A 57,326-nucleotide genomic window follows, 5' to 3' on the forward strand; every position below is an offset into this window, starting at 1 on the left:
GGAGGCAGGGGGGATGCCCAGAGCCGGCCATGGATGGCCGGCGGCCGGACCTGGGAGCAGGATGCGCATATTCCGGCTGGGCATCCCCCCTGCCTCCACGGCGGGCAGCGCGCACCCTCCCGGAGCAATCCCCCGCAAACTCCACGCAATCAGGAGAAGAACCTTTTCTTCGCGCCCGACCCTGGCGTTCAGGTCCATCGGCAACAGTCATGAAGCTGTCACAAAAACATCATCCAATGTGCGTACGCCGAACACGGCGCCTGCCCACAACGGAATCCCCGCCATGACTCCTTCCAAGCTGCGTCTCGCCTCCCTTGCGCTCGCCACGGCCCTGCTGGCCGCCGCCTGCCAGCCGTCCGGCAGCGATCCGGCGGCCGTCGGCAACGGCGGCGCCAACCAGGTGTCGGGGGCCGGCGCCTCCTTCATCTACCCGCTGGTGTCGAAGTGGTCCGCCGACTACAACGCCGCCACCGGCAACCAGGTCAACTACCAGTCCATCGGTTCCGGCGGCGGCGTCGCCCAGGTCAAGCAGGGCACCGTGGACTTCGGGTCCAGCGACAAGCCGCTGTCCACCGAGGAGCTGGTCGAGGCCGACCTGGTCCAGTTCCCCTCGGCGATCGGCGGCGTGGTCCCGGTGGTCAACGTCGACGGCCTCGCGCCGGGCGCGCTGAAGCTTACCGGCCCGCTGCTGGCGGACATCTTCCTGGGCAAGGTCGCGAACTGGAACGCCGCCGAAATCGCCGCGGTCAACCCGGGCCTGGCACTGCCGGACGCCAAGATCAGCATCGTCCACCGCTCCGACGGCTCGGGCACCAGCTTCAACTTCACCAACTACCTGTCCAAGGTCAGCACCGACTGGCAGCAGCAAGTCGGCGAAGGCACCTCGGTCGCCTGGCCGCTGGGCGTTGGCGGCAAGGGCAACGAAGGCGTGGCGTCCTACGTGCAGCAGATCAAGGGCGCGATCGGCTATGTCGAGCTTGCCTACGCACTGCAGAACACCATGCCCTACGCCTCGATGCAGAACGCGGCCGGCAACTTCGTCGAGCCCAGCGCGGAAAGCTTCGCCGCCGCGGCGCGCACCGCCGACTGGGCTTCGGCCAGCGACTTCAACCTGGTGATCACCAACGCCCCGGGCGCGGACTCGTGGCCGATCACCGCCACCAACTTCATGCTGATGCCCAGGCAGCCGGCGGATCCGGCGCGCAGCCAGGCGACGCGTGACTTCTTCAAGTGGGCCTTCGAATCCGGCCAGGTGCAGGCCAGCGAGCTCCACTACGTGCCGCTGCCGGCAGAGCTCGTTGCACAGGTCGAGGCGTACTGGGCCGCCGAGTTCAACTGAGGCCTTCGTGCCCGCCGCGGCCGCGGCGGGCGCCCACAGCTCCGGGACGCCGATGAACGCTTCCACCCTGCCAGCCAACACCCCCGGCCAACGCGACCTGCGCGACGCCCGCGCCGACCGCTGGTTCCGCTACGCGCTCGTCGGCACCGTGGTCTTCGTGCTGCTGGCGCTCGCCAGCGCGGCGCTGTCGATGCTCTGGGGCGGCCGCGAAGCCCTGCAGTCCCAGGGCCTGTCGTTCTTCCTCTCGGCGGAGTGGAACCCGGTCGAGAACCGCTACGGTGCGCTGGCGCCGATCTACGGCACCGTGGTCACCGCCATCATCGCGATGCTGCTCGCGGTGCCCATCAGCTTCGGCATCGCGGTGTTCCTGACCGAAGTCGCGCCGCGCTGGCTGCGCGGGCCGGTGAGCGCGGCGATCGAGCTGCTGGCAGGCATCCCCTCGATCATCTACGGCATGTGGGGCCTGTTCGTGCTGGTGCCGGTAATGACCACGCACGTCACGCCCTGGCTCAACGAACACCTCGGCGGCATTCCCGGCCTCGGCATGCTGTTCCGGGGACCGCCGCTGGGCATCGGCATCCTCACCGCCGGCCTGGTGCTGGCGATCATGGTGGTGCCCTTCATCACCTCGGTGATGCGCGAAGTGTTCCTGACCGTGCCCACCCGGCTGAAGGAGTCGGCCTACGCGCTCGGCTCCACGCGCTGGGAAGTGTGCTGGGACATCGTCCTGCCCTATACGCGCTCGGCGGTGATCGGCGGCATCTTCCTGGGCCTCGGCCGCGCGCTGGGCGAGACCATGGCGGTCGCCTTCGTGGTCGGCAACAGCGTGCGCCTGACGCCGTCGCTGCTGGAGCCAGGCACCACCATCGCCGCGCTGATCGCCAATGACTTCGGCGAGGCCACCGACACCTACCGTTCGGCGCTGCTGCTGCTGGGCTTCGTGCTGTTCATCGTCACCTTCGTGGTGCTGTCGCTGGCACGGCTGATGCTGGCCCGGCTGGCGCGCAGGGAGGGCAACTGATGGCCGCCGTAAGCCCGGTGCCGCTGTCGCGCGGCGCGCGGCAGCTCTACCTCCGCCGCCGCATCATCAACGCGGTCACGCTCTCGCTGTCGTGCGTGGCGGCGGTGATCGGCCTGGTGTTCCTGGCCTGGATCCTGTGGACCCTGGTCTCCAAGGGCATCAGCGGCATCAACGTCAGCCTGTTCACCCGGGACACGCCGCCGCCCATGGCCGAGGGCGGACTGCGCAACGCGCTGTTCGGTTCGGCGGTGATGTGCGGTCTGGCGATCCTGATCGGCGCACCGCTGGGCGTGGCCGCGGGCACGTGGCTGGCCGAGTACGGCGCCAACAGCCGCACGGCCACGGTCGTGCGCTTCGTCAACGACATCCTGCTGTCGGCGCCGTCGATCGTGCTCGGCCTGTTCGTGTACACCCTGCTGGTGATGTACGGCGGCGGTGGCTTCTCCGCGCTCGCGGGCTCGGTGGCGCTGGCCTTCATCGTGCTGCCGGTGGTCCTGCGCACCACCGACGAGATGCTGCGCCTGGTGCCGACGCAGATGCGCGAGGCCGCGCTGTCGCTCGGGGTGCCGCAGTGGAAAGTGACCGTGCAGGTGCTCTATCGCAGCGCTTCGGCGGGCATCGTCACCGGCATCCTGCTGGCCCTGGCCCGGATCAGCGGCGAGACCGCGCCGCTGCTGTTCACCGCCTTCGGCAACCTGTACTGGAACAGCAACATCATGCAGCCGATGGCCAGCGTGCCGGTGGTGATGTACCAGTTCGCCGGCAGCCCCTACGAAAGCTGGCAGGACCTGGCCTGGGCCGGCGCCCTGGTGCTCACCGCCTTCGTGCTGCTGATCAGCCTCGGCGCGCGCGCGGTGCTGGCACGGAGCCGCATCCCCAATGACTGACTCCATGACCTCGACTCCTCCCCGGACCCCGCCGATGAATGCCAACCATGTCCCCGCCGGGCACGGACGCGCCACGCTGTCCACCTCACCCACGCGTCGTGCCGCCGCCCCGCCGGCGCCGGTGAAGCTGTCGGTGCGCGACCTCGACTTCCACTACGGCAGCTTCCACGCCATCAAGGGCGTGGCCATGGACATCCCGGAGAAGCGCGTGACCGCGCTGATCGGGCCCTCGGGCTGCGGCAAGTCGACGCTCTTGCGCGTGTTCAACCGCATCTACGCGCTGTATCCGGGCCAGGTGGCCAGCGGCAGCATCCTGCTCGACGGCGAGGACATCCTGTCGCCGAAGTACGCGATGAACCGCCTGCGCTCGAAGGTCGGCATGGTGTTCCAGAAGCCGGTGCCGTTCCCGATGACCATCTACGAGAACATCGCCTATGCCATCCGCCACCACGAGAAGGTGTCGAAGGCGGACATGGACGACCGGGTGGAATCCGCGCTGCGCCAGGGCGCGCTCTGGGACGAGGTCAAGGACAAGCTCGGGCAGAGCGCGCTCGGCCTGTCCGGTGGCCAGCAGCAGCGGCTGTGCATCGCGCGCGCCGTCGCACTGCGCCCGGAGGTGCTGCTGCTCGACGAGCCGACTTCGGCGCTGGACCCGATCTCGACCAGCCGCATCGAACAGCTGATCGAGGAGCTGAAGCTCGACTACACCATCGTCATCGTCACCCACAACATGCAGCAGGCCGCGCGGGTCTCGGACTACACGGCCTTCATGTACCTTGGTGACCTGGTCGAACACGACAGCACCGAGACCATCTTCTCCAATCCCTCGAAGCGCCAGACCGAGGACTACATCACCGGACGGTTCGGATGAACAACCAGCCCCACGACCACATCGTTCGCAGCCACGACGAGGAGCGCGAGCGCCTGATCGGCGAGATCCTGCGCATGGGCGAGCTGTCAGTGGCGCAGCTCGAAGCCGCGCTCGACGTGGTCGAACGCCGCGACGACCGCGCCGCCGGCCACATCGTCGCCAACGACGAGGTCATCGACGGGATCGAGCGCGTGGTCAGCCAGGACGTGATGAAGCTCTCGCTGCGCGGCCCGATGGCGCGCGACCTTCGCGAAGTGCTGGCTGCACTGCGCATCGTCTCCGACATCGAGCGCATCGGCGACTATGCGGCCAACATCGCCAAGCGTTCGATCGCGCTCAACCAGGCGCCGGCGCTGCCGGTCGCCGGCGGGCTCGCCCACCTCGGCGCGCTGGCCGTGCGCCAGGTGCGCAGGGTGCTCGAGGCCTACCGCACGCACGATCCCGAGGCGGCGCAAATGGTCCGCGACACCGACGCCGCGCTCGACGCCGAATACACCCGCCTGTTCCGCGAACTCCTGACCTACATGATGGAAGACGCGCGCGCCATCACCGGCTGCACCCACCTGCTGTTCATGGCCAAGAACCTCGAGCGCATCGGCGACCACGCCACCAACATCGCCGAGAACATCTGGTTCATGGCCTATGGCGACGACAACCTGCCGCCGCGCGAAAAGGCCGACGACACCAACACCCAGACCTGAATCGGGCACCCGCAGCGCTGCTGCACTGCACCGTGCGCGCTGCGGCATACTTGGCGCCCCCGCGGCCTCCCGCCGCAGAACAGGAGAACGCCAGCATGTCGAAGTCCCCTGCAAAGCCCGTCGCCCTTGCGGTAGCCGCCACGCTGGGCGGCCTGGCGCTTTCCGGCGCCGCATTCGCGATGACCCCGCTCGCCAGCGGCTACATGGTGTCCGCCAACGCCAGCCAGGACGCAGCCGCCACTGAAGCCGCCACCGACGCCAAGGCCGACTCCAAGGCCGGCGAGGGCCGCTGCGGCATGTCCCACGCCGACAGCGATGGCGACGGCCGCATCTCCGCCGAGGAGTTCGCCGCCAGCCATCCGGAAAAGGACGCCTCCTACTTCAGCGCGATGGACGGCAACGGCGACGGCTTCGTCGACAAGGCCGAGCACGACGCCCACCATGCCGGGAAGAAGGCCGGGTCCGACGCGGACGCCGATACCGACAAGGCCGCCCAGGAGGGCAAGTGCGGCGAAGGCAAGTGCGGCGGCTCCGGCGCCTGCGGCGGTGTGGCCTGATCCATGGCTGATCCGGATGCGCGGCCACCCGCCGCGCAGCCACCGGCCATGACCGTCCCGCTGCACCCGCGCGCCGTCGGCCTCGGCCTGCGCCGCGCCCTGCTGCCCGAGCTGCGCGCCGCGCCGCCGGGCAGCTTCGATTTCCTCGAAGCCGCACCCGAAAACTGGATCGGTGTCGGCGGCGCGCCGGGCGAGGCCTTCGCCGAGCTCGCCTCGCGCCATCCGCTCGCATGCCACGGCCTGTCGCTGTCGCTCGGCGGGCCGGCGCCGCTGGACGAGAGCTTCCTGCACCAGCTCCGCCATTTCCTGGACGCGCATCGCGTGCCGGTCTACAGCGAGCACCTCAGCGCCTGCGGCGACAGCATGGGCCAGCTCTACGATCTCTTGCCCCTGCCCTTCAGCGACGAGGCGGTGCGGCACGTGGCCGCGCGCATCCGCCGCGCCCAGGACATCCTCGGCCGGCGCATCGCGGTGGAGAACATCTCGTACTACGCCGCCATTCCGCCGGGCGCGGGTACGCACGCACTGACCGAGCTCGAGTTCGTCAACGCCGTGCTTGCGGAAGCCGACTGCGACCTGCTGCTGGACGTGAACAACATCGTCGTCAACGCCACCAACCACGATTACGACGCGCTCGCCTTCCTGCGCGGGCTGCCGGGCGGGCGGATTGCCTGCATCCACGTCGCCGGCCATCGCGACGAAGCGCCCGGACTCAAGATCGATACCCATGGCGCGGCGGTGGCCGACCCGGTCTGGGCGCTGCTGTCCGAGGCCTATGCCCTGTTCGGCCCGCGGCCCACGCTGCTCGAGCGTGATTTCGACTTCCCGCCGTTCGACGAGCTCATGGGTGAACTCGACACCGTGCGTGGACACCTTGCCGCGACACCGGCCTGCCGTCGTGTGGCCTGAAGACACCGCTCCCGGCGCTGCGGCCACCGAGGCCACAGCGGTGGCGGGGCCGGGTGCTCTCGCCGCCAGCGACGCCCTGCGCGCGCAGCAGGACGCCTTCACCGCCCACATCCGCGACCCCGACCGTCATCCAGCGCCGCCCGGCATCGACGCGCGCAGGATGCAGGTCTATCGCGACCTGTTCTTCAACAACGTCTCGCGGCTGCTGGCGGGCAACTTCCCGGTGATCCGCCGCATCCGCGGCAGCGCCTGGCCCGCCCTGGTCCGCGACTTCTACCGCGACCACGGCTGTCGCACCCCGCTGTTCCCCGAGCTGCCGCGGGAATTCCTGCGCTATCTGGAAGCCAGCGGCGGGCGCGAGCCCTGGCTGCCGGAGCTGGCGCACTACGAGTGGATCGAGCTGGCCTTGCAGATCAGCGAGGCGCGCGTGGACGACATCGCCCATGACCGGCTCGATGCCCCCGGCACCGACGTCGCGGCCGCGCTCCTGGCCGGGCGTCCCCTGCTCTCGCCGCTCGCGTGGCCGCTGGCCTACGCCTGGCCGGTGCACCGCATCGGGCCCGACATGCTGCCGGTCGAGCCGCCGGCCACGCCGACCCTGCTGCTGCTGCATCGCGGCGCCGGCGGCCGCGTGCGTTTCCACGCCCCCAGCCCGCTGGCCTGGCGGCTGCTGCAGCGCCTGGACGAAGCGCCCGCGCTCGACGGTCGCGCCCAGCTGGAAGCGCTGGCGGCGGAAGCCGGGAGCCCTGCGGATGCCGCCTTCATCGACCACGGCTGCGCGATGCTCCTGCGCTGGCACGGCGAGGGCATCGTCGCCGGCGTGCGCAGCTGAAAACCCGCCAGCGGCCGGCCGGCCGCACTCGGATAGACTAGCGCCGGTGACCACCCTGCCCACGCCACCGCCCGAACCCTCCGCGGCCGACCCCGCCTTCGCCCCGATGTCGTCCCGTTTCCGCGGCTACCTGCCCGTGGTGGTCGACGTCGAAACCGGGGGCTTCGACTGGAACCGCCACGCGCTGCTCGAGATCGCGGTGATGCCGATCGACCTCGACGACCACGGCCGCTACGTCCTTGGCGAAGGCGCCAGCGCGCATGTGGTACCCGCGCCGGGCACCGACATCGATCCGAAGTCGCTGCAGATCACCGGCATCGACCTCGACCATCCGTTCCGCTTCGCCAAGCCCGAACGCGACGCGCTGGACCACGTCTTCGCCGCGGTGCGCACCGCGGTGCGCAAGCACGGCTGCCAGCGCGCGATCCTGGTCGGGCACAACGCCCACTTCGACCTCAACTTCGTCAACGCCGCGGTCGCCCGCAGCGAACACAAGCGCAATCCCTTCCACCCCTTCAGCGTGTTCGACACCGTGACCATGGCCGGCCTGGCCTACGGGCAGACGGTGCTGGCGCGCGCGGTGCAGGCGGCGGGCATGGAGTGGAACAGCGACGAGGCGCATTCCGCGGTCTACGACACCGAACGCACCGCGCAGCTGTTCTGCACCATCGCCAACGGCTGGGGGCGACATGCGACATCGGCACCCGGCGCAGCGGCCACCGCCGGGCATGGATCGGATGACAAGGGCGCGCCCGGCGCGGGCGACGGCGGCCCTCGGGGCACGCTCCCGGCCTAGCAGGCGGGCCAGGGATCTACAGCGCTGGCACACGGCTTCGAACAGGCACTCGCCCGCAGGACCGTGATCGCGCAATCAGGCGCAGCTTGCGTTCAAGCCCTGCCTGTTATCGTCGGACGATGAACATACGCACCCGCTGTAGCCGGTTCACTGCGGCTTCGATCATGCTGCTGTCCCTGCTGCTCTCGCCCGCCATCGCGTCGGCGTCCGGAGACGCAACGGCGCTCGACCTCGACCTTCCGCGGGCGCCGTTGTTCAGCAGTGCCGCGACGTTCGATGCGCCGGGCGTACCCGATACCGATTACGACCGGACCCTGCGCGAGCGCGAACTGGCGCGCCGCGGTGACGCCACCCAGGCTTCGAACTGCCCGCCGGCGGCGGACGGCAGCGAGCGCGGCGTCACCGGTAGCTTCACTACCGGCATCGGCCACTCCTCGCGCGGCGGCAACAGCCACTGGAGCGCGGCCGACATCAAGCTGTGCAAGGAATACGTCAGCGACGCCGGCAACGTGAACACGATGAACATGCGCATCCATGTCGGACAGTACGACGGTCCCGGCTATTTCCATGGTCCCGGCTTCGGCCGCGGCTACGGCTTCGGCCGTGGCTATTACGGCCCCGGCCCGCATGGGGTCCACGGCATCGGTGGCCGGTGGGACATGGCCCCGTCCCGTGACGAATCCTGGAGCGAAGGCCGCCGTCCCTGGCGGTGATGGCGCAGCAAGCGCTCGCACCACCGGGGCAGTCCATACGTAGTCGTGCCGTATCAGCCGAGCCGCTGGCGCACGGCCTCGAACAGGCACACGCCGGCCGCCACCGACACGTTGAGGCTCTCGACGCCTGATTCGCCGGCACCCGGCATCGGCAGCGCGACCAGCTGGTCGCAGTGTTCGCGGGTGAGGCGACGCAGGCCCTCGCCTTCGCCGCCCAGCACCAGTGCGACGTTGCCGCGCAGATCGATTCCATAGAGCGACGCGCTGGCGTCGCCGGCCAGGCCGTAGATCCACACGCCCTGCTTCTGCAGCTCGCGCAGGGTGCGGGACAGGTTGGTCACGCGCACCACCGCGATGCTGTCGGCGGCACCGGCGGACGTCTTGCGCACGGTGGCGTTGACCTGCACCGCCTTGTCCCTGGGGATGACCACGGCGGTGACGCCGGCGGCCGCGGCGCTGCGCAGGCAGGCGCCGAGGTTGTGCGGGTCCTGCACGCCGTCGAGCACCAGCACCAGCGCGCGGCCTTCGGCGGCCTCGACCAGACCGGGCAGGTCGTCCTCGTCAAAGGTCTTTGCCGCCGCATAGCGCGCGACGGCCCCCTGGTGACGCAGGCCACCGGCGACGCCGTCCAGCGCATTCTGCGCGACGCGACGCACCTCGATACCCCGGCGACGGGCCTCTTCTTCGATCGTGCCGATACGCGGATTCTTCGCGGCGGCCTCAAGGAGGACCTCACGCACGTTGTCGGCGTCGTGTTCCACGGCCGATGCGACGGCGTTGATGCCGACGATCCACTGGTTCTGCTTGTTGCCCATCGGGCGTTCGTCCTCAGTACTTTTTCTTGGTCCGCTTGGCAGGCTGCCCGCGCGGCGCGGGTGGCACCGGACCGCCCTGCTGGACGCCCTCCTCCACCAGGCGGAAGTCGATCTTCAACTCCTCCACGCTGGCCTTGAGCACGACGATGCGCACGGCGTCGCCAAGCCGGTACTCGCGCTCGGAACGCTGGCCGGTCAGCGTCTTGCGGATCGGGTCGAAGTTGTAGAAGTCATTGGGCAGCTGGGTCACGTGCACCAGGCCGTTGACCTTGGATTCGGTGAGCTCCACGAACAGGCCGAAGCTGGTGACGCCGCTGACCACGCCGTCGAACTCACGGCCCACGTGCTCTTCCATCCACGCCGCGCGGTAACGCTCGTCGACCTCGCGCTGGGCCTCGTCGGCGCGGCGCGAACGCTCCGAACACTGCAGGGACAGCGTTGCCATCTCGTGCGCGGTGTACTTGTACTGCGCAACGCTGCCGCCAACGAGCGAATGCTTGATCGCACGGTGCACAAGCAGGTCGGCGTAGCGGCGGATCGGCGAGGTGAAGTGCGCATAGGCCTCCAGCGCAAGCCCGAAGTGGCCGATGTTGTCCGGCGAGTACACCGCCAGCGACTGGCTGCGCAGCAGCACGGACTCCAGCAGCGCGGCATCGGGACGCTCGCGCACGGTTTCCAGCAGCTTGCGGTAGTCCTTGGGATGCACCTTCTGCCAGGTCGGCAGGCGCAGCTGGAACTCCTTCAGGAACTCCAGCAGATCAGCGTACTTTCCTTCCGGCGGGCGGTCGTGGTCGCGGAACGGCGCCGGGATGCCGGAGGCGAGCAGCGCGTGCGCGGCCGCCACGTTGGCCGCGATCATGCATTCCTCGATCAGCTTGTGGGCGTCGTTGCGCTGGATCATGCCGGCCTGGGTGACCTCACCCTGCGGCCCGAGCACGAAGCGCACCTCGGAGGTCTCGAAGTCGATCGCACCGCGCTGCTTGCGGGCCTTTTCGAACACCTTGTACAGCTGGTGCAGCTGCAGCACCTGCTGCATCTGCGGGCCGATGAAGGCCTGCGCTGCATCGCGGTCGGCATCGGGGATGCCGTCGCCGACCGCGTTCCAGACCTGGTTGTAGGTCAGGCGCGCGTGCGAATGCATCACCGCTTCGTGGAAGGAATACGACACCATGTTGCCGCGGCGGTCGACCTGCATGTCGCAGGCGAAGCAGAGGCGGTCCTCGCGCGGCTTCAGCGAGCAGATGCCATTGGACAGGGTCTCCGGCAGCATCGGCACCACGAAGCCGGGGAAGTACACCGAGGTCGCGCGCTTCTGCGCCTCGACGTCGAGCGGCTCGCCCGGGCGCACGTAGTGCGACACGTCGGCGATCGCGACGATCACGCGGAACCCGTCGCGGTTGGGTTCGCAGTACACCGCGTCGTCGAAGTCCTTGGCGTCCTCGCCGTCGATGGTGACCAGCGCCAGCTTGCGCAGGTCCAGGCGGCGATTGGCTTCGGCGGCGCCGACCTCCACCGGTACATCGGCCGCGGCGTCGAGCACCTCGGGCGGGAACTCGTGCGGGATGTCATGGCCGTGGATCGCCGCTTCGACCGCGATGGACGCGGTCAACTTGTCGCCAAGGATCGCCAGCACGCGGCCGATCGGCGGCCGGTGGTTGTCCGGCGGCGCGACGATCTCGCAGACCACCAGCTGGCCGTCGCGCGCGTCCAGTCGCGCGTCGGCGGGAATCTGGACGTTGCGCTGGATACGGCGGTCGTCGGGCACCACGAAGCTGATTCCCGACTCGAGCGCGTAGCGCCCGATGAGGCGGCTGACGCGGCGCTCAAGCACCTCCACGATCACGCCTTCGCGACGGCCGCGGCGGTCGACCCCGGTGACGCTGCCGAGCACGCGGTCGCCGTGCATCACCTTGCGCATCTCGAAGGGCGGCAGGAACAGGTCGTCGCCCACTCCGCTTTCCGGGCGCAGGAAGCCGAAGCCTTCCGGGTTGGCGATCACCGTGCCGGGGACCAGGTCGGCGCGCGCCGCGGGCACGAAGCCGCGGCGGCGATTCTTCAGCACCTGGCCGTCGCGCAGCATCGCCGCCAGGCGCTTGTCCAGCGCTTCCGCGCGCTCCGGCTCGGTCAGGCCCAGGGCGACCTGTAGGGCCTCGGCATCCATGGGGCCGTCAGCATCGGAGAGCAGCTGGAGGATGGCTTCGCGGCTGGCAATGGGGTTTTCGTAGCGTCCCGCCTCGCGCGCGGCCTGCGGGTCGTCAACGCCGCCACGGTTGCGGCCGCCGTCCTTCGCGCGCGCCGGCGCCGGTGCCCCAGGCGCGACGGGGGTATCCGGCCCACGCGGCTTCATCGCGCGCAGCAGGCCCGGATCGGGCATCCAGCCCGGCCGTGCCGCCGGCTTTTTCTTCGCGGCGCGGGCTGGCACCGCCGGGTCCTGCCCGGGCCTGCCGGTAGCGGCTTTCGCGCCCCTGGAAGGCGGGTCCCCGCCAGCCTTCGCCCTGGAAGGCGTCCTGTTGCGGCCGCTGCCGCCCTTGTCTGCAGTTTTTGTCATCCGGCAATTGTACGCGGGCGCCGTGGAAGTCCCGTGCTCATGGTTTCGCATCCGCGTGCATCGATTCGCCTGTCGCCCGTTGACAGGATCGTCGCCGCGCTGCACCATACGCGCCCACCTGCCCAGGTGGCGGAATTGGTAGACGCACTAGCTTCAGGTGCTAGCGGGGGCAACTCCGTGGAGGTTCGAGTCCTCTTCTGGGCACCATCATTAGGTTGATGACAGGAAACCCCGCGCAAGCGGGGTTTTTTGTTTGCCTGCCTGGCGGCGCGCCGCGAACGGCAGCGCGTTGTGGGCGTGGGTGGCGGCGATCGCCGCGTGCCCCACCGCCACCGAGATCTGGTTGAGTCCGCTGACCACGTCACCGATCGCGTACAGGCCCGGCAGCCGCGTCTGCTGGTCGCCGTCGACGATGATCTCGCCCTCGTCGGTCAGCGCGGCACCGGCCGCGGCGGCGATGCCGGCGCTGGTGTCGGAGCCCAGGTATGCATAGACAGTGTCCAGCGTGATCGGCGCACCCTCCAGCGGGACGTAGCTGCATTTTTCGCCATCGAAGGCCAGGCGCCCGCCGCCCGGGAGCCACTCGGCGCCGGCCTCGCGCGATCTGCGTCCGGCGTCGCCGCCATCGCCGCCATCGCCGCCGTCGCTCGGCAGGACGCGGACCGTGTCGGAATACCCCAGCAGGAACAAGGCATGTCCGCCCACCTCGTCGGCGGGGCCGTGCACGCCGATCACCAGGTCGCTGGCTTCGTAGGCATCGCAGACCGAACACAGCCGAAGGGCGCCGCGGGCAATGGCGTCGGCGACCCAGGGCCCTTCGGGCAGGCGGTCGCTCACGCCGCTGGCGAGGATGACCTTGCGCGCGCGCCAGGAATGTTCGCCGGCGGTGACTTCGAACCCGCCGTCCAGCGGCCTGATGCCATCCACCACGGCACGTTCGGTCACCAGCCCGACCTCGCCGGCCTGTTCGCGCATGCGCCGCAACAATTCCTTGCCGGACACCCCGTGCGGGAATCCCGGGCAGTTGTTGCTCTCGGGAATCCAGCGGGCGCGGCTTTCTCCGGCATCCAGCACCAGGCAGGAGCGATGGAAGCGATGCAGGTAGGTGGCCGCTGTCAGCCCCGCGGGCCCGCCACCCACCACGATCACATCGATCACGCCTGCGGCGGCTCGGGTGGCGCGTCGCGCTGCGTGCCGCCGTCGTGGCGCGGCATGCGGCCCTTGTCGCCCGCCGGCGTCCAGGCGTTCCGGTCGCCGCTTCCATGATCGTAGGAGCGCTGCTCGCGCTCGGGCTTGGCGCTGTCTCGACGCGTGTCTTCGGGAATGCTGTCGCGGGTCATATCCGCCTCCGTCGATGCTGGGTGTCGACAGACGATGCGCGCCGCCGCGGAAAGGATGCGTGAGGCCCCAGGGCCGCCGGCATGTTCATCACGCAATCACCGGCCGGCCGTAATTTCCGCGCATGGCCACGCAACGCAATGCGGATCCCGTCGACCCATCGCCTCCGACGGCGGCGGAATCGCACGGGGCGGCCGAAGCCGGACTGCGCCATGTCAGCGACTGCATGCCCGGCATCCGCCGCCTTCGCTGCGGGCGCGGCTTCCGCTACCTGGATCCGGATGGTCGCGCGGTCACCGATGCCGCCACCCTCGGCCGCATCCGCGCGCTGGCGATCCCGCCCGCCTATCGGGACGTCTGGATCTGCGCCTCGCCACGCGGCCACCTCCAGGCCACCGGGCGCGACGCGCGCGGCCGCAAGCAGTACCGCTACCACGCCGACTGGCGGAGCTTCCGTGACACCGGCAAGTTCGAGCGACTGCCGGAGTTCGCCAAGGCGCTGCCGCGGCTGCGCCGATCCCTGCGCTGCGACCTCGCGCTGCCCGGATTCCCGCGGGACAAAGTCCTGGCGATCGTGGTGCGGCTCCTTTCCGAAACGCTGCTGCGCGTGGGCAATGCCGGCTATGCGCGCGACAACGGCTCATTCGGCCTGACCACCCTGCGCAGCCGCCACGCGCGCTTCCCGCAGGGGGCGCTGCGGCTGCAGTTCAAGGGCAAGGGCGGCAGACAGCTCGAGGTCGAGCTGGACGACCGGCGGCTCGTCCGCATGGTGCGCACCCTGCACCAGCTGCCGGGCCAGCACCTGTTCCAGTACCGCGACGACGACGGCGGATCGCAGCCGGTGGACTCCAGCATGGTCAACGCGTACCTGCGCGAAAAAATGGGCGCGCCGTTCACCGCCAAGGATTTCCGTACCTGGGGCGCGACCCTGGCTGCGTTCCGCCTGCTCGCGGCCACGCCCCCGCCCGACGACGCCAGCGAAGCCGAGCTCGCAGGGCTGCGGCAGCGGGTCGTGGTGGAGGTCGCGCAGACGCTGGGCAACACGCCGGCGGTCTGCCGCAGCTCCTATATCGACCCCTGTGTATTCGACGGCTGGCAGGACGGCAGCCTGGCGCGCGCCGCATCGCGGGCGCGCGGGGCGCGCCAGTGGGAAACCGCCGCGCTCCGCTTCCTGGCCCGTGCCCATCGGGCCGCGGCCGGGCGGCCGGTCACGCGGAAACAACGTCGCCAAGGCTAATAAGCGGCTACCAGTCATCACACCAGGAGCCCAGCATGAGCCGCGACCGCAAAGACCCTCCCCAGGACCACGACCGGCACGGGCCGGAGACGCCGCAGGACCGCGCGAACCGCAAGAACCGGGAAAACGAGAACCAGGACGAGGCGCTGGAAGAGACCTTCCCCGCCAGCGACCCGACCTCGCCCTTCGTGCCGGCCAAAGTCCGCGACTGAGGATGGCCACGCCGGTACCGCCCGCCCTCGTGGTCGTTGACATGGTCGGGCTGTTCGACTTCCCGGAAGCGGACGTGATCGCCCCGGCGGCACTGCGCGCCGCCCGCAACATCCACACCCTGCGCGAGCGCTTCAACGACCGCGGCTGGCCGGTGGTGTTCGCCAATGACAACTTCGCCCGCTGGCAGTCGGATTTCCGCGAGCTGGTGGCGATGGCCTCGGCCACGCCCGGGCCGGCGGGCCGCATCGCGGCCCTGCTCCAGCCCCTGCCCGAGGACCACTTCGTGCTGAAGCCCAAGCATTCCGCGTTCCTGGCCACCGCACTGCCGGTGCTGCTGGCCAAGCTCGGCGTGCGCCGGATCCTGCTGGCGGGCATGGCCCTGGAGAGCTGCGTCCTGGCCACGGCGATCGACGCCAACGCCCGCGAGTACGACGTCGCGGTGCTGCGCGACGGCGTTGCCGGGCGCCCGCGGCTGCGCGCCAGCACGTTCAAGGTGCTCGAGGGCGCCGGGATCGCGCGCACCATCGAGACCCGGCGCGCGGTGGCCTGGGGCGCGCGCGGGACGCAGTAGCGGGCCAGTGGCCGCTGCCGGCCTTGTAGAATCGCGGGTCCCGAAACGCCACAGCAGTCCAGATGAACGACCCGGTCCGCCCCGTCTTCCACGGTTTCGAACAGATTCCCCTGCGCGAGTACGCCGAGCGCGCCTATCTCGACTATTCGATGTACGTGGTGCTCGATCGCGCCCTGCCCTTCATCGGCGACGGATTGAAGCCGGTGCAGCGGCGGATCATCTACGCGATGAGCGAGCTCGGGCTCAGCGCGACCTCGAAGCCCAAGAAGTCCGCGCGCACCGTCGGCGACGTGATCGGCAAGTTCCATCCCCACGGCGACAGCGCCTGCTACGAAGCCCTGGTGCTGATGGCGCAGCCCTTCAGCTACCGCTATCCGCTGATCGAGGGCCAGGGCAACTTCGGCTCGACCGACGATCCGAAGTCGTTCGCGGCCATGCGCTACACCGAGTCCAAGCTGACGCCGATCGCCGAAGCGCTGCTTGGCGAGCTCGCACACGGCACCGTCGACTGGGCGCCCAACTTCGACGGCACGCTGGAAGAGCCCACCTGGCTGCCCGCGCGCCTGCCGCACCTGCTGCTCAACGGCACCACCGGCATCGCGGTCGGCATGGCCACCGACGTGCCGCCGCACAACCTCAACGAGGTGGTCAGCGCCTGCGTGCGCCTGCTCGACGACCCCGAGGCGACCGTCGCCGACCTGTGCGAGCACGTGCGCGGGCCCGACTACCCCACCGCCGCCGAGATCATCACCCCGGCCGCCGACCTGCGCACGATCTACGAGACCGGCCACGGCAGCGTGCGCGCCCGCGCCACGTTCCTGAAGGAAGCGGCCAACATCGTCATCACCGCCCTGCCCTACCAGGTCAGCCCCGGCAAGGTGATCGAGCAGATCGCGGCGCAGATGCGCGCCAAGAAGCTGCCTTGGCTGGAGGACATCCGCGACGAGTCCGACCACGCCAACCCGGTGCGCGTGGTGCTGATCCCGCGCTCGAACCGGATCGACGTGGACCAGCTGATGGGCCACCTGTTCGTGACCACCGATCTTGAGAAGAGCTACCGGGTCAACCTCAACATCATCGGCCTGGACGGCCGGCCGCAGGTCAAGGACCTGCGCACGCTGCTGCTGGAATGGCTGACGTTCCGCAACGACACCGTCACCCGCCGCCTGCAGCACCGCCTGGACAAGGTCGAGCGCCGCATGCACCTGCTGGAAGGCCTGCTGGTGGCCTTCCTCAACCTGGACGAGGTGATCCGGATCATTCGCAGCGAGGACGAACCGCGCGCCGTGCTGCAGGCACGTTTCGAGCTCAGCGACGACCAGGTCGACTACATCCTCGAGACCCGCCTGCGCCAGCTCGCACGGCTCGAGGAAATGAAGATCCGCGGCGAGCAGGAGGCGCTCGACGCCGAGCGCGACCGCCTGATGGCGACCCTGGGCAGCAAGTCGAAGCTGCGCAAGCTGGTCAAGGACGAGCTGCTCGCCGACGCGAAGAAGTTCGGCGATGAACGCCGTTCGCCGCTGGTCGCGCGCGGCGCGGCGCAGGCCCTGGCCGAGACCGACCTGGTGGCCAGCGAGCCGGTGACGGTGGTGCTCAGCCAGAAGGGCTGGGTGCGTGCCGCCAAGGGCCATGACGTCGATGCGTCCACGATGTCCTACCGCGAAGGCGACGCGCTGCTGGCCGCGGTGCGCGGGCGCAGCACGCAGCAGGTGGCGTTCCTGGATTCCACCGGCCGCGCCTATTCCACCCTGGCCCACGGCCTGCCGTCGGCGCGCGGCAACGGCGAGCCGCTCACCGGGCGCTTCTCGCCCGCCGCCGGTGCCACCTTCGTGGCCATGGCCAGCGGCGACGCCGGCGCCCGCCTGGCGCTGGCCTCCTCGGCCGGCTACGGCTTCGTCACCCGCTTCGAGAACCTGGTGGGGCGGCAGAAGGCGGGCAAGGCCATGCTCAGCGTGCCGGAGGGCGCGCACGTGCTGCAGCCATCGCCGGTCGCCGACATGGAGACCGACCGCATCGTGGCGGTCACCAGCGCCGGGCACCTGTTGGCGTTCCCGGTCGCGGAGCTGCCCGAACTCGAGCGCGGCAAGGGCAACAAGATCATCGAGATCCCGAAGGCCAAGCGCGGCACCGAGCGCGTGGTGGCGATTGCGGCGGTGCCGGAGGGCGGCACGCTCTCGGTCAGGTCGGGCGCGCGCACGATGTCGCTGTCGTACCGCGACCTGGAGGCCTATCTCGGCGCCCGCGGCAGCCGCGGCGGGCTCCTGCCCCGCGGCTGGCAGAAGGTCGACGGGCTGGCGGTCGACTGATGGACCCGGCGTTCTGGCACGAGCGCTGGCATGACGGGCGGATCGGCTTCCACCAGTCGTCGGTCACGCCGCAGCTGGAACGCCACTGGGACACGCTGGCGCTGCCCTCCGGCAGCACCGTTTTCGTGCCGCTCTGCGGCAAGAGCCTGGACATGCCATGGCTGGCTGCACGCGGCCACCGCGTGCTCGGCGTCGAGCTGTCGGAACTGGCCGTGCGCGACTTCTTCCGCGGCCGCGGCCTCGAGCCGGCGCAACGCGAAACGGAATACGGCGTGCACTGCAGCGCGGGCCCGTTCGAGATCATCGTCGGCGATGCCTTCGGGCTCGACCGCATGGCGCTGGCGGAGTGTGCGGCGGTATTCGATCGCGCCGCGCTGATCGCACTGCCGCCCGAACTGCGCCGGCGTTACGTCGAAACGACATGGACCAGCCTCCCGGACCACTGCCGCGGCCTGCTGGTGACGCTGGAGTATCCGCAGGCGGAAAAGGCCGGGCCGCCGTTCGCGGTCGAGGCCAGCGAAGTGCAGGCGCTGTTCGGCGCGGCCTGGTCGCCCATCCTGCTCGAGCGCAGCGACATCCTCGCCGACGAGCCGCGCCTGGCTGCCGACGGGCTCAGTGCGCTCGCCACCGCCGCCTGGCGGCTCCAGCGCCAGCCGCGCGCATAGTGCAGCGCCGCGGGCCTGCGGCGGCCACGGGCCGTGGCATCGACCGATCTACAATGCGGCAGGCTCCCGTGGGAAACGCCATGCTTCGCTGGTCATTGCGCATCATGCTGATGCTCGTGCTGCTGGCCGCGCTCGCCGCGCTGGCGGCCTGGTGGGCGCTGCGCGCCAGCCTGCCGACGCTCGACGGCAGCGTGGCGCTGCCGGGCCTGTCGGCACCGGTGACGATCAGCCGCGATGCCATCGGCGTCGCCACCATCGATGCCGCCAACGAAGCCGACGCCGTTCGTGCGCTCGGCTACCTGCATGCGCAGGAGCGCTACTTCGAGATGGACCTGATGCGGCGCACCGCCGCCGGCGAGCTGTCCGCGCTGTTCGGCGCCGTCGCGCTGGAGGCCGACCGCCGGCATCGCGTGCACAGGATGCGCGCGCGCGTGGACGCCGACCTCGACGCGATCGCCGGCAGCCATCGACCGCTGCTGGATGCCTACGCCGCCGGCGCCAACGCCGGCCTCGCCGACCTCGGCGCGCGGCCCTGGCCCTACCTGTTGTTGCGCGGGCAGCCCGAGCCCTGGACGCCCGCGGACACGGCGCTGGCGGGCTACGCGATGTACTTCGACCTGCAGGATGCCGCCAACCAGCGCGAACTGGCGCTCTGGACGCTGCGGCCACACCTGCCACCGGCGCTGTTCACGCTGCTCACCCACGCCGGCTCGAGCTGGGATGCGCCGCTCCTGGGCCCGGCCACCGGCGATGCCGTGCTGCTCACGCCCGATGCCGTCGACCTGCGCCGCTTGCCCCTGGCCGGTGACACAAGCCCGCTGGACTCCACGTCCGCGCCCGCGCCCGCGCGCGGCAGCAACAACTTCGCCGTGTCGGGACGCTTCACCGCCGATGGCCGGGCCATCGTCGCCGATGACATGCACCTGGGCCTGCGCGCGCCCGGCATCTGGTTCCGCGCGCGCATGCGCTGGCCGGACGCGCGCGCGCCCGACGGCCGGGTCGACGTCTCCGGCTTCACCCTGCCCGGCCTGCCAGCGGTGGTGGTGGGCAGCAACGGCCGCGTCGCCTGGGGCTTCACCAACAGCTACGCCGATACCCTGGACTGGGCGCGGGTGACGCCCTGCGGCGAGAGCGACGACGGCGCCGACAGCGGCGGCGACTGCACGCCCGTCGAGCACTTCGTGGAACGCATCGATGTCGCCGATGGCGACGCGGTCGACCTCGGGATCGACGAAGCGCCCTGGGGGCCGCTGCTGCACCGTCTGGATGGTGGCGACGCCCTGGCGCTGCGCTGGGTGGCGCACCAGCCGGGCGCGCTCAACCTCGGGCTGATGTCGATGGCCTGGGCGGGTGACCTCGACCGCGCGCTGCTGCTGGCACGCGATATCGCGCTGCCGGCGCAGAACCTGGTGATCGGCGACCATCGCGGCCGGATCGCCTGGAGGCTGCTCGGGCCGCTGCCCCAGCGCGACGCGGCCTGCCCGGCCACCGACCTGGTGGCGGATGGCGATGCATGCGCACCGTGGAGCATCAGCGGCAGGAGCGCGCCGCACGTCGCCACGCCCACCGTCGACCGCGTCTGGACGGCGAACAACCGGGTGGTGGGCGCACCCTGGATCACGGCCGTCGGCGACGGCGGCCATGTGAACGGCGCGCGCGCCAAACAGATCCGCGACGCCCTGTTCGCCAGCGAACGCTTCGACGAGCGCGCCCTGCTCGCGATCCAGCTCGATGACCGCGCGCTGTTCCTGCAGCGCTGGCGCGACCTGCTGCAGTCGAGCGCCGGCAGCGCGGGCGCGCACGCGCCGGCACTGCGGGCACTCGCCGACGCCGCCGGCGACTGGCAGGGTCGTGCCAGCCCGGATTCCACGGGCTACCGACTGGTCCGCGCCTGGCGCAACGAGGTCCACGACCGGATCGCCGACGGCCTGGTGGCGCCGGCGCGCGCGGCCCTGGGCGAGGATTTCGCGATGCCCGCGCTGCCGCAGCTGGAAGGCGTCGCATGGCCGCTGGCGTCGACGCAGCCGGCGCACCTGTTGCCCCGCCGCTACGACAGCTGGCAGGCGCTGTTCGAGGATGCCGCGCACGATGTCCGCAGCCAACTCGAAGCCGCGGGGCCGCTTGCCGAGCGCACCTGGGGCGAGCGCAACACCGCCGCGATCTGCCACCCGCTGGCCGGTGCCATCCCGGTGCTGGGCAGGCGCATGCTCTGCATGCCTCCCGACCAGCTTGGCGGCGACACCGACATGCCGCTGGTGCAGGCCCCTGCGTTCGGTGCGTCGCAGCGCATGGTGGTGTCGCCGGGGCGCGAGGCCGACGGCATCGTGCACATGCCCGGCGGCCAGAGTGGCCATCCACTGTCGCCGTTCTGGGGCGCCGGCCATGACGACTGGGTGCAGGGCCGGCCCTCGCCATTCCTTCCGGGGCCCGCCGCCCACGCGCTGGTGCTGGAGCCGCGCTGACGCGGCTGCATCACCGCAGGTTCATCGCAAACGGCCACAATCCGCCAAGGTCCCCATCCAGGAGCAGCATCCATGGCCACGCACAATGGACTCCGCATCCTCGCGCTCGCCCTCGGCCTCGGCTTGGCCGCGAGCGCGTCCGCCCAGACCATCGGCTACAACACCCGGACCGGCGATGTCTGGGTGGATTCGCGCCTGGGCGAGATCAACGACTACGGCCGCCACCACCGCGATCCCTTCCTCGACGAGATGACCGGGTACTACGGCGCGCCGCGCCCGCTGCTGGTCGACCTGCTCGACGGCCGCGGCTGGGCGCCTGGCGACGTCTACTACGCATGCGCCATCGCGCACGCCCTGGGCGTGCCCTGCAGCAACGTGGTCCGCGAATACGAGCGCAACCCCGGCCAGGGCTGGGGCGCCGTCGCCAAGCGCATGGGCATCAAGCCCGGCTCGGCGGCCTTCCACGCGCTCAAGCGCGGACAGGTCGACACCTATGGCCGGTGGGGGCAATCGATCGTGGTTGACCGCCCGGTCCGCGTCGACTGGTCGCGCTCCGGGCCGGGCCAGGCCCGCGACGGAAAAGGCGCGCGCGGCAATGGCCAGCGCAACGAGCACGGCCGCGGCAATTCCGGCCACGGAGCCAAGCCCGCCAAGGGCAACAGCGGCAACAACGGGAATAAAGGCAAGGGCAAGGACAACGGCCGGGGCAAGGGCAACGGCCAGCGCTAGTCCCGTCCACCGTCCTACGGCGCCGGCCACCGCAGCTGCGGCAGGCCGGCGCGCCGGTCAGCGCGGGATGAGCCGCTCGATCAGCGCCAGGTAGAGCCCGGGCAGCGCCTCCAGGTCGGCGACGGAGACATTCTCGTCGACCTTGTGGATGCTGGCGTTCACCGGCCCGACCTCGATGCACTGCGCGCCCAGCGGCGCGATGAAGCGCGCATCCGAGGTGCCGCCGCCGGTGCTCTCTTCAGGCGGCGCGCCGGCCACGCCGGCAAGCACCTCGCGGGCGGCGGCGCGCAGCGGTCCTTCCGGGGTGAAGAAGGGCTCGCCGCTGCGGTGCCAGCGGATGGCGAAGTCCAGGCCGTGGCGCGCGAGCATCGACTCGATCTCCGACTCCAGTCGTGGCGCGTCCCAGTTCGGGTTGTAGCGGAGGTTGAAGTCCACGCGCAGGCTGCCGGGGATGACGTTGGTCGCTCCCGTGCCCGCGGCGATGTTGCTGACCTGCAGGCTGGTCGGCGGGAAGGTCTCGTAGCCATCGTCCCAGCGTCGGGCCACCAGCTCGGCCAGCGCCGGCAGGGCGTCGTGCACGGGATTTCGCGCCTTGTCCGGATAGGCGACGTGCCCTTGCACGCCGTGCACGGTGAGCGCGGCCGACAGCGAGCCACGGCGGCCGACGCGCAGCAGGTCGCCCAGGCGATGCGTCGATGAAGGCTCCCCGGTGATGCACCAGTCGATGCGCTGGCCGCGCCTCCGGAACCCGTCGGCAACGCGGCGCACGCCGTCGATGGCATCGCCCTCCTCGTCCGAAGTCAGCAGCAGGGCAACCGTGCCCGCGTGGTCCGGGTTCGCGGCCACGTACTGCTCCAGCGCCACCACGAACGCGGCCACGCTGCCCTTCATGTCGGCGGCACCGCGCCCGTAGAGCACGCCGTCGCGGACTTCGGGAACGAAGGGATCGCTGGCCCAGGCCTCGCGCGGCCCTGGCTGCACCACGTCGGTGTGGCCGAGCAGCACCAGCACCGGATCGCCGCTGCCGTGGCTGGCCCAGAGGTTGTCGACCTCGCCATGGCCAAGCGACTCGCAGGCGAAGCCGGCACGCTCCAGGCGGCCGGCGATCAATCGCTGGCAGCCGGCGTCATCGGGCGTCACCGAAGGCCGCGCCATCAGTTCGCGGGCCAGCGCCAGCACCTCGCTCATTCGCCGGTACCGAAACGCTTCTTGAAGCCGTTGTCGCTGAAGCCCTGGCTCGTGACGCCATCATCGGTGACCACCACCGGCCGACGGACCAGCTGCGGATACTCGCGCAGCAGCAGCTTCCATTCGGCGTCCGACCCGGCCGCCTTGCGGTTGTCCGGCAGCTGGCGCCAGGTGGTGGACGACTTGTTGACCATGGCCTCGAAGCCACCGAGCTTGCCGGCCCATTCGACCAGGGTGTCGGGCCCGGGCCTGTCGTCGCGGTAGTCGACGAACCCATGCGCGATGCCGAAGCGGTCCAGCCACTTCCGCGCCTTCCGGCAGGTGTCGCAATTGTTCAGTCCATACAGGGTCGTCATCATCGTTCCCCGCTTCAGAGCGCGTGGCCGCGCAGCAGCTCGTTGACCGAGGTCTTGGAGCGGGTCTTCGCGTCCACCTGCTTCACGATCACCGCGCAGTACAGCGAGTGCGTGCCGTCGGAGGCCGGCAGCGAACCCGCCACCACCACGCTGCCCGGCGGCACCACGCCGTAGCTGGTCTCGCCGGTCATGCGGTTGTAGATGCGCGTGGACTGTCCCAGGAACACGCCCATCCCGATCACGCTGTGGTGGCCGACGATCACGCCCTCCACCACTTCCGAGCGCGCGCCGATGAAGCAATGGTCCTCGATGATCGTCGGCGAGGCCTGCAGCGGCTCGAGCACGCCGCCGATGCCGGCGCCGCCGGAAATGTGGCAGTGGCTGCCCACCTGGGCGCAGGAGCCGACCGTGGCCCAGGTGTCGACCATGGTGCCTTCGCCGATCCAGGCGCCGATGTTCACGAACGACGGCATCAGCACCACGTCACGGCCGACGTGGGCACCGCGGCGAGCGATCGCACCGGGCAGGACGCGGGCGCCAAGCTTGCGGAAGGCAGCCTCGTCGAAGTCGGCGAAGCGCATCGGGATCTTGTCCCAGTAGGGCGCCGGATACTGCTCGCCCGCCTCCATTTCCTGCACGCGGAAATACAGCAGGACCGCCTTCTTCAACCACTCGTTGACCGTCCAGCCGCCGGCGCCGTCGGGCTCGGCCACGCGCAGGCGACCCTCCTCAAGGCCTTCGATGGCGCGTTCGACCAGCGGCCGCGTGGAGCCTTCGATCTCCTCCGGGGTCAGGGTCGAGCGCCGGTGCCAGGCGCTGTCGATCATGAAAGCGAGCTCCTGGTCGGGGCCGTTGTGCGGCGCGGCCGGAACCCCGGCCGCGGCAAGCTTGCCTGCCGCCAGCTTCCGCGCCGATGCCGTCTTCGCGACGACGACGCCGGCAGCAGCCTTCTTCACCGCGGCCTTCTTCACGGCAACCTTCTTTGCTGCAACCTTCTTTGCTGCAACCTTCTTTGCTGCAGTCTTCGACACCGCCTTCCTCTCCACCGGCTTCTTCACGGCGGGCTTCTTCCTGGTGCTCATCTACCTGCTTCTCCGTCGATCCTTGCCAGCAAGGCGCTGCGCAGTCGCGCGCACGCCGCCTCGTCCAGCGGTTGCTTGTCTTCGCCGGTCACCCGGAACACGTCTTCGGCGCGCGCACCGAAGGTTGCGATGCGCGCGTCATGCACGCGCAGGTCCTGGCTGCGCAGGACGTGCGCAACGTCGGCCAGCAGCCCCGGGCGGTCGGTGCACACCAGGCTCAGCACGGTGGCGGAGCCGTCGGCGCTGGGCGCGAATTCGACCTGCGGCACGATGCGGAAATGGCGCAGGTGCCGCGGCAGCGTGCGCTGCGCCGGACGCACCCGGTCGAGCGGTCCCGCCAGCACCGCGGCCAGCTTGCGCGCGACCATCCGCGGCTCGCAGTCGGCGCGCGCGTCTTCCGGCAGCACCTGGAAACTGTCGAATACCCCGCCGCCCGGCCCGTCGATCGCCCGCGCCTGCTGGATCGCCAGGCCCAGCCGGTCGAGCGTGACCACGATCGCCGCGAACAGGCCGTCGCGGTCCGCGTCCTGCACGAAAACCTCCATCGCCGGGCTGCCGGCGGCCACCCGCCTTGCCTTCACCACCGGCCGTCCAGCGACCTCGCCTGCCGCCGCCGACTCGTGCAGGGCCAGCGCCTGCCACGCGATCTGCTCGGCCCGCGCGCGCAGGAAGCTGTTGGCCGGGAAGCGCCCGAGCAGCGCGTCCGCATCCGCCGGGTCGATGCCCTTGTCGGCGAGCAGCGACGCCGCCGCGGCGCGGGTCCCCGCGATGCGCTCGGCGGCCGCGACCGGATGCTCCAGGCCCCGGCGCAGGGCCAGGCGGGTGGCGTTGCGCAGGTCGGCCAGCAGCCGGTCCTTCCACGCGTTCCACAGCTTGGGCGAGGTGCCGGCGATGTCGGCGCAGGTCAGCAGGTACAGGTAGTCGAGGCGCTCGCGATCGGCGACCTCGCCGGCGAAGCGATGGATCACCGCCGGATCGGCGATGTCCTGCTTCTGCGCGGTCACCGACATCAGCAGGTGGCGCAGCACCAGCCACTCCACCAGCGCGGTGTCGGGTTCGTCCAGGCCGTGCGCCTCGCAGAAGGCGCGCGCATCCACCGCACCCAGTTCGGAATGGTCGCCGCCGCGGCCCTTGGCGATGTCGTGGAACAGGCCCGCCAGCAGCAGCAGTTCGGGCTTGTGCAGGGTCGGATACACCGCGTGCGCCTGCGAAAAGCGCTGGTCGGGCACGCCGGTCGCGAACGCGGCCAGGTTGCGCAGCACCGCCAGCGTGTGCTGGTCGACGGTATAGACGTGGAACAGGTCGAACTGCATCCGCCCCGACACCTGGGCGAAGGCCGGGATCCAGCGCCCGAGCACCCCGAGGCGGGCCATGCGCTCGAGCGTGCGCACCGGCGACGGTCCGCGCAGCAGGCCCATGAACGCCTCGCGCTGCGCCAGCGCGGCGGCGGTATGCGCGGGCAGTCCGTCCAGCGCTTCGGCGAGCGCGCGTGCGGTGTGCGTATGCAGGCCGCGGAGTTCGCCCAGCCGCGCCCAGGCCGCGAACAGCGCGAACACTTCACCCACGTCGCCATGCGGCCAGTCGTGGTCGCGCGCGGCAAGATAGCCCCGGCGCAGCTCGAAGTCCGCGTCGACCGGCTCCGGCACCGCGGTGCCGTCGAAGTGCTCCTCGAAGCGCTGCTGCAGCCGGTCGCCGATCCGGCGCACCACCGCGGCGCTGCGGTAGAAGCCCTGCATCATCTGCTCGACGCCCAGGTTGCGGGCGTCGTCGGCGAAGCCCAGGCGCGCGGCCAGCGGCTTCTGGTGGTCGAACCTGAGGCGGTCCTCGCCGCGGCCGGCGACCAGGTGCAGGCCGTAGCGCAGCCGGGCCAGCGCACGATGCTCGCGGTCGAGCGCGGCGGCCTCGTCGGCGCCGACGTGGCCCAGCGCGACCAGCGGCTCGAGCTCGTGGGTGCCGAAGGCGCGGCGCGCCATCCAGCCCAGGGTCTGCAGGTCGCGCAGGCCGCCGGGGCCTTCCTTCAGGTTCGGCTCGAGGTTGTCCGAGGTGTCACCGAAGCGCGCGTGCCGGCGATCCTTTTCTTCCGACTTGGCGACGAAGAAGTCGCGCGCCGGCCAGGCCCGGTCGGGCGCGATGGCCCTCGACAGCGCCAGGCGCGCGTCGTCGCCGGCCACCACAGGCCGCGCTTCGAGCAGCGCGGTCATCACGGAAATATCGACCGCCGCAGCGGTGCACTGCTCGGGCGTGCGTACCGAATGGCTCGCCGGCAGGCCGCAGTCCCAGAGCAGCGCGAAGAAGCGCGACAGCGCGGTGCCGCCGGCCGCGTCGGCTTCAGGCTCCACGTCCACCAGCACCAGCAGGTCGATGTCGGAATGCGGGAACAGCTCGCCGCGGCCGTAGCCGCCGACCGCGAACAGCGCCATGCCCGGTGCGTGCGTGGCGTCCAGCGGAGCCGGCTCGCAGCGCCGCCAGGCCGCGGCGACGATCAGGTCGACCGCGCGCGCGCGCTCGGCGGCCAGGTGCACGGCGTCGGCACCACGATCGAACCGCCCTGCCAGGGCTTCGTCGATCACAAGCAGCGCGTCGCGGCGCTCCTGCGCCCAGCCCGCGTCACCGGCAACGCCCATGCGCCCGGGGGCGTCAGCTGGCGCAGCCGTGTCCACGTCAGAAGTCGTTGTCGTCGCCGGGCAGGCGCGTGAGGACGTCGACGCCGTCGGCGGTCACCGCGACCATGTGCTCCCACTGCGCCGAGAGCTTGCGGTCCTTGGTGACCACGGTCCAGCCGTCGGGCAGCAGGCGGGTGTGGCGCGCGCCCTCGTTGATCATCGGCTCGATGGTGAAGGTCATGCCCTCCTCCAGCACCAGGCCCTCGCCCGGGCGGCCGTAGTGCAGCACCTGCGGTTCCTCGTGGTAGACCTTGCCGATGCCATGGCCGCAGTACTCGCGCACCACGCTGAAGCGTTCGGCCTCGGCGTAGGTCTGGATCGCATGCCCGACATCGCCGAGCGTGGCGCCCGGCCGCACCGCGCGGATGCCGCGGAACATGGCTTCGCGGGTCACCTCCACCAGGCGCCTGGCCATCACCGACGGCGTGCCGGCGAAGTACATGCGGCTGGTGTCGCCGTGCCAGCCGTCCTTGATGACGGTGACGTCGATGTTGACGATGTCGCCGTCCTTCAACACCTTGGCCTCGTTCGGGATGCCGTGGCAGATGACGTTGTTGACCGAAATGCAGGTGGCCTTGGGATAGCCGCGGTAGCCGACGTTGGCCGGCGTGCCCTGCTGCACATTGACGATGTGCTCGTGGCAGATGCGGTCGAGCTCCTCGGTGCTGACGCCGGGCTTCACGTGCGGGGCGATCATCTGCAGGACCTCGGCGGCCAGGTGGCCGGCGATGCGCATCTTCTCGATCTGGTCTGGGGTCTTGGGAGTAATCATGGCCGCGATTATCGCCGATCCCGCGCGCCGCCGCCTGAAACTTGCCCCGGGAGGGGTCGCAGGCTAGTATCAGCGGGTTCCCAGGCCGGGCTCCGGCCGGGAATCGCCCACGACGGGCGACACCGTCGAATACACACCTGCCGCAACAGCCCGTCCCGGGGTGTCCAGCGCAGCAGGGCCGCAAGGCCCCGCGACGCCGGATTCGGAGACGGACGCAGCAGGGAGGCCCAACCCCGGAACCCATCGCCTGCCATCGTGCAGGCAAGCCGCCCCTACCCTTCCGGCGGCCGGGTTCCCCATCAGGAATGACCACAATGTCCCAGATCACCATGCGCCAGATGCTGGAAGCCGGCGTCCACTTCGGCCACCAGACGCGCTACTGGAATCCCAAGATGGCGCCGTACATCTTCGGTGCCCGCGGCAAGATCCACATCATCAACCTTGAAAAGACCGTCCCGCTATTCTCGGACGCGATGAACTTCATCTCGGGCATCGCGCAGAAGCGCGGCATCATCCTGTTCCTCGGCACCAAGCGCAGCGCGCGCGAGCCGATGAAGGAAGAGGCCGAGCGCTGCGGCATGCCGTACATGACCCAGCGCTGGCTTGGCGGCACGCTGACCAACTTCCGCACCGTGAAGGGCTCGGTCTCGCGCCTGAAGACGCTGGAAGCCGGCGAGACCGACGGCAGCTTTGAAAAGCTGGTCAAGCACGAAGTCCTGGGCCTGCGCCGCGAGCGCGACAAGCTCGAGGCCTCGCTGGGCGGCATCAAGGAAATGAACCGCCTGCCCGACGCGCTGTTCGTGATCGACATCGGCCATGAAGACATCGCCATCAAGGAAGCCAAGAAGCTCGGCATCCCGGTGATCGCGGTCGTCGACACCAACTACGACCCCAACCTGGTCGACTACGCCATCCCCGGCAACGACGACGCCATCCGCGCCGTTCAGCTGTACGCCCGCGCCGCGGCCGACGCCGTGCTCGAGGGCAAGGCCGCCGCGCCGAGCGCCGCGACCGTGCGCGAGGAAGAGTTCAGCGAAGGCGGCGAAGGCGAGAAGCCGCGCCGCGCCCCGGCCCGCAAGAAGCCCGAGGCCGCGGAGGCAAAGTCCGCAGCCGCCAAGCCCGAGGCCGCCGAAGCGAAGCCCGAGGCCGTAGAGGCCAAGACCGAGGCTGCCGAGGCCAAGCCCGAAGCCGCCGAGTAACGCGCCAGGCATCACGCGCCTGACACGCGGCCGCGCCACCATGCGCGGCCGCGCACTTTGAAAACCCACAGATTCGAGGTCCCCAATGGAAATCACCGCTTCCCTGGTCAAGGAACTGCGCGAGCGCACCGGCGCCGGCATGATGGAGTGCAAGAAGGCGCTCACCGAGGCCGGCGGCAACATCGACGCCGCCGCCGAGGCGCTGCGCAAGTCGGGCCTGGCCAAGGCCGACAAGAAGGCCGACCGCGTCGCCGCGGAAGGTCGCGTCGCCCTCGCCCAGCAGGGCAATCGCGCCGCGCTGGTCGAGGTCAATTCCGAAACCGACTTCGTCGCCAAGGACGAGAACTTCCTCGCGTTCTGCGAGGCCGTGGCCACCGCCGCGTTGGGCGTCGACAGCGTCGAGGCCCTGAAGGCCGCGACCCTTGACGGCCAGACCGTCGAGGAAACCCGCGCCGCGCTGATCTCCAAGGTCGGCGAGAACGTGCAGGTGCGCCGCATGGTCTCGATCGAGAGCGCCGACACCGTCGCCGGTTACGTCCACGGCGGCCGCATCGGCGTGCTGATCGAGCTGAAGGGCGGCGATGCCGAGCTTGCCCGCGGCCTGGCCATGCACGTGGCGGCGATGAACCCGCCGCACAACAAGGCCGCCGACGTCCCGGCCGACTTCCTCGCCAAGGAAAAGGAAATCGAGCTGGCGAAGATGAGCGACAAGGACCGCGCCAAGCCGGCCGAGATCCTCGAGAAGATCATCAGCGGCAAGATCGCCAAGATCGTCAACGAGGTCACGCTGTACGGCCAGCCCTATGTGCTCGACACCGACAAGAGCGTCGAGCAGGTGCTCAAGGCCGCCGGTGCCGACGTCATCCGCTTCGAGCGCCTGGCCGTTGGCGAAGGCATCGAGAAGGTGGTCGAGGACTACGCCGCCGAAGTGATGAAGCAGGCCGGTCTGGCCTGATTCAAGGGTGCGGCGAAAGCCGCCACCCATCGGGCAGTGGGGGCAACCCTGCGACAAAACACACGAAGGGCCGCGGAGCAATCCGCGGCCCTTCGCCTTTTTTCCGCTAGAATTCCAGCGATTACCGCCGGAGACCCACCATGTCGCAACTCGCCTATCGCCGCATCCTCCTCAAGCTGTCCGGCGAGGCGCTGATGGGCGACGAGGACTACGGCATCGACCCCAAGATCATGCACCGCCTCGCCGCCGAGATCATCGAGGCGCAGCAGGCGGGAGCCGAGATCGCGCTGGTGGTCGGCGGTGGCAACATCTTCCGCGGTGCGGGCCTGGCCGCAGGCGGCATGGACCGGGTCACCGGCGACCAGATGGGCATGCTGGCCACGGTCATCAACGCGCTGGCGCTGCAGGACGCGCTGGAGAAGCTCGGCGCCAAGGTCCGGGTGATGAGCGCGATCAAGATCAACGACGTCTGCGAGGACTACATCCGTCGCCGCGCGATCCGTCATCTTGAAAAAGGCCGGCTCACGATCTTCGCCGCCGGCACCGGCAATCCCTTCTTCACCACCGACTCGGGCGCCGCGCTGCGCGCGATCGAAATCGGCGCCGACCTGCTGCTCAAGGCGACCAAGGTCGACGGCGTGTATGACTCCGATCCGAAGAAGAATCCCGATGCCGTGCGCTTCGACCGCCTGACGTACGACGAGGTCATCCGCCGCGACCTGCAGGTCATGGATACCGCGGCATTCGCGCTGTGCCGCGACAGCGACCTGCCGCTGCGGATCTTCGACATGGAACAGCCCGGCCAGCTGCTGCGCATCCTCAAGGGCGAGCCGATCGGCACCCTGGTCCAAGGCCGCGGCTGAGCCCTGCTTCACCTATAATCCGTCGATTGCGAACCAGGAGCGGGCAGCCGATGCTCAACGAGATCAAGAAGGAAACGCAGACGCGCATGGCGAAGAGTGTCGAGTCGCTGCGCCACGACCTGACCAAGGTCCGTACCGGCCGCGCGTCCACGGCGCTGGTCGACCACCTCAGGGTCAACTACTACGGCTCGGACATGCCGCTCACGCAGGTCGCCTCGGTAGGGGTCAGCGATGCGCGCACGCTCACCATCACGCCCTGGGAAAAGCCCATGATCGCGGCGGTCGAGAAGGCGATCCTCGCCTCCGACCTCGGCCTGACGCCGAACACCGCCGGCACCACCATCCGCATCAACCTGCCCGCGCTCACCGAAGAGCGCCGCCGCGAGCTGAGCAAGCTGGTCCACGCCGAGGGTGAGTCCACCAAGGTGGCGATCCGCAACATCCGCCGCGACTCCAACCAGCAGGTCAAGGAGCTGCTGAAGGAAAAGGCGATCAGCGAGGACGACGAGCGCCGCGTCGAGGGCGAGATCCAGAAGATCACCGACGAGGCCATCAAGGACGTCGATGAGGTGGTCAAGGCCAAGGAGCAGGAGCTGATGGCGGTCTGACGGCGTCGCAATGAACGCCCCGTCCGCCACTCCACGCATCCCGCGCCACGTAGCCATCATCATGGACGGCAACGGCCGCTGGGCCGCGCGCCGTCGAAGGCCGCGCATGATCGGCCACCGCGCCGGCGCGCGCGCGGTCAACCTGTGCATCGATTTCTGCCTTGAGCGCGGCGTCGGGGCCCTGACCCTGTTCGCGTTTTCCAGCGAGAACTGGGGGCGTCCGGCCGACGAGGTCGGCGCGCTGATGAAGCTGTTCCTCAACGCGCTTGACCGCGAGGTGGGCGAACTCCACCGGCGCGGCGTGCGCGTGCGCTTCGTCGGCGACCGCAGCCGCTTCGACGCCGCGATCACCGCGCGCATGGACGCCGCCGAAGGACTCACCGCGGGCAACAGCCGCCTGGCGCTTTCGATCGCGGCCAGCTACGGCGGCCGCCAGGACATCGCCACCGCCGCGCGTGCCCTGGCCGTGGACGTCGCCTCGGGCCGCCTGCGCCCCGAGGACATCGACGAGGCGGCGCTGGGCGCGCGCGTCGCGCTGGCCGACCTGCCGGCGCCCGACCTGTTCATCCGCACCGGCGGCGACCTGCGGATCAGCAACTTCCTGCTCTGGCAGCTCGCCTACACCGAACTCTGGTTCACCGACCTCTTGTGGCCCGACCTCGACGCCGCGACCCTGCAACGGGCGTTCGACGACTTCGCGTGCCGCGAGCGCCGCTTCGGCCTCACCGGTGAACAGGTAGCCACCGGCGCAACCACGGATACCATCACCCCATGACCCGCATCCGAATCATTGCCGCCCTCATCATGGCGCCAGGGACCATTGCCGCCGTGCTGCTGCTGCCCACGCCGTGGATGATGCTGGCCGCGGCCATCGTCTTCCTCGCCGCGCTGTGGGAATGGTTCGCGCTTGCCGAGATCGAGGACTCGCTCGCGCGCAGCGCGCTGCTGGTGCTGAACCTGCTGCTGATGGTGGCCCTGGTCTGGGGCACAGGCGGCACTGCCGCCACCCTGGTGCTGTTCAAGCTCGCGGTGGTGCTGGGCGTGGTCTGGTGGCTGCTGGCCATGCTGTGGCTGGTGCACTACGACTTCGCCTCCGACCACGACACCAACGCGCGCGTGTTCAAGCTCGCCGCGGCAACCTTTGCCGTGGTCCCGGCATGGTGCGCGCTGGCCCTGCTGCACAATGACGGCCCCGCCTGGCTGCTGCTGGTGCTGATGACCGTCTGGGCCACCGACACCGGTGCCTATTTCGCCGGACGTGCGTTCGGCAAGCGCAAGCTGGCGCCGCGGATCAGCCCCAACAAGACCGTGGCCGGCCTGGTGGGCGGTGCCGCGGGCGGCGTGCTGGTGGCGACCCTGGGCGCATGGCTCATCGGCGTCGGCGTTCCCGCGCTGCCCTTGGTGGCGCTCGTGGCCCTGCTCACTGTGCTGTTCTCGGTCGTGGGCGACCTGTTTGAAAGCCTGCTCAAGCGCCACGTCGGCGCCAAGGATTCCGGCAACCTGATCCCCGGCCACGGCGGCATCATGGACCGCCTCGACAGCGTGTTCGCCGCCCTGCCCGTGTTCGCGCTGGGCAAGATCTGGCTGGGCTTCTGATGCGCAGCGTCGCCGTCCTCGGCGCCACCGGCTCGATCGGCACCTCGGCGCTCGACGTCATCGCCCGCCACCCGGAGGCCATGCGCGCCAGCGCGCTGGCCGCCGGCAGCAAGGTCGAGGCCCTGCTCGAGGCCTGCCGTCGGCATCGCCCCGACGACGCCGCGATCGCCGACGAAACCGCGTACCCCCGGCTCCGCGACGGACTGCGCGAGGCCGGCCTGGCCACCCGTGCCCACGCCGGCATGGCCGCAATCACCGGACTTGCCGGCGACGGAGGGAATGACACCGTAGTCGCCGCCATCGTCGGCGCCGCGGGCCTGGATTCCACGCTTGCCGCCGCACGCGCCGGAAAGCGCCTGCTGCTCGCCAACAAGGAGTCGCTGGTGCTGGCCGGCGAGCTGGTCATGGCCACCGCCCGCGAGCACGGTGCCCGGGTCATCCCGATCGACAGCGAGCACAGCGCGATTTTCCAGTGCCTGCCGCCCGATGGCACCTGCACGGACGTGCGCCGGCTGGTGCTGACTGCATCAGGCGGGCCGTTCCGCGGCCGCGACCGCGCGTCGCTCGCGGGGGTGACACCCGCACAGGCCGTGGCCCACCCCAAGTGGTCGATGGGCCCGAAGATCTCGGTCGATTCCGCCACCCTGATGAACAAGGGCCTGGAGGTGATCGAGGCCCACCACCTGTTCGGGCTGCCCGCGGCCCGCATCGACGTGCTGGTGCACCCGCAGAGCCTGGTCCATTCGCTGGTGGAGTTCATCGACGGCTCGACCCTTGCCCAGCTCGGGCTGCCGGACATGCGCACCGCGCTTGCGGTCGGGCTGGCCTGGCCGCGGCGCATCGAATCCGGCGTCGGCGGGCTGGACCTGCTCGCCCACGGCCGCCTGGACTTCGAGCCGCCGGATACCCAGGCCTTCCCCTGCCTGCGCCTGGCCTTCGATGCCCTGGCCGCCGGCGGCACCGCGCCGGCGGTGCTCAACGCCGCCAACGAGGAGGCGGTTTCAGCCTTCCTTCAGGGCCGCACCGGCTTCCTGTCCATTCCGGCGCTGGTCGAAGACGCGCTGGCAGCGCTGCCGGCCAGACCCGCCGCGTCCCTCGACGCGCTGCGCGAGGCCGACGCGCTCGCCCGCGAGTCGACCCGGCGCGCCCTCGCCCGCCACGCCCACTGACGAGCACGCAATGACTACCTTCCTGGGTTCCGTGTGGTGGATGATCGTCAGCCTGGGCGTGCTGGTGACCTTCCACGAGTTCGGCCACTTCTGGGTGGCGCGGCGCAACGGCGTGAAAGTCCTGCGGTTCTCGGTCGGGTTCGGCCGGCCGCTGTGGAAGCGCATGGGCCGCGACGGCACCGAGTACGTGGTCGCCGCCCTGCCCTTGGGCGGCTACGTGCGCATGCTCGACGAGCGCGAAGGCGATGTGGCGGAGTCGGAGCTCGGAGCGGCCTTCAACCGCAAGTCGGTCTGGCAGCGCATCGCCATCGTGGCCGCGGGACCCATCGCCAACCTGCTGCTGTGCCTCGCCCTGCTCTGGGCGATGTTCGTGATCGGCCGGCCCGACTACCAGCCGGTGCTGGGCCAGGTCCAGGGCATCGCCGCGGAGTCGGGCCTCGCGCGCGGCGACACCGTGCTCAGCATCGGCGACCGCCCTACGCCGACCTGGAGCGAGGCGGCCATGGCCCTGACCACCGCCGCCATGGACCGCTCCGATGTCGAGGTGCGCCTGCGCACCGCCCAGGGCAGCGAGGCCGTCCGCACGCTGCGCCTGTCCTTGCTGCCGGCGGACCTCGAGGTCCGGCGCACGATCCCGGCGATCGGCCTGCTGCCGCAGGCCTTCGTGCTGCCGCCGGACGTGGGCCGGGTGCGCGAGGATAGCGCGGCCTGGGGCGTGCTCGCCGAGGGCGACCGCATCACCGCCATCGACGGCGTGGCGGTGCACATCTTCGCCGACATCGGCCCGCTGGTGCAGGAACTCGGCACCCGGGGCGGGACAGGCATGATCGAGGTCGAGCGCGACGGCGAGCGGCTGGCGCTGGAGATCGCGCCGACGCTGGCCGAAGCGGAGGGGCGGGAACCCTTCTGGGCGCTGGGCATCGAGCCCACCCCGCGCTCGGCGGTCCACGACGCCACCCTGCGCCACGGCCCGCTGGCTGCGGTTCCCGCGGCCGCCGCCGAAACCTGGCGACTCACCCGCGACACCCTCGGCATGGTCTGGCGCATGGCCAGCGGCCGGGCCTCGATGGAGAACGTCTCGGGCCCGATCACCATCGCACGCTATGCCAACGCGTCCGCCGGCATGGGCGCCGCCTGGTTCCTGAATTTCCTCGCCCTGCTCTCGCTCAGCCTGGCGATCATCAACCTGCTGCCGATCCCGATCTTGGACGGCGGTCACCTGTTGTATTACCTTATCGAGTTGGTCAAGGGCAGCCCCTTGAGCGAGCGCGCGATGGTCGCCGGGCAATATGCCGGAATGGCCATGCTCGCAGGCCTGATGGGCCTGGCGTTCTACAACGACATCCTGCAACTGGTGCGCTGATGCCCGCATGTACCGCCGCCGCGCCCAGCGCCGCACCCCCACGAAACGCCCGACCCGGACGCCATTGATGACGCGACTCCCGAAACGCCGCCTGCTTGCCATCGCCCTCGCCTCGACGCTCGCCGCGCCGGCCTGGGCCCAGCAGCCGGTCGACCCGCTGGCCGCCTTCGGCATGCCGCCCGAACCCGCCACGGTCCTTGCCCCCGGCGCATTCACCGTCTCCGACATCCGCGTCGACGGCCTGCAGCGCATCGGCGCCGGCACCGTGTTCACCTATCTTCCGATCGAGCGCGGCGACAGCATCGACTCCGGCCGCGTCGGCGCTGCCATCCGCGCGCTGTACGCCACGGGCTTCTTCGAGGACGTCAGCGTGGGCCGCCAGGGCGACATCCTGGTGGTCCAGGTCACCGAACGCCCGGCGATCAACAAGCTCACGCTCACCGGCAACAAGGACATCAAGACCGAGGACCTGACCAAGGGCCTGAGCGACATCGGCCTGGCCGAGGGTGAGACCTTCGACCGCCTGGCGCTCGACCGCGTGACCCAGGAGCTGACCCGCCAGTACAACAATCGCGGCAAGTACAACGTCGCGATCACGCCCACGGTCTCGCCCCTGGACCGCAACCGCGTCGACGTCACGATCAAGGTCGACGAAGGCAAGGCGGCGAGCATCCGCCACATCAACCTCGTGGGCAACGACAGCTTCGACGACGAAACCCTGACCGGCGCCTGGGAATCCGGCGAGACCAACTGGCTGAGCTGGTACCGACGCGACAACCAGTATTCGCGCGAGAAGCTCGAAGGCGACCGCGAGAAGCTGCGCAATTTCTATCTCGACCGCGGCTACATCGATTTCAGCGAGGACAACATCCAGGTCGCCATCAGCCCGGACAAGCGCGACATGTACATCACCGCCGGCCTCACCGAGGGCGAGGTGTACACGGTCGATTCGGTGGAGGTCACCGGCGATACCGTGCTGCCGAAGGAAGACATCGAACGGCTGGTGTTCATCAAGCCCGAGATGACCTTCTCGCGCGCGCTGCTGGAGTTCAGCTCCGACCAGATCGCGGCCACGCTGGGCAACATCGGCTACGCCTTCGCCCAGGTCAACGTGATCCCGGAAGTGGACCGCGAGAACCGCCGCGTCGACATCAACCTGCAGGTCGTGCCCGGGCCGCGCGTCACCGTGCGCCGGATCGTGTTCAAGGGCAACGCCCGCACCGCCGACGAAGTGCTGCGCCGCGAGATGCGGCAGTTCGAGGGCGCGTGGTATTCGCAGGCGGCGATCGACCGCTCCAAGGTCCGCCTGCAGCGCCTGGGCTTCTTCGAAACCGGCAGCGTCAACGTCGAGAGCAAGCCGGTTCCCGGCACCAACGACCTGGTCGACATCGAGTACAGCGTCACCGAGACCACGTCCGGCAGCTTCATGTTCGGCGTCGGCTACTCGCAGCTCAGCGGCATGACCACCTCGGTGCAGCTGTCGCAGAACAACTTCCTCGGCAGCGGCAACCGGGTCTCGGTCGAGGCCCAGCGCAACGTCTACCTGCAGCGCTATTCGTTCTCGTACCTGAACCCGTACTTCAGCGACAACGGCCTGTCGCTGGGCTACAACCTGTGGTGGCGCGAGTTCGACAACTCCGAGTACAACACCGCGCAGTACTCCTCGACCAGCCGCGCGGCGCAGATGGTGCTGGGGATCCCGCTGACCGAGCACGACACCATCACCGCGATGTTCGGCATCGACAGCAACCAGATCTTCGCCTGGCGCGGAAGTTCACCGCAGTCGATCGTGGACTACATCGACGTGATCGGGCAGCGCACCTTCCACGCCTGGCGCGCCGAGCTGGGCTGGGCCCGCGACACCCGCAACGACTTCCTGCAGCCGACGCGCGGCACCCTGCAGCGCGTGTCCATGGAAGTCGCCCTGCCCGGCTCCACCGCCGAGTACTACAAGCTCAACTACGAGTTCTCGAAGTACTGGCAGATTTCCCGCGCGCTGGTGCTCAACACCCGCTTCGAGTTCGGCTATGGCGACAGCTACGGCGATGCGCGTTATGGCATCGTCTACGACCCGGATTCCCCCGAAGACACCGACGACCTGCCGGATGCCCGCAGCGCCATGGCCGACGGCCTGCCGTTCTTCGAGAACTTCTACGCCGGCGGCGCGCGCTCGGTGCGCGGCTTCCGCGACAACACCCTCGGCCCGCGCGAGGCCGCCTGGAACAGCAGCTACCGCCAGGTCATCGGCGGCGCGGTGAAGACCGTGGGCTCGTTTGAAATGTTCTTCCCGACCCTGTTCGATTCACCGGCCGCGCGCGTGTCCGCCTTCGTCGACTTCGGCAACGTGTTCAAGGACGTCGATGCCTTCGACGCCGGCGAGCTCCGCGCTTCGGCGGGTGTCGCACTGATGTGGCGCGCACCGGTGGGGCCGATCTCGATCAGCTACGCGATGCCGCTGCGCGAGCAGGACGGCGACGAACTCGAGCGCCTGCAGTTCACCTTCGGCGGCGCGTTCTAGCCGCTCGGGCGCGCAACGATGGCATCCACCACGCAGACGGCGGCGGCACTGGCCGAACGCTTCGGGCTTGTCCTGCGCGGTGACGGCGGGGTGGCGGTCGACTCGGTCGCGACGCTGTCCGGCGCTGGCCCACGGCAGCTGTCCTTCCTCGCCAACCCGCGCTACCGCGGCCAGCTGGCCGGCTCGGACGCGGGCGTGGTGGTGGTTCGCGAAGGCGACGCCGAAGGACTCGAGCGGACGCTGCTGGTCGCGCGTGATCCCTATGTGGCGTTCGCGAAGATCGCGGCGCTGTTCGATCCGGCACCGGTTGCCAACGCCGGCGTGCATGCCTCGGCGGTGGTGGATGCCTCGGCCGAGGTCGACCCGTCGGCGGAGATCGGCCCGTTCACCTGCATCGGCGCGCGTTCGCGCATCGGCGCCGGCGCGATCATCGGCCCTGGCTGCGTCATCGGCGAGGACTGCGTGGTCGGCGCCGGCAGCCGGCTGGTGGCGCGCGCCACCCTGGTGCGCCGCGTGCGCCTGGGCGAGCGCGTCCTGGTCCACCCCGGCGCGGTCCTGGGCGCCGACGGCTTCGGCCTGGCGATGGATGCCGGGCGCTGGATCAAGGTTCCGCAGCAGGGCGGCGTGCTGGTCGGCGACGATTGCGAGATCGGCGCCAACACCACCATCGACCGCGGCGCCATCGAGGACACCGTGCTCGAAGAGGACGTCCGCCTGGACAACCAGATCCAGATCGGACACAACGTCCGCATCGGCGCGCACACGGCCATGGCCGGGTGTTCCGCCGTGGCCGGCAGCGCCGTCATCGGCCGCTACTGCCTGGTCGGTGGCGGCGCGGGCATCCTCGGCCACCTCGCCATCTGCGACCGGGTCGTGATCACCTCGATGGCCCTGGTCACGCATTCGATCGACGTGCCCGGCGAATACTCGTCGGGGACGCCGATCATGGACAACCGCAGCTGGCGCAAGAGCGCAGCGCGGTTCAAGCAACTCGACGCGCTCGCCCGCCAGGTGCAGGCGCTGGAAAAGGAGAAGACATGACGGCGGGCACCCTGAGCTTTCCCATTGGCGTGGAGGGCATCCGAGAGATGCTGCCGCACCGCTACCCCTTCCTGCTGATCGACCGCGTGGTGGCCTTCGAGGACGGCAAGCGCGTGCTTGCGTACAAGAACGTGACCGCGAACGAAAGCTATTTCCAGGGCCACTTCCCCGACCGCCCGGTGATGCCCGGCGTGCTGGTGATCGAGGCGATGGCGCAGGCCGGCGGACTGCTGACCCAGCTCGCGCGCGGTGGCGCAAGCCACATCGGCCGCCTGTCCTACCTGGTCAAGGTCGACAACGCACGCTTCGCGCGCATGGTCGTGCCCGGCGACCGCCTCGACATCGAGGTCACGATCAAGCGCGAGATCCGCAACATGACCCTGTACTGCGGCATCGCCACCGTCGATGGCGAAAAGGTGGCCAGCGCCGACATCCTCTGTGCCGAGGTCGATGCCTGACATGACCGCGGCGTCGATCCACGCCAGCGCGGTCGTCGACCCGTCCGCCGTGATCGGCGAAGGCGCCACGATCGGAGCGTTCACGATCATCGGCGCCGGCGTCGAGATCGGCGCGAACACGCAGGTCGGCCCGCACTGCAGCGTGCAGGGGCCGGCCCGCATCGGCCGCGACAACCGCATCCATGGCCACGCCGCGATCGGCGGCGAGCCGCAGGACAAGAAGTACCGCGGCGAGCGCGTCGAACTCGAGATCGGCGACCGCAACGTCATCCGCGAGTTCACCACCATCAACCGCGGCACCGGCGATGGCGGCGGGATCACCCGCATCGGCAGCGACAACTGGCTGCTGGCCTATACCCACGTGGCGCACGACTGCATCGTCGGCGACCACTGCATCTTTTCCAACAACGCGACGCTGGCCGGCCACGTCGTGGTCGGTGACCACGTGATCCTGAGCGGCTTCGCGGGCATCCACCAGTTCTGCCGCATCGGCGACCATGCCTTCATCGGCATGGGGGCCTTCGTCAACGGCGACGTGCCGCCGTTCCTGATGATCGCGCAGGATGGCTACGGCCGGCCGCGCGGCATCAATGCCGAGGGCCTGAAGCGCCGTGGCTTCGACCCGGACCGGATCGCGGCCATCCGCCGCGCCTACCGCGCCGTCTACATGTCCGGCGAAACGCTGGACGACGCCCGCGGCAAGCTCGCGGAGCTGGCATCGGGCAGCGAAGACGTACGGCTGATGCTCGACTTCATCGAGGGCGGCGAACGGCCGCTGCTGCGGTGACCGGCGGCGGGCCGCGCTTCGCGCTGGTCGCCGGCGAAGCGTCCGGCGACCTGCTCGGCGCCGGGCTGGTCGAACGCCTGCGCGAGCGCTTTCCGGACGCCGAATTCGCCGGCATCGGCGGCGACGCGATGCGCGCGGCCGGCATGGAGACCTGGCACGACGCCGGCGAGCTGGCGGTGATGGGCCTGGCCGAAGTGCTGGCCCACCTGCCGCGCCTGCTGCGCCTGCGCCGCGGCCTGCGCCGCCGCATCCTGGACTGGAAGCCCGATGCCTTCATCGGCATCGATGCTCCCGACTTCAACCTCGGCCTCGAACGCCAGCTCAAGGCCCGGGGCATATGCACCGTGCACTATGTCAGCCCCTCGGTCTGGGCCTGGCGCCAGGGCCGCGCGGCCAGGATCGGGCGCAGCGCCGACCGCGTGCTCTGCCTGTTCCCGATGGAGCCGCCGATCTACGCCCGGCACGGCGTCGACGCGCGCTTCGTCGGTCATCCGATGGCCGATGCCATGCCGCTCAACCCCGACCGTCGCGCCGCGCGCGCAGCGCTCGGAGTCGACCAGGACGCGCCCGTGCTGGCGGTGCTGCCCGGGTCGCGACTGGGCGAAATCGAGCGCCTGGGCCCGGCTTTCCTGCAGGGCGCGGCACTGGTGGCCGAGCGCATCCCGGGCCTGCAGGTGCTGGTGCCCGCGGCCAACGCGGCGTGCCGCGAAGCGCTTGCGGCGATGCTGCCGGCCGCGGGCACGACTGCGCTGCGCCTGCTCGACGGCTCCGCGCGTGCGGCGATGGTGGCAGCCGACGTGGTGCTCCTGGCCTCGGGCACGGCGACCCTGGAAGCAATGCTCGCCAAGCGTCCCATGGTCGTGGGCTATCGCATCTCGCCCACCACCCACGCCATCGTCAGGGGCCTGGGCATGCTCAAAGTGGACCGCTACGCCCTGCCCAACGTGCTTGCCGGCGAAACCATCGCGCCCGAGCTGATGCAGGACGACTGCACGCCGCTGCAGCTGTCCGAAGCCGTGCTTGCCTGGTTCTCCGATCCCGCTGCGATCGAAGCGCTCGAGCCGCGCTACCGCGAGCTGCACATCCTGCTTCGGCGCGACGCCTCGCGCGAAGCGGCCGCGGCCGTGGTCGAGCTGCTGGACCCGCGGCATCTGGCCGCCGACGCCGGCGCCGCGCCATGAGGCAGCGGCCTGCGCTGGCGGGAGTCCGCGTCCGGCCGGCGCCGGCAGGCACGACCGCTGTGTCCAGCCTGGTGGCCGGCATCGACGAAGCCGGCCGCGGTCCGCTGGCCGGTCCGGTGGTGGTGGCGGCGGTCGTCTTCGACCCGGCGCGCCAGCGCATCAACGGCCTGGACGATTCCAAGGCGCTGAAGTCCGCGCGCCGCGACGAGCTCTACGAACGCATCATCGACCGCGCCCTGGCCTGGCACGTGGTCGCGATCGGCGTCGAGGACATCGACCGCATCAACATCTACCACGCCACCATGCTCGGCATGCGGCTGGCGATGGAAGCGGTCGCGCACGTGGCCGGCATGGCGCGCATCGACGGCAACGCGATTCCGCCCGGCCTGCCCTGCGCGGCCGAAGCCTGGGTGGGCGGTGATGCGCGCGATCGCAGCATCATGGCCGCATCCATCCTCGCAAAGGTCACCCGCGATCGCGCCATGAACGAGCTCCACGGTCGCTATCCCGCCTACGGATTCCACGAGCACAAGGGCTACGGCACGCCCGCCCACCTCACCGCGCTGCGCACGCACGGGCCCTGCCCGCAGCACCGCAGGAGCTTTGCGCCGGTGCACGCAGCCTGTGCACCCGACCTGTTCGGCGCCTGCTGACCCTGCGAAAGCCGCGGGCCTCGCTGTCAAGCCTTGTCCGCACGGAGGCTGGGACCTAACCTGCTTGGCTGCAACTCCGGCCCCGTGATGTCCCGACGCTTCGTCCACCTGACGCTCCACAGCGAATACTCGCTCGCCGACTCGACGATCCGCATCCCGGAACTCGTCAAGCGCTGCGTGGCCCTGGGCCAGCCGTCGGTGGCGGTGACCGACCGCAACAACCTGTTTTCGCTGGTGAAGTTCTTCCGCGCGGCCGAGGGCGCCGGCATCAAGCCGATCGCCGGTGCCGACATCAGCATCGCCGAAGGCAACGAGGCGCCGGCCACGCTCACCCTGCTCTGCCGCGACCACGAGGGCTACCTGTCGCTGTCGCGACTGCTGACGCGCGCATGGATGGAAGGCCAGCGCCATGACGGCGTGGTGGTCCGCCCGGAGTGGCTGCGCGAGGTGCACGGCGGCCTGTTCGCCCTGGCCGGGCGCCAGTCGCCCGCCGGTCGCCTGGTCGCCGCCGGCAGACCGGACCAGGCCGAGGCCTGGGTGAAGGACTGGCGCGGCGTGTTCGACGACGGCCTGCACCTGGCTCTGGCGCGCTGCGGCTTTGCCGACGAGACGGCATACAACGACTTCGCGCTGCAGGCCTCCTCGCTGTGTTCGGTGCCGGTAGTCGCCGGCAACGAGGTGCGCTTCATCGACCGCGAAGGCTTCGACGCCCACGAAGCGCGGGTCTGCATCTCGTCCGGCCGCGTGCTGGACGATCCGCGCCGGCCGCGCGACTACACCGCCGAGCAGTATCTGAAGTCCGGCGAGGAAATGGCAGCGTTGTTTGCCGACGTGCCCGACGCGCTGGACAACACCGTGGCGCTCGCGCAGCGCTGCAACCTCGAGCTGCGCCTGGGGACCTACCACCTGCCGGCGTTCCCGGTGCCCAGCGAGCACACGCTCGATTCCTGGATCCGCAGCGAGGCGCGCGACGGCCTGGAGCGCAGGCTCGAGCAGGCACCGCTGGCCGAAGGCCACGACCGCGCCAGCTACCAGGCGCGGTTGGAGACCGAGCTCGACGTCATCATCCGGATGGGCTTCCCGGGCTACTTCCTGATCGTCTCGGACTTCATCCGCTGGGCCAAGGAACAGGGCATTCCGGTCGGCCCCGGCCGTGGTTCAGGCGCCGGCTCGCTGGTGGCCTGGGCGCTGGAGATCACCGACCTCGACCCCCTGCCCTACGACCTGCTGTTCGAACGCTTCCTCAACCCCGAACGCGTGTCGATGCCCGACTTCGACATCGACTTCTGCATGGACAGGCGCGACGAGGTGATCGACTATGTCGCCGCCAAGTACGGCCGCGACCGCGTCAGCCAGATCATCACCTACGGCACCATGGCCGCGAAGGCCGTGGTGCGCGATGCCGGGCGTGCGCTGGGCTATCCCTTCGGGCTGGTCGACAGCATCGCCAAGCTGGTGCCGATGACCCTGGGCGTGTCGCTGCAGGACGCGCTGGGCCTCACCGAAAAGGGACGCAAGGACGATGCCTGGCGCTCCGACGAGCTGATCGCGCGCTACAGGGACGAGGACGACGTCCGCGACCTGATCGATCTTGCGCTGCAGCTCGAGAACCTGACCCGCAACGCCGGCAAGCACGCCGGCGGCGTGGTGATCGCGCCCTCGCCGCTGTCCGACTTCTGCCCGCTGTTCGCCGAACACGACGGCGACGGCGGCGGCCGCAACCCGGTGACCCAGTTCGACAAGGACGACGTCGAGGCGGTGGGCCTGGTGAAGTTCGACTTCCTCGGCCTGCGCACGCTGACGATCATCGACTGGGCGGTGAAGGCGATCAACAAGCGCCTGGCCGGACAGGCCGCGGCGGACGGAAACACAACGGCGCTGGTCGACATCACCAAGCTGCCACTCGACGACGCAAAGACGTACGAACTCTTCGCCCGCGGCGACACCGTGGCGGTGTTCCAGTTCGAATCACGCGGCATGCGCGAGCTGCTCAAGCGCGCGAAGCCGGACCGCTTCGACGACCTGATCGCCCTGGTGTCGCTGTACCGCCCGGGGCCGATGGACCTGATCCCGGACTTCATCGAGCGCAAGCACGGCCGCGCCGAAGTCCAGTATCCACACGCGCTGCTTGAGCCGGTGCTGGCGCCGACCTACGGCGTGGTGGTGTACCAGGAACAGGTGATGCAGACCGCGCAGATCCTGGGCGGCTACTCGCTGGGCGGCGCCGACCTGCTGCGCCGGGCGATGGGCAAGAAAAAGGTCGAGGAGATGGCGCGCGAACGCGCCAAGTTCGAGGACGGCGCGCGGGAAACCCACGGCATCGAGCCCAGGGTGTCCGGCCCGATCTTCGACCTGCTGGAAAAGTTCGCCGGCTACGGCTTCAACAAGTCGCACGCCGCCGCTTATGCGCTGGTGTCGTACCAGACCGCATGGCTGAAGACCCACTACCCGGCCGAGTTCATGGCCGCGGTGCTGTCGAGCGACATGGACAGCACCGAGAAGGTCGTCGGCTTCCTCGCCGAGGCGCGCGCGCTCGGACTCGAGGTGCTGCTGCCGGACGTGAACCATTCGGGCTACATGTTCGAAGCCATGGACGCGCGCACCCTGCGCTACGGCCTGGGCGCGGTGAAGGGCGTGGGCCAGGGCGCCTGCGAGGCGATCGCCGCGGAGCGCGAGCGCGATGGGCCCTACGCCAACCTGATGGACTTCTGCCGCCGGATCCAATCCGCGCGCCTGAACCGGCGCACGCTCGAGGCGCTGGTCAACGCCGGCGCGCTGGATGCGCTGGGCCTCAACCGCGCTTCACTGATGCTGCAGCTGCCCGAAGTGCTCAAGGCCACCGACCAGCTGGCGCGCGAGCGCGAAGCCGGGCAGACCTCGCTGTTCGGCGGCTTCGCCGAGCCCGCGGCCGCGGCGGCGCAGATCACCCTGCCCGAGGTCGCCGAATGGCCGCTGGCGCAGAAGCTCGCGGGCGAGCGCGACACCCTCGGCCACTACCTGAGCGGCCACCCGCTGGATCCATGGCGCAGCGAACTCAAGACCCTGGTCGGCGCCGACCTCGGCCAGCTCGACCAGCTCTGGGAGTCGGGCAGCAGCGCGCGCAAGGGCGGCAACGGCAATGGTGAAGGCGGTCGCGGCGGCTGGCGGCAGGAGGTCACGGCGATAGTGGCAGGCCAGGTCATGGGCATCCGCAAGCGCGGCGAAAGCCAGGCCTTCGTCCAGCTGGAGGACGGCCGTGGCCGCATCGAGTGCGCCTTCTTCTCCGAAGCCTGGGTGGAGTACGCATCGCTGCTCGGCGGCAACCGCATCGTGATCGTCGAAGGCGGCCTGCGCGAGGACGAGTTCAGCGGTGGCTTCTCGCTGCGCGCGCGCCGGGCCTGGGATTTCCACGAGGTCTGCAGGCAGTGCGCACAGCGCCTGTCATTGCGCCTGGACCTGAAGTCCACCGGCGTCCTCGACCGCATCGACGCGCTGCTGGCCGCCAACCGCCCGGGTACCACGCCGCTGCGCCTGGACCTGCTGCTGGCGACCGGTGCCGCCGGCAGCCTGGACATCGACGGCGCCAACTCGGTGCGCGTCGAGCCGGACCTCCTGGGGCAGCTGCGCGTCGAACCCGGCGTGCGCGCCGTGCACGTCGCCATGGGTACGCGCCCTTGGGCCAGCTGAGCAGTGGAGGCATCAAATTCCCGCTTCCATGCGGGAGCCGCCATGGCGGCGACCTGAGGCAAATCGCCGCCATGACGGCTCCCACAAAAGCATGCTTCCAGGCCCCGCGGGAGCGACTCCGCTAGACTGGCCCCTTTCACGATCGCAGCCGCCGATGAATCCCAACTACCTAGATTTCGAACAGCCCATCGCGGACCTGGAAGCCAGGATCCAGGACCTGCGCCAGGCCAGCTCCGGCCCCGGTGTCAACATCGATGCCGAGCTCCGGACTCTTCAGAACAAGCTGCGCCTGCGCACCGCGCAGATCTTCCGCGACCTCAGCCCCTGGCAGGTCTCGCAGCTTGCGCGCCACCCGGCGCGGCCCTACACCAACGACTACATCCGCTATGTCTGCGACGAATTCCAGGAGCTGGCGGGCGACCGCGCCTACTCCGACGACGCTGCCATCGTCGGCGGCATCGGCCGCATCAACGGCCGCAGCGTGATGATCATCGGCCACCAGAAGGGCCGCGATACCAAGGCCAAGGTCCGCCGCAACTTCGGCATGCCGCGCCCGGAGGGCTACCGCAAGGCGCTGCGCCTGATGAAGATGGCCGAGCGCTTCAGGCTGCCGCTTCTGACCTTCATCGATACCCCCGGCGCCTATCCCGGCATCGGTGCCGAAGAGCGCGGCCAGTCCGAGGCCATCGCCCGCAACCTGATGGAGATGGCCGAGCTGCGCACGCCCATCGTGTGCACGGTGATCGGCGAAGGCGGCTCCGGTGGCGCGCTCGCCATCGGCGTCGGCGACCGCACGGTGATGCTGGAATACAGCACCTATTCGGTGATTTCGCCCGAAGGCTGCGCCTCGATCCTGTGGAAGGACCCGGCCAAGGCGCGCGACGCGGCCGAACAGCTGGGGCTGACCGCCAAGCGCCTGCTCGGCCTTGGCCTGGTCGACAAGCTGGTGCGCGAGCCGATCGGCGGCGCGCATCGCAACCCGAAGCAGATGGCGCTCCGGTTGAAGGCGGTCCTGGCCAACGAAATCGACGCGCTTGAAGGCCTGCCCGTCGATACGCTGCTGCAGAAGCGCTACCAGCGCCTGCGCGGCTATGGCGCCTACGAAGCGGCCTGACGCCGCGGAACGCCGCGGACCAGTCGCACAACGCGCGCGGCAAGCGGCCCGCCGCGCGGTGTCGCACACGCGATGAACCACGATCCGCCCGACTGCCTGCCTTCGGCCGCCGAGCTTCCGGATGCCATGTTCGCGGTTCCCGGGCATGCGGCCGTCAACGGGATCATCGTTGCGCTGAGCGGCGGGCTTGACTCCAGCGTGCTCCTGCACCGGCTCGCGGCGTTGCCGGTGATCCAGGCGCGCGGCTTGCGCGCGGTCCACGTCCACCATGGCCTGCACCCGGAAGCCGATGCGTGGGCCGCTCATTGCAGCGCCACTTGCTCCGCGCTGGGCGTGCGGTTGACGGTGCGCAGGGTCGCGGTGGAGCGCGACAGCGGCCTCGGTCTCGAGGGGGCGGCGCGCGCGTCGCGGCATGCCGCCTTTGCCGACGTCCTGGGAAAGGACGAAGTGCTCGCGCTCGCCCACCACCGGGACGACCAGGCCGAGACCTTCCTGCTGCGCGCCCTCCGCGCTTCAGGGCCGGACGGACTGGCGGCCATGCGGCCCTGGCGCCGCTTTGCAGCGGGCTGGATGTGGCGCCCGCTGCTGGCCCATCCACGCACGCGCCTGGAAGCCTGGGCGCGCATGCAGGGCATGGCCTGGATCGAAGATCCGGCCAATGCAGACCCGGCGCACGCCCGGACCCTGCTCCGCACTACGGTATTGCCGCTGCTGCGCCAACGCTGGCCTGGCGCCGATGCGGCCTTCGCGCGCAGCGCACTGCTATGCGCGGAAGCATCGGACCTGCTCGCCGAGCACGACGCCGCCGCGCTCGGCGACCTCCAGGGCAATGCCGCGCAGAGTGCCGCAGAAGACGCCCTTTCCGACGCCCTTGGCGATTCAACCCTTCCGATCGTCCCGCTCCAGGCGCTGCCAGTTGCGCAGCGTGCGCGCCTGCTCCGCTCCTGGATCACGCGCCTGGACCTGCCTCCGCTGCCGGCATCCGCGGTCGACGCCGTGAGCGGCATGCTCGACGCTCGCGGCGACGGCGCCGCCGAATACCGCTGGTCGGACGCAATCATTCGTGCCTGGCGAGGCCGGCTCCATGCCCTGCCGCTGCACGCTTTCACTCCGCTCGATGGCGACTGGTCGCAGGGCTGGGACGGTCGGGTGCCACTGCCACTGCCGCTGCCTGGCGGCGGCAGTTTCGGGCTTGAAGGCGCCGATGGATTCGACCAGCCGCTGCGTGTCCATGCCCGCCGCGGCGGCGAGCGCATCCGGCTGCCTGGCCGCGGGCACTCGCACGCGCTCAAGCACCTGCTGCAGGACGCCGGCATCCCACCATGGCAGCGTGCCCGCATTCCGCTGCTGTCGGCCCGCGACGGCCACCTGCTGGCAGCGGGCGACCGGATCATCGACGCCGGCCTGCACGCATGGCTGCAGGCACGCGACGCCCGACTGCGCTGGAGGGACTTGGCGTAAACTCGCACCCATGCCAAACACGCCCGACTCCGCCAACGCCACGTCCCCGGTCGCCGACTTCGAAGCATCGCTCGACTCGCTCGAACAGCTGGTTGAAAGGATGGAGCGCGGCGAAATGAGCCTGGAAGACTCGCTTGCCGCCTACGAACGCGGCGTAGGCCTGTACCGCCGCTGCCAGCAGGCGCTGGAAGCGGCCGAGCTGCGCGTGCGCCTGCTCACCGATCCGCAGCAGCCGGACTCCGCCACGCCATTCCCGTCCAGCGGCGACGATGCCTGACACCACAGTCGCGGACACCACGTCGGCACGGCTCGGGAACTGGCGTCAGCGCATCGATGGCGTGCTCGAAGCCGCCCTGGCCGACCATCCGGCGGCCGAACAACGCCTTGGCGATGCCATGCGCCACGCCGTGCTGCTTGGCGGAAAGCGCATGCGCCCGCTGCTGGTCTACGCCGCCGGCACCGCATTCGGCGCTGACGAGTCTGCACTTGATGCGCCCGCGGCGGCCATCGAACTGGTCCACGCCTATTCCCTGGTCCACGACGACCTGCCAGCAATGGATGACGATGCTTTGCGCCGCGGCCAGCCCACCGTCCACGTCGCATACGGCGAAGCCACCGCGATCCTGGCCGGCGACGCGCTGCAGTCGCTGGCGTTCGCCGTGCTCACCGGCGCCCATGCAAATGTCGGCGACGCCGCCCGCGTGGCGATGCTGCGTGAACTCGCGCAGGCCTCCGGTGCAGCCGGGATGTGCGGGGGCCAGGCCCTCGACCTGGCGGCAACCGGCAGCGATTCCGCATCCAGCCTCGAATCCCTCGAACGCCTGCATGCGCTCAAGACCGGCGCCCTGATCCGCGCCGCGCTGCGCATGGGCGCGATCGCGGCCGGTGCAGGCCATCACGAGCGCCAGCGCCTGGACGCCTTTGCCGGCGCACTTGGCCTGGCCTTCCAGATCCGCGACGACCTGCTGGACGTCGAGGGCGAAAGCGCCGTCCTCGGCAAGACCGCCGGCAAGGATGCAGCGCAGGACAAGGCGACCTTTCCCGCCCTGATCGGAATCGCCGCATCCCGCGCGCGACTGGCCGAGCTGGCTGCGTCAATGGACTCGGCGCTTGCGCCTCTCGGGCCCCGCGCCGCGCCGTTGGCGGCACTGGGCGAACTGGCGGTCCACCGCTCGCACTGACCGGTGCGCGCTGATCAGAACAGGCGCAGGGTCAGCGGGTAGCGATAGGCCTGTCCATCCCATGCGCGGACGATCGCGATCACGCTGCAGACCAGCCACATGATCGCGATCGCGCAGTAGACCAGCAGGAGCAGCAGCCCGGCAGGCAAGGTCACGATCAGGCCCAGCCCAAGCGTCAGCACCGTGGCACCGATCAGCACGACACCGATCGCGGTGGCCACGCAGGCGTAGATGAACATGCTCAGGTTGAAGTTCAGCGCTTCACGGGCATGCCCGGCGACGAACGCGGACTGGTCGCGCTTGAGCAGGTAGACCGCGCCGGCACCGAGCATGCCGGCGGCGCCAGCGATCCAACCCGTGCACAGGGCGAGGACCAGCGCGGCCAGGTGCGCCAGTGCCGCCCACTGGCGCTCGGACGGGGTACTGGTGGCGAGAGGAAGGGGATTGCCCATTGATCCGGCTCCGGCCGGAAACGGTCCGGCGCAATGCAATGATGGGGCCGCGGCAGCCGCAGGCAACCCAACTGATGGGCCAGGCCCCGACGCGCCGGCGAGTGGGCTCAGTCGCTGCCGGCGACCGTCATCCCACCGACCAGGATCGAGCCGGTGCGGATGTGCGAGCGTGGATCGACGTCGCTGCCCACCGCTTCGATCGCCATGAACATGTCGCGCAGGTTGCCGGCCACGGTGATGCCGTCGACCGGGCGCACGATGGCGCCGTCCTCCACCAGGAAGCCGGATGCCCCGCGCGAATAGTCACCGGTGATCGTGTTCACGCCCTGCCCCATCAGGCTGGTGACCACCAGCCCGCGGCCCATGCCGCGTACCAGGTCATCGAAGCCGCCGGCGTTCGCCGCGACGTCCAGGTTGTGCACGCCGCCGGCATTGGCGGTGGTCTCCAGGCCGAGCCGGCGCGCCGAGTAGCTGCCGAGCACGTAGCGCTGCAGCACGCCGCTGTCGACAAGGGCCGATTCGCGCGTCGCCACGCCTTCGGCGTCGAATGCGGCCGAGCGCAAGCCGCGCGGCAGGAAGGGGCGCTCGTGGATCGCGAACCAGTCCGGGAACAGCCGCGTTCCGGCGGCATCGACCAGGAAGCTGGCACCTCGGTACAGCGCGCCGCCCGACACCGCGCCCAGCAGGTGGCCTAACAGCGAGCGGGCGACTTCCGCAGAGAAGAGGACCGGATAGCGGCCGGTGGCGAGCGGCGCCGGATCCAGGCGTGCGAGCGTGCGCTGCGCCGCGGCACGGCCGATGGCGGCGGCGGGCTCAAGGTCGTCCGCGGCCAGGGCATAGCTGTACCAGCCGTCGCGCTGCATGCCCTCACCCCGGCCTGCGATCAGGGCGCATGACACGCTGTGATGGCTGCCGCGCTCGGCACCGACGAAGCCGTGCGAGTTCGCATACACGCTGAGCGAGGTGCCGCTGCCCACGCCGGCACCATCCGAGTTGCTGATCCGGGCATCGGCGTCGCGACCGGCCTGCTCGGCGGCCAGCGCGAGAGAGACCGCGCCCTGCGCATCGATGTCCCAGGGATGCCAGGCATCGAAGTCGCGCATATCGCGCGCCATCAGCGCAGCGTCCGCCAGCCCGGCGGCGGCATCGTCTTCGGTGTGGCGCGCGATCGCGCAGGCCTGTTCGACGGTGGCCGCCAGGCTTTCCTCGCGCAGGTCGGCGGTGCTGGCGCTGCCCTTGCGCTTGCCGAAATAGACGGTGACCGCGACGCCGCGGTCGCGGGTGGACTCCACCGACTCCACCTCGCCCATGCGTACGTTGACGTTGAGGCCGCGGTCCTCGCTGGAAGAGACTTCGGCCTGGGTCGCGCCGGCGGCGCGGCAACGGTCGAGCAGCTGCCCCGCGATGCCCTCCAGGCGCGCCAGCCGCTCGCGGCTGTCGTCGTGCACGGGGCTGGAGTCGCGGCTGGCGTCGGTGATCGGGGTGGTCAATGCCTTATCCTTGTGGTTCTTGAAGTGGTTCAACGGGCGGCTGGAACGACATGCGCGGCAAGGACGAAGACAGCGGCGAATTCCTCGGCCCAAGCCGCAGCGCGCAGCGCCGCGGGGCGCTGGACGTGCTGGAACTGGCCAAGCAGCTGGTCGAACTCGACCCGGGCAAGCTGGCCAAGCTGCCGCTGGACGACCACCTGCTGCCGCATATCGCCCAGGCACGGCGCATCAGCTCGCGCATCGCGCGCAAGCGCGAGGTCGCGTTCCTGGCCAAGCAGCTGCGCCGCGAAGACGACGAGGCGCTGGACGCCCTGAACGATGCGCTCGGCGTCGGCGGCGAGGCGGCGCGCCTGGACACCGCCCGCCTGCACCGCGCCGAGGAGTGGCGCGAACGCCTGCTTGGCGAAGAAGGCGATGCGGCGCTGGCGGCGCTCATCGACGAATTCCCCGGCGCCGACAGCCAGCGCCTGCGGCAGCTGGTGCGCAACGCGCTGGCCGAGCGCAAGGCGAACAAGCCACCGCGCGCCTTTCGCGAGCTGTACCGCGAGGTGCGCGCGCTGCTGGACGCGGAACCCACCGCCGACAGCGACGACACGACGCCGCACGAGCAGCTGTAAGAACGGCTGAAGCGGCTCCGACTGGTGCTGGTGTGACTGAAGCAACTGCGAAAGCGGCTGGCGCCGCGACTGTGGGAGCGGCTATAGCCGCGATCGCCCTCCCGCTCCGCCCGGATCGCAGCTATAGCTGCTCCCACAGGAAGCATCGGCATAGCCGAATGCTCACCCGCAACCAAGCGCTTCAACGGCGTCGACACGGCCGGCATCAGGCGCGGGTACCGCCAACCGTGATTCCGTCGACCAGCAACGAGGGCTGGCCGACGCCGACCGGAACGCTCTGGCCGTCCTTGCCGCAGATGCCGACGCCGTCATCGAGCGCCATGTCATGCCCGACCATGCGCACCTTCTGCATGGTCTCCGGCCCGTTGCCGATCAGCGTTGCCCCCTTCACCGGGGCGGTGACCTTGCCGTCCTCGATCAGATAGGCCTCGGTGGCCGAGAACACATACTTGCCGCTGGTGATGTCGACCTGGCCGCCGCCGAAATTGACCGCGTACAGGCCCTTCTTCACCGAGCGGATCATGTCGGCCGGGTCGTCCTGCCCCGCCAGCATGTAGGTATTGGTCATGCGCGGCATCACCAGGTGCGCGAACGATTCGCGGCGACCGTTGCCGGTCGGCGCCACGCCCATCAGCCGCGCGTTGAGCGTGTCCTGCATATAGCCCACGAGCACGCCGTCCTCGATCAGGGTGGTGCACTGCGTGGGCGTGCCCTCGTCGTCGACGTTGAGCGAGCCGCGGCGCTTGTCGAGCGTGCCGTCGTCGACGATGGTCACGCCCGGCGCCGCCACGCGCTGACCCATGCGTCCGGCGTAGGTGCTGGTGCCCTTGCGGTTGAAGTCGCCCTCCAGGCCGTGGCCGACCGCTTCGTGCAGCAGCACGCCGGGCCAGCCGCTGCCCAGCACCACCGGCATCACGCCGGCGGGCGCGTCGATGGCCTCCAGGTTCACCAGAGCCTGGCGCAGCGCTTCGCGCGCGAACTTTTCAGGCTGGCCGTCGCCCAGCAGCTCGGCGTACGAATAGCGCCCGCCGTAGCCGGCGTAGCCGCTCTCGCGGCGGCCACCCTGCTCCACGATCACCTGCACGTTGAGCCGCACCAGCGGCCGCACGTCGCCGGCCATCACGCCGTCCGAGCGCGCCACGAAAATGGTGTCGACGCCACCCGACAGGCTCACCATCACCTGCTTCACCCGCGGGTCGGCGGCACGCAGCAGGCGATCCACGCGGCGCAGGGCCTCGACCTTGGCGTCATTGGCCATGCCATCGACCGGATCCTCGGGGGCGTAAAGCGCGCGCGCGCCGGCCGGAACCAGCGCCTGCACGCGCCGTTCGGCGCCGCTGTGGGCAATCGCCCGCGCCGAACCCGCCGCCGACAGCAGCGACTCGGCGTTGATGTCGTCGGCATAGGCGAAGCCGGTCTTCTCGCCGCTGATAGCGCGCACGCCCACGCCCTGTTCGATCGAATGCGCGCCGTCCTTGACGATGCCATCCTCGACCGTCCAGCTCTCGCGCCGCGCGTGCTGGAAATAGATGTCGCCGAAATCGATGCCCGGGCCCAGCAGGGTCCCGAAGGCGCGGTCGAGGCCGCCGCCGTCGAGGCCCGCAGGCAGCAGCAGGCGTGATTCGGCGATCGCAAGGGCTTGGGTCATGGTCGGGTCCGGCTCGGGGTCACGGGAAGTCATCACATAGACGTGCGGGCGCAGGCCCGCGGATCAAGGCCGCGGATCATCGGCCGGCGCGGGCGCAGGCTCCGACCCCGGCGCCGCATCCGGATCGGGCTCCGGCGCATCCTCCACCGGGGCCGGCATCTCCCGGCCCTCGACCACGACCTTCGGATCCTTCCATGGCCCGGTGACGTGGTACCGGCGCGCGCCCATGCGGCCCAGCGGCTTCTCCAGCACCACGTTGGCCACGGCACCCACCGCCGCGCCGACCGGGCCGGCGGTGAGCGCGCCCACCGCGGTGAGCAGGCTCCCGGTGCGCGGGAAGACGTCGATCACCTGGTCGTAGGTCTGCGCACGCAGGTCGGCGCTGCCGCCGATGCGGATCTCGGCGGCAGGTCCATCGATCACCAGCTCGTCGCCGCGCGCCATGCCGCCGGTGAACTCGACGCCGCCGCCGATGCGGTTGAAGGCGAAGCCGCGCGAAAAGAAGTCGCGGAAATCAAGCATCAGCCGCCGCGGCAGCTCGGCAACGCTGAGCAGGCCCAGGACCCGGCCGGCACCGGGCTCGACCTCGACCAGGCGTCCATCCTTGATCGTGAGCGCAAGCCGGCCTTCGAGCCCGCCGAGCCTGAAGCCGGCGGGCGAGCCCGGCCAGGAGCCCTCGAAGTGCGCCGTGCCGGTGCCGCCGTCCATGCGCCCGGCCATGCCGAAGCCGTCCAGCAGGGCACCGAAGTCGCCGCTGTCCACGGCCACCTGCATCCGCGTGCGTGCCTGCGCGCCGCGTCCGGCCCAGGCGCCTTCGATATCGATCGATTGTTCCGGTGCACGCAGCTGCAGCGACTCGACCTGCAGGCCGGCGGCGGTCGGACGCGTGCGCAGGTCCACCCGTCCCAGCGATGCCTTGGCAACCCGCAGCTCATCGATCACGAGAGACAGCGGCGGGATCGCAGCGGGGTCGATGTCGGCATCGGCAGCGGCATCGCGGCCATCGGGACCGCCTGGGGCCGTCGCCTCCGGAGCTTCGGCAGTGACGCCGGCACCGACGCCACCGGCGTCGGCCTCATCGGCACTGCGCGCGCTGCGCCAGTACAGGCGCTGCAGGTGGCCCGACAGCGTCGCGCCCTTGTCCTGCGGAATGCGCAAGCTGCCCGCCAGGGCCTCGCCATCAAACCGGACCGTGGTGGCCCCGCGCTCCTGCCGCGCCACCACGCGGGTCTGCGGGAAGCTCGCGCCCAGCAGCTGCAGCTTCCCGACGACCAGGTCGATCCCGCGCAGCGCAAGACCATCGGCGCCGTCCTGTCCGTCGCCGCTGAACATCCCGGCCCATTCCATCGCATCGAGCACCGGCGTGCGGCCTTCGATCCGGATGCCCGAATCCGGCGGCGCCGCGTCGACGCGATCGCGGCCGAGCACCGCAAGTACTCCCGTGCGTCCGGCCCGGCTGCGCGCGCGCAGCGCGACACGGTCGCCCAGCACCACGTCGATATCGTCCTCGCCCATCGGCAGGGTCAGGTCGATGCGCGCGGCCAGCGGCTCCGGGGCCGGTTTGCCCAGCGGCTGCGGCAGCGTCAGCCGCGTTCCCACCAGGTCCGAACGCAGCTGCAGCCGGCCGCCGGCGCCATCGCTGCCGGCATCCTCGGGCAGCCCGAGGGCCAGCGTCCACGATGAGCGCCCGTCCATGCGCGCGCCCAGCCACGCCAGCTCCGGCGCGCGCGCGGCGAGCTCCGACGATGCCAGGCTGGCTTCAAGCTCGGCCTCGAAGGCCATGTCGCGGTTGCGTACGTGGGGCCGGCCCGCACGCAGGGACAGGCGGCCCGGCTGGCCCTCGCGACGCACCCTGAGCCTGTCGGCAGCGAAACCCGACTGGTCGTAGCGGGCCTCGCCGTGGACATCGTCAAAGGCCAGCTGCCACCGCGTTTCGCCGAGCTTCGCGCCTGCCAGTGCCACCCGGCCGGACACCTGCAACCCGCCATCGCCGCCATCGCTGCGACCCAGCGGAAGCACCATGGCGTAGGTGGCCCGCAGCGGCCCCGAGGCGTCCAGCGCATCCAGCAGCTCCTCGCGCCCGTCGCGGAGCGGGCTGGCACGGAGCAGGGTCAGGACGGGGGCCGCGTCGGACGCGAATTCCGTCGACAGCCGCAGCGGCGCGTGCCCGAAATCGGCAATGGCGGCGCGCAGCGATTCCATGGGCACGCCGCCCAGCCGCGCGCTGCCTTCGAGGGTGAAGCCGTTGGCGATGAAGTCCACGCGTCCCTCGAGCGCCTCGGCAGCCGGCCAGTCGGGATCGAAGCGGACCACGGCGTCCTCGAGCCTGGCCGAGGCGTGGAACAGCCCGCGCCCGGCCACCCCATCCGCGGCGTCGAACGGCCAGTCATCGAGGTCGCCCGACACCACTGCGCGACCATCAAGCACCCGGCCATCGACCAGGGCGGAGTCCAGCCAGTCCACCGCCGCCCGGGGCATGATGTGGCGGATCCAGAAGCGCTTGGCCACCGGCACGCGTGCGGCGTCGAGCTCGGCGGCCAGGTCGATGCGCGGCCGGGTTCCATCGCCTGCGAACGCCAGGCCGCCGCGGACGTCGGCGCCATAGCCCTCGCCATCGATCCGCAGCGCGGGCGCGTGCACCTGCCAGCCGGCGCCGGCGGCCCAGGCCGCCACCTCGCCGCGCAGCCGGATCGCATGCGGCGGCGGACCAAAGCCCATCGGCCAGTCGACGCGCACCGTCGCCTGCGGGTCGGGAGTGAAGACCAGGCCGGCGGCATCGCCGCGAAGGCCGCCTGCCAGGCCGGACACGCCGGGTGCGCCGCCGCGCGGCAGGAACCCGAAGTCTTCGATGCGCGCGCTTGCGCGCAGGGCACCTCCAGCCTCACCGGCCACATCCACCGCATGCAGGATGCCTGCCGGCCGCGCCTCGCGAAGCCAGTCCACCAGAGGAGACGGCACCGACGGCAACAGTGGTGCCAACGACAGCAATGCCCCGGCATCGAGGCGCTCGGCGACCAGCGCACGGCGCGCACCGCCGGCCAGCAGCAGCCCGTCGAGGGCCTGCTCGCCGCCGCCCTCGCCCAGGCGCAAGCGCGGCGCATCTAGCCGCCAGCCGCGGTCCAGCGCGGTCCAGCGCGCGTCGATGTCGAGCGGTCCGATGTCCACCTCGCGCGCCCGGCCACCGGTGTCGGCACCGCCTCCACCTTCCAGGCGCACGCCCTCGAGCGCGGCGCGCAGCGTCAACGATTCCACCCGATAGCCGCGCAGGCGCGCCCAGGCCTGGATCCGGCCGGCGCCCGACAGCGGACCAATGCCACCGATGCGCAGCGCCGACCACGCCGCGAGGTCCGCGCGGCGCAGCGCCATCCAGGCGCGCGCATCGCCGCTGTCGCGATCAAGCTCGGCGGTGATGTCCAGCGGCGAGACCCCCGGGCGCATCCAGGCCCGCGCCGCAGCGCGCACGCGGTTGCCGTCCACGCGCAGGCGCAGGTCGACCTCGCCCAGGCGCGATGCAATCCCCAGGCCCGGCGCCGACACCTCGAGCACGCCGTCCACCACCTGCAGCTCGCCCAGGCCTTCCAGGGCGGCAAACGGATCGCCGTCGGACTGTTCCTCGCCCGGCAGTCCACGCACCTGCCAGCGGCCGTCGTCGCTGCGCTCCAGCCGGAGCTCCAGCCCGCGCAGGCGCAGCTCGGTGAACGAACGCCCCGGCAGCAGGCCGGCGTACTGCGCCAC

At 70.5% G+C, this 57,326-nt stretch carries 49 protein-coding genes, 1 tRNA gene and 1 pseudogene (1 of these 51 running past the window's edge); 38 read left to right on the top strand and 13 right to left on the bottom strand.

The window, feature by feature from the left end:
- The first annotated feature begins 283 nt into the window (after positions 1-283).
- The 10 genes and pseudogenes from pstS to WCD84_RS09105 all read left to right on the top strand — a co-directional run bounded on the left by pstS (position 284) and on the right by WCD84_RS09105 (position 8,626).
- Positions 284-1,339, top strand: a complete 1,056-nt coding sequence (gene pstS, locus WCD84_RS09060; protein ID WP_343255242.1) for a phosphate ABC transporter substrate-binding protein PstS — start codon at positions 284-286, stop codon at positions 1,337-1,339.
- A gap of 52 nt (positions 1,340-1,391) precedes the next feature.
- Positions 1,392-2,360 (top strand): phosphate ABC transporter permease subunit PstC, encoded by a 969-nt coding sequence (gene pstC / locus WCD84_RS09065; protein ID WP_343255243.1) that lies wholly within the window; start codon positions 1,392-1,394, stop codon positions 2,358-2,360.
- Positions 2,360-3,247, top strand: a complete 888-nt coding sequence (gene pstA, locus WCD84_RS09070; RefSeq protein ID WP_343281153.1) for a phosphate ABC transporter permease PstA — start codon at positions 2,360-2,362, stop codon at positions 3,245-3,247. Before pstC ends, pstA begins: the two co-directional genes overlap by 1 nt.
- A 4-nt stretch (positions 3,248-3,251) precedes the next feature.
- A complete protein-coding gene (gene pstB / locus WCD84_RS09075; protein WP_449280093.1) occupies positions 3,252-4,118 on the top strand; it encodes a phosphate ABC transporter ATP-binding protein PstB in 867 nt (288 codons plus the stop codon).
- Entirely contained in the window at positions 4,115-4,819 is a 705-nt protein-coding gene (gene phoU / locus WCD84_RS09080) for a phosphate signaling complex protein PhoU (protein WP_343255246.1), read from the top strand. Before pstB ends, phoU begins: the two co-directional genes overlap by 4 nt.
- Positions 4,820-4,914: 95 nt before the next feature.
- A complete protein-coding gene (locus WCD84_RS09085; protein WP_343281154.1) occupies positions 4,915-5,376 on the top strand; it encodes an HvfA family oxazolone/thioamide-modified RiPP metallophore in 462 nt (153 codons plus the stop codon).
- A gap of 3 nt (positions 5,377-5,379) precedes the next feature.
- Positions 5,380-6,285: an HvfB family MNIO-type RiPP peptide maturase gene (locus tag WCD84_RS09090; protein ID WP_449280090.1), complete on the top strand. Its 906-nt coding sequence runs from the start codon at positions 5,380-5,382 to the stop codon at positions 6,283-6,285.
- Positions 6,275-7,117 (top strand): HvfC family RiPP maturation protein, encoded by an 843-nt coding sequence (locus tag WCD84_RS09095; RefSeq protein WP_343281155.1) that lies wholly within the window; start codon positions 6,275-6,277, stop codon positions 7,115-7,117. The genes WCD84_RS09090 and WCD84_RS09095 overlap by 11 nt, the downstream gene beginning before the upstream one ends.
- Before the next feature lie 106 nt (positions 7,118-7,223).
- Positions 7,224-7,799, top strand: a pseudogene (gene rnt, locus WCD84_RS09100) (ribonuclease T); the annotation flags it as partial.
- A gap of 278 nt (positions 7,800-8,077) precedes the next feature.
- Positions 8,078-8,626, top strand: coding sequence for a hypothetical protein (locus WCD84_RS09105; protein ID WP_343255249.1), 549 nt, complete (start codon positions 8,078-8,080; stop codon positions 8,624-8,626).
- Between the two features lie 53 nt (positions 8,627-8,679).
- On the opposite strand, the gene rlmB is transcribed toward WCD84_RS09105, so the two are convergent.
- Together rlmB and rnr are read right to left on the bottom strand one after the other, a co-directional pair.
- The gene (gene rlmB / locus WCD84_RS09110) at positions 8,680-9,441 is read right to left on the bottom strand and encodes a 23S rRNA (guanosine(2251)-2'-O)-methyltransferase RlmB (RefSeq protein ID WP_343255250.1); all 762 of its coding nucleotides are present in this window, start codon (positions 9,439-9,441) and stop codon (positions 8,680-8,682) included.
- Positions 9,442-9,454: 13 nt separating this feature from the next.
- Positions 9,455-11,989 carry a ribonuclease R gene (gene rnr, locus WCD84_RS09115; RefSeq protein ID WP_343281156.1) on the bottom strand — a complete coding sequence of 845 codons (2,535 nt, stop codon included), beginning with the start codon at positions 11,987-11,989 and terminating at the stop codon, positions 9,455-9,457.
- 120 nt (positions 11,990-12,109) lie between these two features.
- Here rnr and WCD84_RS09120 point away from each other — a divergent pair.
- A tRNA-Leu gene (locus tag WCD84_RS09120) sits at positions 12,110-12,196 on the top strand.
- Positions 12,197-12,199: 3 nt separating this feature from the next.
- Here the strand turns inward: WCD84_RS09120 and WCD84_RS09125 are convergent.
- Positions 12,200-13,147 carry an NAD(P)/FAD-dependent oxidoreductase gene (locus WCD84_RS09125; protein ID WP_343281157.1) on the bottom strand — a complete coding sequence of 316 codons (948 nt, stop codon included), beginning with the start codon at positions 13,145-13,147 and terminating at the stop codon, positions 12,200-12,202.
- Positions 13,144-13,329, bottom strand: a complete 186-nt coding sequence (locus tag WCD84_RS09130; protein ID WP_343255253.1) for a hypothetical protein — start codon at positions 13,327-13,329, stop codon at positions 13,144-13,146. Before WCD84_RS09130 ends, WCD84_RS09125 begins: the two co-directional genes overlap by 4 nt.
- Before the next feature lie 122 nt (positions 13,330-13,451).
- On the opposite strand from WCD84_RS09130, the gene WCD84_RS09135 reads away from it, so the two are divergent.
- From WCD84_RS09135 to WCD84_RS09165, 7 genes are all read left to right on the top strand, one after another.
- Positions 13,452-14,564 carry a DNA topoisomerase IB gene (locus WCD84_RS09135; protein WP_343255254.1) on the top strand — a complete coding sequence of 371 codons (1,113 nt, stop codon included), beginning with the start codon at positions 13,452-13,454 and terminating at the stop codon, positions 14,562-14,564.
- 35 nt (positions 14,565-14,599) lie between these two features.
- The gene (locus tag WCD84_RS09140) at positions 14,600-14,776 is read left to right on the top strand and encodes a hypothetical protein (protein WP_343255308.1); all 177 of its coding nucleotides are present in this window, start codon (positions 14,600-14,602) and stop codon (positions 14,774-14,776) included.
- A gap of 2 nt (positions 14,777-14,778) precedes the next feature.
- Positions 14,779-15,348, top strand: coding sequence for a cysteine hydrolase family protein (locus WCD84_RS09145; RefSeq protein WP_343255255.1), 570 nt, complete (start codon positions 14,779-14,781; stop codon positions 15,346-15,348).
- Between the two features lie 62 nt (positions 15,349-15,410).
- Positions 15,411-17,654, top strand: a complete 2,244-nt coding sequence (gene parC / locus WCD84_RS09150) for a DNA topoisomerase IV subunit A (protein WP_343255256.1) — start codon at positions 15,411-15,413, stop codon at positions 17,652-17,654.
- A complete protein-coding gene (locus WCD84_RS09155; protein WP_343281158.1) occupies positions 17,654-18,319 on the top strand; it encodes a thiopurine S-methyltransferase in 666 nt (221 codons plus the stop codon). The genes parC and WCD84_RS09155 overlap by 1 nt, the downstream gene beginning before the upstream one ends.
- Before the next feature lie 80 nt (positions 18,320-18,399).
- The gene (locus WCD84_RS09160) at positions 18,400-20,781 is read left to right on the top strand and encodes a penicillin acylase family protein (protein WP_343281159.1); all 2,382 of its coding nucleotides are present in this window, start codon (positions 18,400-18,402) and stop codon (positions 20,779-20,781) included.
- A 72-nt stretch (positions 20,782-20,853) separates the two neighbouring features.
- Positions 20,854-21,510 carry a hypothetical protein gene (locus WCD84_RS09165; protein WP_343255259.1) on the top strand — a complete coding sequence of 219 codons (657 nt, stop codon included), beginning with the start codon at positions 20,854-20,856 and terminating at the stop codon, positions 21,508-21,510.
- Positions 21,511-21,567: 57 nt separating this feature from the next.
- Here the strand turns inward: WCD84_RS09165 and dapE are convergent, their stop codons facing one another.
- From dapE to map, 5 genes are read right to left on the bottom strand one after another with little or no spacing between them, the layout of a single operon-like run.
- Positions 21,568-22,698: a succinyl-diaminopimelate desuccinylase gene (gene dapE, locus WCD84_RS09170; RefSeq protein ID WP_343281160.1), complete on the bottom strand. Its 1,131-nt coding sequence runs from the start codon at positions 22,696-22,698 to the stop codon at positions 21,568-21,570.
- On the bottom strand, positions 22,695-23,054 hold the full coding sequence (locus tag WCD84_RS09175) for an arsenate reductase (protein ID WP_343255303.1): 360 nt from the start codon (positions 23,052-23,054) through the stop codon (positions 22,695-22,697). Before WCD84_RS09175 ends, dapE begins: the two co-directional genes overlap by 4 nt.
- A gap of 14 nt (positions 23,055-23,068) precedes the next feature.
- A complete protein-coding gene (gene dapD / locus WCD84_RS09180; RefSeq protein ID WP_343281161.1) occupies positions 23,069-24,136 on the bottom strand; it encodes a 2,3,4,5-tetrahydropyridine-2,6-dicarboxylate N-succinyltransferase in 1,068 nt (355 codons plus the stop codon).
- Positions 24,133-26,760: a [protein-PII] uridylyltransferase gene (gene glnD, locus WCD84_RS09185; RefSeq protein ID WP_343281186.1), complete on the bottom strand. Its 2,628-nt coding sequence runs from the start codon at positions 26,758-26,760 to the stop codon at positions 24,133-24,135. The genes dapD and glnD overlap by 4 nt, the downstream gene beginning before the upstream one ends.
- A gap of 37 nt (positions 26,761-26,797) precedes the next feature.
- Positions 26,798-27,571 carry a type I methionyl aminopeptidase gene (gene map, locus WCD84_RS09190; protein WP_343281162.1) on the bottom strand — a complete coding sequence of 258 codons (774 nt, stop codon included), beginning with the start codon at positions 27,569-27,571 and terminating at the stop codon, positions 26,798-26,800.
- A 314-nt stretch (positions 27,572-27,885) separates the two neighbouring features.
- Here map and rpsB point away from each other — a divergent pair, with 314 nt between their 5' ends.
- From rpsB to WCD84_RS09285, 19 genes are all read left to right on the top strand, one after another.
- Positions 27,886-28,770, top strand: a complete 885-nt coding sequence (rpsB, locus tag WCD84_RS09195) for a 30S ribosomal protein S2 (RefSeq protein WP_343281163.1) — start codon at positions 27,886-27,888, stop codon at positions 28,768-28,770.
- Between the two features lie 85 nt (positions 28,771-28,855).
- Positions 28,856-29,725, top strand: coding sequence for a translation elongation factor Ts (gene tsf, locus WCD84_RS09200; protein ID WP_343281164.1), 870 nt, complete (start codon positions 28,856-28,858; stop codon positions 29,723-29,725).
- 140 nt (positions 29,726-29,865) lie between these two features.
- The gene (pyrH, locus tag WCD84_RS09205; RefSeq protein WP_343255265.1) at positions 29,866-30,588 is read left to right on the top strand and encodes a UMP kinase; all 723 of its coding nucleotides are present in this window, start codon (positions 29,866-29,868) and stop codon (positions 30,586-30,588) included.
- Positions 30,589-30,638: 50 nt separating this feature from the next.
- On the top strand, positions 30,639-31,196 hold the full coding sequence (gene frr / locus WCD84_RS09210; protein ID WP_343255266.1) for a ribosome recycling factor: 558 nt from the start codon (positions 30,639-30,641) through the stop codon (positions 31,194-31,196).
- Positions 31,197-31,206: 10 nt separating this feature from the next.
- Entirely contained in the window at positions 31,207-31,971 is a 765-nt protein-coding gene (gene uppS / locus WCD84_RS09215; protein ID WP_343255267.1) for a polyprenyl diphosphate synthase, read from the top strand.
- Positions 31,968-32,792 (top strand): phosphatidate cytidylyltransferase, encoded by an 825-nt coding sequence (locus WCD84_RS09220; RefSeq protein ID WP_343255268.1) that lies wholly within the window; start codon positions 31,968-31,970, stop codon positions 32,790-32,792. Before uppS ends, WCD84_RS09220 begins: the two co-directional genes overlap by 4 nt.
- The gene (locus WCD84_RS09225; RefSeq protein WP_343281187.1) at positions 32,777-33,961 is read left to right on the top strand and encodes a 1-deoxy-D-xylulose-5-phosphate reductoisomerase; all 1,185 of its coding nucleotides are present in this window, start codon (positions 32,777-32,779) and stop codon (positions 33,959-33,961) included. Before WCD84_RS09220 ends, WCD84_RS09225 begins: the two co-directional genes overlap by 16 nt.
- A 10-nt stretch (positions 33,962-33,971) precedes the next feature.
- A complete protein-coding gene (gene rseP / locus WCD84_RS09230) occupies positions 33,972-35,324 on the top strand; it encodes an RIP metalloprotease RseP (protein WP_343281165.1) in 1,353 nt (450 codons plus the stop codon).
- A gap of 67 nt (positions 35,325-35,391) precedes the next feature.
- A complete protein-coding gene (bamA, locus tag WCD84_RS09235) occupies positions 35,392-37,842 on the top strand; it encodes an outer membrane protein assembly factor BamA (RefSeq protein WP_343255270.1) in 2,451 nt (816 codons plus the stop codon).
- An 18-nt stretch (positions 37,843-37,860) separates the two neighbouring features.
- Entirely contained in the window at positions 37,861-38,883 is a 1,023-nt protein-coding gene (gene lpxD, locus WCD84_RS09240; protein ID WP_343255271.1) for a UDP-3-O-(3-hydroxymyristoyl)glucosamine N-acyltransferase, read from the top strand.
- On the top strand, positions 38,880-39,341 hold the full coding sequence (gene fabZ, locus WCD84_RS09245; RefSeq protein ID WP_343255272.1) for a 3-hydroxyacyl-ACP dehydratase FabZ: 462 nt from the start codon (positions 38,880-38,882) through the stop codon (positions 39,339-39,341). Before lpxD ends, fabZ begins: the two co-directional genes overlap by 4 nt.
- Position 39,342: 1 nt before the next feature.
- Positions 39,343-40,128: an acyl-ACP--UDP-N-acetylglucosamine O-acyltransferase gene (gene lpxA, locus WCD84_RS09250; protein WP_449280094.1), complete on the top strand. Its 786-nt coding sequence runs from the start codon at positions 39,343-39,345 to the stop codon at positions 40,126-40,128.
- Positions 40,125-41,309, top strand: coding sequence for a lipid-A-disaccharide synthase (gene lpxB / locus WCD84_RS09255; RefSeq protein WP_343255274.1), 1,185 nt, complete (start codon positions 40,125-40,127; stop codon positions 41,307-41,309). The genes lpxA and lpxB overlap by 4 nt, the downstream gene beginning before the upstream one ends.
- Positions 41,306-41,962, top strand: a complete 657-nt coding sequence (locus tag WCD84_RS09260; RefSeq protein ID WP_449280091.1) for a ribonuclease HII — start codon at positions 41,306-41,308, stop codon at positions 41,960-41,962. The genes lpxB and WCD84_RS09260 overlap by 4 nt, the downstream gene beginning before the upstream one ends.
- 84 nt (positions 41,963-42,046) lie before the next feature.
- The gene (gene dnaE / locus WCD84_RS09265; protein WP_343281166.1) at positions 42,047-45,628 is read left to right on the top strand and encodes a DNA polymerase III subunit alpha; all 3,582 of its coding nucleotides are present in this window, start codon (positions 42,047-42,049) and stop codon (positions 45,626-45,628) included.
- 154 nt (positions 45,629-45,782) lie between these two features.
- On the top strand, positions 45,783-46,742 hold the full coding sequence (locus WCD84_RS09270; RefSeq protein ID WP_343281167.1) for an acetyl-CoA carboxylase carboxyltransferase subunit alpha: 960 nt from the start codon (positions 45,783-45,785) through the stop codon (positions 46,740-46,742).
- A gap of 126 nt (positions 46,743-46,868) precedes the next feature.
- A complete protein-coding gene (gene tilS / locus WCD84_RS09275; protein ID WP_343281188.1) occupies positions 46,869-48,203 on the top strand; it encodes a tRNA lysidine(34) synthetase TilS in 1,335 nt (444 codons plus the stop codon).
- 10 nt (positions 48,204-48,213) lie between these two features.
- Positions 48,214-48,480 (top strand): exodeoxyribonuclease VII small subunit, encoded by a 267-nt coding sequence (locus tag WCD84_RS09280; RefSeq protein WP_343281168.1) that lies wholly within the window; start codon positions 48,214-48,216, stop codon positions 48,478-48,480.
- On the top strand, positions 48,473-49,384 hold the full coding sequence (locus WCD84_RS09285) for a polyprenyl synthetase family protein (protein ID WP_343281169.1): 912 nt from the start codon (positions 48,473-48,475) through the stop codon (positions 49,382-49,384). The genes WCD84_RS09280 and WCD84_RS09285 overlap by 8 nt, the downstream gene beginning before the upstream one ends.
- 14 nt (positions 49,385-49,398) lie before the next feature.
- Here the strand turns inward: WCD84_RS09285 and WCD84_RS09290 are convergent, their stop codons facing one another.
- Both WCD84_RS09290 and pmbA read right to left on the bottom strand, forming a co-directional pair.
- The gene (locus WCD84_RS09290; protein ID WP_343281170.1) at positions 49,399-49,836 is read right to left on the bottom strand and encodes a DUF4870 domain-containing protein; all 438 of its coding nucleotides are present in this window, start codon (positions 49,834-49,836) and stop codon (positions 49,399-49,401) included.
- A gap of 107 nt (positions 49,837-49,943) precedes the next feature.
- Entirely contained in the window at positions 49,944-51,326 is a 1,383-nt protein-coding gene (pmbA, locus tag WCD84_RS09295) for a metalloprotease PmbA (RefSeq protein WP_449280092.1), read from the bottom strand.
- Between the two features lie 50 nt (positions 51,327-51,376).
- On the opposite strand from pmbA, the gene yjgA reads away from it, so the two are divergent.
- Positions 51,377-51,943, top strand: coding sequence for a ribosome biogenesis factor YjgA (gene yjgA, locus WCD84_RS09300; protein ID WP_343281171.1), 567 nt, complete (start codon positions 51,377-51,379; stop codon positions 51,941-51,943).
- A gap of 205 nt (positions 51,944-52,148) precedes the next feature.
- Here yjgA and tldD read toward each other — a convergent pair whose 3' ends face one another.
- Positions 52,149-53,591 carry a metalloprotease TldD gene (tldD, locus tag WCD84_RS09305; RefSeq protein ID WP_343281172.1) on the bottom strand — a complete coding sequence of 481 codons (1,443 nt, stop codon included), beginning with the start codon at positions 53,589-53,591 and terminating at the stop codon, positions 52,149-52,151.
- Positions 53,592-53,654: 63 nt separating this feature from the next.
- Positions 53,655-57,326 carry the 3' portion of a YhdP family protein gene (locus tag WCD84_RS09310; RefSeq protein WP_343281173.1) on the bottom strand. 294 nt of this gene lie beyond the right edge of the window, so the window shows 3,672 of its 3,966 coding nt (coding positions 295-3,966); the start codon falls outside the window, past its right edge; the stop codon is at positions 53,655-53,657.

Source organism: Luteimonas changyuni, from assembly GCF_039548395.1.
Classification (GTDB): domain Bacteria; phylum Pseudomonadota; class Gammaproteobacteria; order Xanthomonadales; family Xanthomonadaceae; genus Luteimonas.

Bases quoted from the DNA above. Each gene is read 5' to 3' on its own strand.
- pstS (WP_343255242.1), top strand. From the start codon at position 284: ATGACTCCTTCCAAGCTGCGTCTCGCCTCCCTTGCGCTCGCCACGGCC.
- pstC (WP_343255243.1), top strand. From the start codon at position 1,392: ATGAACGCTTCCACCCTGCCAGCCAACACCCCCGGCCAACGCGACCTG.
- pstA (WP_343281153.1), top strand. From the start codon at position 2,360: ATGGCCGCCGTAAGCCCGGTGCCGCTGTCGCGCGGCGCGCGGCAGCTC.
- pstB (WP_449280093.1), top strand. From the start codon at position 3,252: ATGACCTCGACTCCTCCCCGGACCCCGCCGATGAATGCCAACCATGTC.
- phoU (WP_343255246.1), top strand. From the start codon at position 4,115: ATGAACAACCAGCCCCACGACCACATCGTTCGCAGCCACGACGAGGAG.
- WCD84_RS09085 (WP_343281154.1), top strand. From the start codon at position 4,915: ATGTCGAAGTCCCCTGCAAAGCCCGTCGCCCTTGCGGTAGCCGCCACG.
- WCD84_RS09090 (WP_449280090.1), top strand. From the start codon at position 5,380: ATGGCTGATCCGGATGCGCGGCCACCCGCCGCGCAGCCACCGGCCATG.
- WCD84_RS09105 (WP_343255249.1), top strand. From the start codon at position 8,078: ATGCTGCTGTCCCTGCTGCTCTCGCCCGCCATCGCGTCGGCGTCCGGA.
- rlmB (WP_343255250.1), bottom strand. From the start codon at position 9,441: ATGGGCAACAAGCAGAACCAGTGGATCGTCGGCATCAACGCCGTCGCA.
- rnr (WP_343281156.1), bottom strand. From the start codon at position 11,989: ATGACAAAAACTGCAGACAAGGGCGGCAGCGGCCGCAACAGGACGCCT.
- WCD84_RS09130 (WP_343255253.1), bottom strand. From the start codon at position 13,329: ATGACCCGCGACAGCATTCCCGAAGACACGCGTCGAGACAGCGCCAAG.
- WCD84_RS09135 (WP_343255254.1), top strand. From the start codon at position 13,452: ATGGCCACGCAACGCAATGCGGATCCCGTCGACCCATCGCCTCCGACG.
- WCD84_RS09140 (WP_343255308.1), top strand. From the start codon at position 14,600: ATGAGCCGCGACCGCAAAGACCCTCCCCAGGACCACGACCGGCACGGG.
- WCD84_RS09145 (WP_343255255.1), top strand. From the start codon at position 14,779: ATGGCCACGCCGGTACCGCCCGCCCTCGTGGTCGTTGACATGGTCGGG.
- parC (WP_343255256.1), top strand. From the start codon at position 15,411: ATGAACGACCCGGTCCGCCCCGTCTTCCACGGTTTCGAACAGATTCCC.
- WCD84_RS09155 (WP_343281158.1), top strand. From the start codon at position 17,654: ATGGACCCGGCGTTCTGGCACGAGCGCTGGCATGACGGGCGGATCGGC.
- WCD84_RS09160 (WP_343281159.1), top strand. From the start codon at position 18,400: ATGCTTCGCTGGTCATTGCGCATCATGCTGATGCTCGTGCTGCTGGCC.
- WCD84_RS09165 (WP_343255259.1), top strand. From the start codon at position 20,854: ATGGCCACGCACAATGGACTCCGCATCCTCGCGCTCGCCCTCGGCCTC.
- dapE (WP_343281160.1), bottom strand. From the start codon at position 22,698: ATGAGCGAGGTGCTGGCGCTGGCCCGCGAACTGATGGCGCGGCCTTCG.
- WCD84_RS09175 (WP_343255303.1), bottom strand. From the start codon at position 23,054: ATGACGACCCTGTATGGACTGAACAATTGCGACACCTGCCGGAAGGCG.
- dapD (WP_343281161.1), bottom strand. From the start codon at position 24,136: ATGAGCACCAGGAAGAAGCCCGCCGTGAAGAAGCCGGTGGAGAGGAAG.
- glnD (WP_343281186.1), bottom strand. From the start codon at position 26,760: ATGGGCGTTGCCGGTGACGCGGGCTGGGCGCAGGAGCGCCGCGACGCG.
- map (WP_343281162.1), bottom strand. From the start codon at position 27,571: ATGATTACTCCCAAGACCCCAGACCAGATCGAGAAGATGCGCATCGCC.
- rpsB (WP_343281163.1), top strand. From the start codon at position 27,886: ATGTCCCAGATCACCATGCGCCAGATGCTGGAAGCCGGCGTCCACTTC.
- tsf (WP_343281164.1), top strand. From the start codon at position 28,856: ATGGAAATCACCGCTTCCCTGGTCAAGGAACTGCGCGAGCGCACCGGC.
- pyrH (WP_343255265.1), top strand. From the start codon at position 29,866: ATGTCGCAACTCGCCTATCGCCGCATCCTCCTCAAGCTGTCCGGCGAG.
- frr (WP_343255266.1), top strand. From the start codon at position 30,639: ATGCTCAACGAGATCAAGAAGGAAACGCAGACGCGCATGGCGAAGAGT.
- uppS (WP_343255267.1), top strand. From the start codon at position 31,207: ATGAACGCCCCGTCCGCCACTCCACGCATCCCGCGCCACGTAGCCATC.
- WCD84_RS09220 (WP_343255268.1), top strand. From the start codon at position 31,968: ATGACCCGCATCCGAATCATTGCCGCCCTCATCATGGCGCCAGGGACC.
- rseP (WP_343281165.1), top strand. From the start codon at position 33,972: ATGACTACCTTCCTGGGTTCCGTGTGGTGGATGATCGTCAGCCTGGGC.
- bamA (WP_343255270.1), top strand. From the start codon at position 35,392: ATGACGCGACTCCCGAAACGCCGCCTGCTTGCCATCGCCCTCGCCTCG.
- lpxD (WP_343255271.1), top strand. From the start codon at position 37,861: ATGGCATCCACCACGCAGACGGCGGCGGCACTGGCCGAACGCTTCGGG.
- fabZ (WP_343255272.1), top strand. From the start codon at position 38,880: ATGACGGCGGGCACCCTGAGCTTTCCCATTGGCGTGGAGGGCATCCGA.
- lpxA (WP_449280094.1), top strand. From the start codon at position 39,343: ATGACCGCGGCGTCGATCCACGCCAGCGCGGTCGTCGACCCGTCCGCC.
- WCD84_RS09260 (WP_449280091.1), top strand. From the start codon at position 41,306: ATGAGGCAGCGGCCTGCGCTGGCGGGAGTCCGCGTCCGGCCGGCGCCG.
- WCD84_RS09270 (WP_343281167.1), top strand. From the start codon at position 45,783: ATGAATCCCAACTACCTAGATTTCGAACAGCCCATCGCGGACCTGGAA.
- tilS (WP_343281188.1), top strand. From the start codon at position 46,869: ATGTTCGCGGTTCCCGGGCATGCGGCCGTCAACGGGATCATCGTTGCG.
- WCD84_RS09280 (WP_343281168.1), top strand. From the start codon at position 48,214: ATGCCAAACACGCCCGACTCCGCCAACGCCACGTCCCCGGTCGCCGAC.
- WCD84_RS09285 (WP_343281169.1), top strand. From the start codon at position 48,473: ATGCCTGACACCACAGTCGCGGACACCACGTCGGCACGGCTCGGGAAC.
- WCD84_RS09290 (WP_343281170.1), bottom strand. From the start codon at position 49,836: ATGGGCAATCCCCTTCCTCTCGCCACCAGTACCCCGTCCGAGCGCCAG.
- yjgA (WP_343281171.1), top strand. From the start codon at position 51,377: ATGCGCGGCAAGGACGAAGACAGCGGCGAATTCCTCGGCCCAAGCCGC.
- tldD (WP_343281172.1), bottom strand. From the start codon at position 53,591: ATGACCCAAGCCCTTGCGATCGCCGAATCACGCCTGCTGCTGCCTGCG.